This window comes from Microbacterium sp. W4I20 (genome assembly GCF_030816505.1).
Taxonomy (GTDB): domain Bacteria; phylum Actinomycetota; class Actinomycetes; order Actinomycetales; family Microbacteriaceae; genus Microbacterium.
The window spans coordinates 1-56,419 of the sequence record NZ_JAUSYB010000002.1; the positions used below are offsets into that span (position 1 = coordinate 1).

The following is a 56,419-nucleotide window of genomic DNA, read 5'->3' on the forward strand; positions in this document are numbered from 1 at the left end:
GAGGTCGGTCAGGCGTGGCCCGCCGGCCGGGAGGAGGTCCTCGTTCAGGTCAAAGCTTTTGCCGATCTGCTCCTGTACCGACTGGCGGACTGCTCGGAGCGCGAGCATGACGACGGGATTCCGGCTGCCGACCTTCAGGTCACGAAGACTGATCACCCCGTTGGGGGAGACGTGGACGCGCGCTGTCCCGCGCGCCGATGCTCCCAACAGACGCCAGCGGATGCCTGCTCCTGCGTCGATGCGGATTCCGTCTGCGCCGTCCTGGGTGACGGTCGCTTTGAGTCGGTTCAGGTGGATGCCGTTGCTGTGTAGCAGCGGACGCGCGAGGGACGCTATCAGTGGTGAGAGGTCGTCGGCACGAAGTGAAGCGGTGAATGCTCCGCGCATGCCGGCGCCGTCGTCGGCGAGGTCGATGCCGTGGATCGTTTCCGGCTGATCGGGGAGGGTGGGTTCTGCATAGACGAGCCATTCCACGGGAACGTCATGGATTTGGGCGTCGACCGAGATGGCGATGCTGTCGATTCGGATGGGGTCGGCGATCAGCCGTGCGGAGCGCAGCACGCCGGGGCGTCGCTGCACGATCTCCGGGGCGGCGGCGGGTGGGGCATTTGCGATCGCCGGGTTGTTCGGCGAGTGAAGGGTCAGTTCGACACCGCTCGCATCGATCGAGAGCAGTTCGAGGGTCGCCCCGGACACGTCGGCGGAGATGCTCACGTTCTCCAGCCCGCGCACCAGTTCGGCGTCGGTGGGCTGCAGGCCGGCGCGGATCCAGCGGATCACGGTGTCGCTGTCGCCGGGCCAGTGCAGGTCAGGTGTCATCGCACCATCCTCGCGTATCGCTCGCCAGCGTCGAACGACCTACGCACGGTCACTGTGCGGCGTCTGGGGGATCGGAGAGCCCTGGGGAACTCGGTGCGGCTGTCGAGAGGTGCCGTTCTGCGGTGAAGAGCACGATTAGGAGACCCACGACACTCGCCAGTGCGGTGAGAGGGGGGAGTAGGCCGAGCGCCGGCGCGATCGCGACGAAGACTGTCGCGATCGTGAGTCGTGCGATGTTCCAGGTGCCGAGCAGTCGTCGCGCGAAGGCTGCGGTTCCTGCGAGGTAGCAGGCGACTCCTCCGCTGAGTGCGGCGGCGCCGAAGAGCCCGAGCCCGTCGGTGGATTCGATGTGTGCCATCGCGACTTCGAGGCCGAGCGCGGCGAGAACGATCCCGCCGACGAGCAGCAGGTGGAGGTAGGTGTAGGCGTCGGTTGCCGCTCGGCCGCGCCCGGAAGCGGGCACGGCCCGGAGTGCGTGCTCTGCGTCGCCGGCCAGTCGGGTGAAGTAGGCCCACCACAGCGCGATGCAGATGAGCATCGACAGGACGACGCCGCTGAGGATTCCGACACTGATGGGTTCGGTTGCGGCACCCGCGCCGATGCCGAGGATCGATTCGCCCAGGGCGAGGATCACGATCAGTCCGTGCCGTTCGGTGAAATGGGCGGTGGAGCGCACGGGCCAGGCGATACCGATGCTGGTGCGGTAGGAGACGATCGGCTCGATCGCGACTGCAGCGATGGTGCACCAGATCTGCCACGGGCCACCGAGCAGAGCCCCGGTGACGAGGAGAGCTCCGGAGGGGACGACAGAGAGAGCGACGGTGATCAGGGTCCGTCGACGGAGTGCGGGTTCAGCGAGCCACACGAACACAATCGCATGAGTGGCACGGGCGACGAGGTACGCACCGACGAACACCAGCGGGCCGAACAAGCCGCCGGGCAGGTCGTCGTAGGCCTCCAGGACGACGAGGCCGGCGACGAACATCGCCGTCATCCCGATGATCATCGCCACGCGCACCACGCCTTGGTCCGCGTGGGCGATGTTGGTGAGCCACCCGTACGCCGTCCACGCCCACCACAACAGTGCAAGGATGACCAGCGCCTGGACGATGCCAAGCGCATCATGCTGCTGCGCCATCAGGCGGCTGAGCTGCGTGAATGCGAACACGAACGCGAGATCGAAGAAGAGCTCGAGCGTCGTGACGCGATCGCCTTCGCGACTGGTGACCGCCCGAGTCAGCGAGGCGCCTGAACCGATTCTGCGACTGTTCACGGCGTGACCCGAGCGTTGCCGCGAACGACGAAGGGCGACAGGCGCTCGCGGAACACGGCGGTGAGCCGGGCACGGTTTCCCGGATCGAGACTCTCGGCGCTGGGGCTGACGACGTGCCCGTTCTCGAGGTAGCTGCCGGAGGGAACCGTTGCCGTGCTCGCGGCGAGGACGAGCTCCGCACCGTGGGATGCGGGCCCGCCAATATGTCCCATCATCGCGGTGCTGAGCGGGGTGTCGTTGAGCCCCGGACACAGTGCGATCACATCGTGGGACGATGCGGCCTCTTCCTCGGCGAGGAGCGAGGACCATGTCACCATCGCCAGCTTCGCCCTCGCGTAGGCGGTGATGGGGGTGTAGTCGTGTCCCAGGTCCATGTCATCGAAATCGAAGTGCTCGACACGGTGCGCGGAGGAGCCGACGTTGACAATCCGAGCGCCCTCGGCGAGGCGGGGGACGAGGAGGCGGGTGAACAGGGCCGGTGCGAGCGCGTTGACCTGCAAGGTCCGCTCGAATCCGTCGGAGGTGACCATCCGCTCCGGCGCGCCAGGAACACCGGCGTCGTTGATGAGCAGATCGATCGATGGCGCCACCGTGCCGACGCGCTCCGCCGCCTGGACGACGTCGGCCAGGTGGGTGAAGTCCGCCGAGACGTAGTGGACCGCGGCGCTGCCCGCGCGCCGGATCCGCTCGAGGACACGAGCGGCATCCTGCTCCGATTCGACACCGAGCACGATCAGAGTGGTCGCCATGCTGGCGAGGCGGAGGGCGGTCGCCTCGCCGATGCCGCTGGTGGCACCGGTGAGGACGACTGTTCCGAATCGGACGCTCACAGTGCGTACCCTCCGGAGGCCTGGATGTCCTGGCCGGTGATCCACGCCGAGTCATCGGAAACGAGGAACGCGATGACCTTCCCGACATCGGCCGGCTCACCGATGCGCCCGAACGCGGTCTTCGCGGCGAGCCCATCGATGACCTCGGGGAAACGTTCGAAGGCGTTGTCGCCGAGACGGGTCCGGGTGGGGCCGGGGGAGATGGAGTTCACACGGATCGACCGACCGGCCAGTTCCTTGGCGAGGAAGCGGGTGGCGATGACCAGGCCGCCTTTCATCGCCGCGTACCCGGAATACCCGGGCTCCGTGTCACCGGGCCACACCGAGCTGCTGGACGTGTTCACGACAGCGCCGCCGTCCGCGATTAGGGGCAGGAGGGCTTGGGTGAGAAAGTACGGGCCGCGCAGCAACACCCGGTAGTAGGCGTCGAAGGCGTCCTCTGTCATCTCCTCGAAGCTCATGCCGCCCCCGAAACCGGCGTTGTTCACCAGCGCATGGATGCGATCGGTGCTCCACTCGCTCTTCAGCACGCGGGTGAGTGCGTTCGTGAAGTCGGGGAGGGTGTTGGTGCGGGCGATGTCGAGCGGAAGAGCGACAGCGGTGCCGCCGTTTCCCCGGATCTCCTCGACGGTCTGCTCTGCTCCCTCGGGGCGTGCGTTGTAGGTGATGACGACGCCCATGCCGCGGGCGGCGATCTCGACGGCGGCACCGCGTCCAATGCCGGAGCTTGCTCCGGTGACGACGACGATCTTCTGGTCAGGTGTCTGTTCGCTCATACTTCAACACAACCGTCAGACGCATCCGACGAGTTAGGGGAATCCCGCCGACTCCTTGCACGATCCTGCCGACGTCGCCAGAAATGGTCGCTCGGACCGAGCTTTGCTGTTTCACTCTTCACATGTCCTTCGATGAGTTCCGCAGCCTGGTGGCGCGGCATGCCCCGGGTGGTATCAGCACAACGCCGATCCCCGGTGTGCTCGTGTCGCGAATGGATGACGGCGGGCCGCAGGATGAGTCGACCACAGGCACCGTACTGGCGGTCGTCGCACAAGGCACAAAGCGGCTCTCCGTCGGCGGGACAGTTCACGACTATGGCGCCGGTCAATACCTGGTCGCGTCCGTGGATCTTCCTGTCTCCGGCCATTTCACCGACGCCACCCCCGAGAACCCTGCCCTGGGTTTCGGTCTGGAACTCCGACCCGAGGTCATCGCAGAGTTGATGCTGACCGTCGCCGCCTCGGAGTTCCCACGCCCGGCTCGTGGCGAGTCCTCCCCGCCGGCGATTGCGGTCGGGGACGTGTCCGCGCGCCTCCTCGACGCCACCATCCGTATGCTGCGGCTGCTCGACCACCCCCGCGACATTCCGGTGCTCGCGCCGATGATCGAACGGGAGATCCTGTGGCTGATCATGTCGGGCGATCAGGGCGCGACCGTGCGTCAGCTCGGTCTTGCCGACAGCACCCTCAGTCGGGTACGACACGTCGTTCGCTGGATGCGGGAGCACTTCGCCGAGTCGCTCCGCGTCGACGACCTCGCGGAGCTCGCGCGCATGAGCCCCTCGGCGTTCCACCGAGCGTTCCACGCCGTGACGTCGATGAGCCCGATCCAGTACCAGAAGAGCATCCGCCTGCAGGAAGCACGGCTACGGCTCATCGCGAACCCTGGCGACATCGGTGCGACGGCCTACGCCGTCGGCTACGAAAGCCCCTCACAGTTCAGCCGGGAATACCGACGCGAATTCGGGGCCTCACCCAGCGAAGACGCGGCAGCACTCCGCGCCGCAGGCACCTAGGAGGTCTACCCGGAGTGGCAGCCGCACCGGTGAGAGTAAGGGGATGCCGTCTCGGGGGAGAGGTAGGGAGCGTGATTGTCCCGGTTTTGGTACCTTCCACCCGCGAGCCTCCCCAGAACTCGCGGGGTGGAAGGCCAGAGCTCGGTGCGGATCGTCCCCAGTACCGCAACGCCGCCGCTCTGCGACGAAGAGTACGCCTCGAAACCGGAAGCGTCTAGATCGCGACCGGATGCAACAACGCCACGGAGACCAACCGGAACGCTCCTGGCGGCCTGCCTCTGGAGCGCCGGGGGAGGGCCTATCGGAATGCGACGCGGAGGGGTAAGTTGACGCTGGATCGCAGGAAATGGCGATCCGCGGGCCGGTGAAGTCCCCAGCAACACCGGCTGGTGGTCCCGAGGGTTCCCCAGACCTATCGGGACCACCCCTACCATTCCGAGGGCCTGTGGAAGCCGGTATATTCGCCGTTACACATCGGCGATCCATAACGTTGACCGAGGGCGGAGCGTTCCCAACCCAACCCGCCGTCGCGAGCCAGGGCGCAGCAGGCAACCGCGTCCCAACCACGGTCTTCGTCACCCTGACGGTCACATCCCCGCCGGCGGGGCGAACCTAGGCTGCTCCTCCAAACCCATGCCCACCGACGGTGCAATCGGGACCGGCGGCGGATGCATGATCGACCGCGCCGGGACGACTCACACTCTCGGCGACTGCCTCTGGCATCAGGTATCCCGGCCTCTCACTGAGGCGGCACGCGGGTTGCTTCACATCGGGGAACCGCAGCCACCAAAATGCGGTCGATCGCTCGAGCCTCCGAGGCAAGCGGAACTAAGCTACCTGGACAGAGTCCACCCTTCGATGGCCCTTAACATCGCGGAAGCCCTGCAGCTGGCGGCCCGATATATCCCTCAGGGAAGCAGGCCGTCAGCGTCCCTCTCTCGCCCTCATCCATAGTGTTCGAACCACGAGGGCGAGTGACCAGTTCGATCAGGCGGGTAGCGGCGGGCGGGCGGCATCCGTCGGCCCATCATCAACGGGCTCCGGGACGAGATAGAGGCCGCTTGGGGCGCTAGCGGTGAAGGCGAGGGCGTCGATCCAGGCGCGGTTGATCGCGGGTTGTCGGCTCCCGGCGTATTTGAAGACGAGCGAGCTGCCGGCGTGCAACCAGACCGTGGTGCGTCCACCGCCGACGCTCATGTCTTCCCGCCATGTGAAAGGGAATGGCTCCCCACGGCGGAGCTTCGCGGAGATAACGAGCTGCAGGTGGGTGAGGGCACGATCTTCGATCTCTATCTTCACGCCGCCTTCATACATGAACTTGCCCACCGTCGGACCTCCTGTCCTGCCAGGGTCCCGCTGGGAACACGGGCGAAGCACTGGTCTTGGTTCGACTACATTCGCACACTCCACGCTGTTGCGCGCCACTCCTTGACAAGCCATGCTGCGTGAGCGCTGCGCGCGGTGAGGCCAGAGTTCACGCGGACCGCCACCCTGATCGTCCGCCCCCAGAGTTACCGTCAGCGTTCGGTTTGGTGCGTGGTGGAGACCATAGACTTTTCGTCATGGGAAGTGGTTTCGATCACCAGCATGAGAATGACTCCGTGCACGGTGGCAACGCTAGCGCCGGTCACCAGGCGAATCCAGGCGATGCTGGCGGGCTACCGTCAGTGCCGTTGGTGGAGGCGTCACGGACCGAGGCCGTGGAGCCCAAACCGTCGTGGCGGGGCTGGATCCACGCGGGCGCGTTCCCGTTGGCAGGGGTGCTCGGTATCATCCTGATCGTCTCGGCGGATGGCGCGGCCGCGAAGCTCAGCTCGACCGTGTTCGTCGTCACGTCCGTGTTGTTGTTCGGCAATTCGGCTCTGTATCACCGGGTGAACTGGTCGCCCCGCACCCGGCAAATCATGCGTCGCGTGGACCACGCCAATATCTTCTTGCTGATCTCGGGCTCCTGCACGCCGGTCGCGGTTCTCTGTCTGTCACCAGCGAAGGCCGTCATCCTGTTGAGCATCGCGTGGGGTGCCACGGCCTTCGGCATCGCGTTCCGTGTGTTCTGGATGGGAGCGCCGAGGTGGCTGTATGTGCCGCTGTACGTGCTCGTCGGCGTTTCCCCGCTGATCTTCCTCGGTGACCTTTTTGCGGCAAGCCCGACCACCACGACCCTGATCCTCGCCGGCGGCATCCTCTACATCATCGGCGCGGTCATCTACGCCCTCAAGCAGCCCAACCCGGTGCCAGGGGTGTTCGGATTCCATGAGGTCTTCCACGTCTTCACCGTGCTCGCCTTCCTCTGCCACTGGGCCGGCATCGCGATCGTGGCACTGGACCCTGCAGCCCGCTGACACACCAACGGGCGACGTTCCCTCTTCGCACCGATTCCGACCTCTGAGCCCACGAGCACGCGCGGACTAGCGCGCAGACGCGCGGCGTTATTCGGACTCGACGCTGCTGGTGTGATGGGGGACACCTACAGGTTTCGATTCGCTTGATCCTCGCTGGCGCAGATATATCGCGAAGGCGACCATCGCCCCGACGGCGAGAAACTCGGACTGCCAGTTCTGCAGGGTCCGATTCCAGAACTCCGCGGAGGTGACGTAGTCCAACCAGGTCTCGGGAGGGAGACCGTGCAGGGCGTTCTCCTCGTTGGCGACGACGTGGCCGGCGAGCGACTGTGCGAACCAGGAGAGCAGGAAGATCGTGCCCATGACCAGCAGGAGCGAGTTCGAGTAGATCCAGAGCCGGATGCCGTGAGCCCGCGCCCATCGGGGAGAGTCGGGTCGTGCGTGGGTGCCGATCATTTGGTCCTCGTCGGTTCCGAGCCCCTCATCGCCCGGCTTCTTGGACTCCGGTGAGCCGCGTTGGATGAACCAGATGGTGGCGAGGATGAAGAGGAAGAACTGCAGGAACTCGGACTGCCAGTTCTCGGCGACGTCGACGAGAAAGTCCGACGACGTCACGAACTCGAGATAGCCGACCGGAGGCTGCCCGTGCTGGGCCAGCTCCTGGTTGTTCTGCGCGAAGCCCGCGAAAGACTGCCCGATGATGGCCAGCAGGAAGATGGCGAGGAAGACGAGGGTGAGGCCGGAGTCCCGGACGAAGCGGCGCATCGGTCATCGCCCCATCAGCGGGAGGACGATCATCACCGCGAGCCCCAGGGCGATGATCGCCGTCCACGTCCAGAAAGCCATACGCATCGCACCGGTGTCAGGTGCCTTGTCTGTCATAACGTCTCCCATCATCGAGATGATCTTCCCAGGAACGAGCAGCCACCCTAACGGTCTTGACAGACAGTAATCGGTCGAAGCCTGCTCAGACGGAGGGCGTCGCCGGTTCGGGAGTTTCGAGAACCTCATCGACGAGCATGATCCCGCCGGAGGAATTAGCGGAGTGCATCAGTTCCTCGATCCACTGCATGTTCAGCTGAGGCGGTTCGGGCTCATCGAACGTGAACCGGAGCGGTATCGAGGGGTGCAACCAGATCGTCGATCGACCACCCGGCTCGCCCTCCGGGTGCCTCCATGAGAGCGTGAAGCTCTCCTGGCGGCGCAGCTTCGTAGCGATCACGATCTTCAGATGCGCGAGCTCGCGATCCCCAATATGGACGGGGTCGCCTGAGCCGTAATGGAGGGTGGCCATCCCCACACCTTAACCGGCAACCGGCTCACTCGCATCAGTTCGCGAGTGCCTTCCTCATCGCGTCGTACGCGGGTGTCGGCTCGTCGTCGTCGAAGAGGAGGTCGTGGCCCTGGTGCAGGCCGCGGTCGTCGTCGATCCACCAGTCGAACCGATCGTCGACCCCCCACGTCGTGTAGGAGACGCACGCTTCCGAGCGGAGGCAGGCTGCGAGGACCGTGGCGTACTGCTCCGCCTGGGCATCCTGGCCCTCGCTGTCCGTGACGTCGTTCTCGGAGATCCGAACGACCAGCCGGGCATCGGCGAAGCTGTCGAATGTGGTGGCGAGATCATCGGCCGAGATGGCATCGGTCTCAAGATCGTAGACGTGAGCCTGAAGGCCCACGCCGTCGATGTGTCCGCCCTGTTCGTTCGTGTCGAGAGCAAGCTGAAGCAGGGCGTCCTGACGGGGACCGGGCACGTCAGCGCCGTTCTCGTTGATGAACTGCCTGACGTTGGGGTCCGCATCGTGAACCGCCTGCGAGACGACCTGCGGGTAGGCCGGTCCGAAGACGCGATGCCAGATGTTCTCCTGCAGACCGGTTCCCTGATCGACGTCGAACGGTTCGTTGACGACGTCGAGCGACGCGAGCCGACCCCGGAAATGCGTGACGACGGTGGTCACGTAATCGAGCAGAACCTCGGCGCTGGCCTGGCGGTCCTGCTCGGAGCCGGTGGGAAGCTCCTGCATCCAGCGGGGCATCGCCTCGGTGAAGGCGATGGTGTGGCCGTGCACGGCGATTCCCTTGCTCTCCGCAAGGTCGAGAAGGGCATCGGCCTCCTCGAAGGTGTATTCCCCTTGCCGCGGAGAGAGCGCCTGCGGTTTCATCGCGTTCTCCGGCGTGAGGGCGCCGAACTCGCCCACGAGGTTGTTCGCGTAATCGGCATCCGAGGCCAACGGACCGAGTGCCACCGCCGCACCCATCAGGAAGTCCGGGCGAGCGCGGGCAGCAAGAGCCTGCAGACCATCCGGAGACGGTTCCGCGTCAGCCGCGGCCGGACCCGCGGTGGTCAGGGCAGCACCACCCGGCGCCGCGGCAGTGAGCGAACGGACCGTGAAAGAGCCCTCCTCGCTCGACAACCCCCACCAGAGCTCCCCCGAACCGAAGACGTCGCCGAGGGGCAGCGCGGACAACGTTTCGCCGCCGCTCGCGATCTCGAGCCGGTCGCCGAAACGGTGTACCGAGAGCTCGGCCTCGGGGTCGATGACCGTGACGTGCGCGTCGTGCACCGGCTGGGGGTCGGTCACGTCGGGCGGGGGAGAACCGTCGAAGACGGCGATGCGGAGGTCATCGCCGCGGAGGGTGAGCTGGAGACCCGCGGGCTCGATCCGGAACTCGTCCGCGATCACCGGCGGGCTGTCGTAGACGGCCAGGGTCGCGTCGGCGGTCACGTCCGTGAACGACACCCGGAGCGAGAACTCCCCCGGGGCCACCAGATGCGTGCCCGCGAGGTTGATCGGTGGGTTGGGCTGGCTTCCCCGTCCGTCCTGCTCCACGATGCTTCTCCCCGTCGCAGTCACCCGCACACCATCGCCGTCCGCGACGATCCCCGACACGTGCCGCCAGTCTTGCTGCAGCAGATCGATGACGGTGCCCCGCTCGGATGGTGAATCCGTTGAACTGCAGCCGACCAGGGCAAGAAGGATGCTCGCGGCCGCCAAACTCACGACGCGCCGTCGCCCAGCGCTCAGGGTCGACATCAGTGGACGTCCTCCCAGGAGGGCCACCTGGTCGGAGCCGATGGTGCTGTCGGCTGCGGGATGGCTGTCGCGATGTGGGTGGTATGGGGCGATGAGCTTGTCGAGCTCGGGTCGGTGTTGGGGGGAGCGGGGCACGGTCAACGATCCGTTGACCGATCTCAGTCGTCCTCGCCGCGAGCGAGCTCGTCGGCGAACGCTCTCGCGATGGTGCTCTCGTCGGGAAGTGCTTTCTGTGCTTCCTCGGTGAGTTCATACCGGCTCACTGCGACGGGTTGGGTCGTGGACGCAAGCGCATAGCGGACGACCGTGTCGTTCTTTCCGGCGACCAGCAGAATTCCTACCGTGGGCAGGTGCTTGTCTGAGATGCGGAATCGGTCATCGACGGCAGCGACATAGAACCCCAGTTGGCCGGCGTCGCGTGGATCGAACTTGGTGGTCTTCAACTCGATGACGACGTATCGGAGCTGTTCGACGTGGAAGAACAGAAGATCGATGTAGAAGTCGTCGCCGTCGATGTCCAGGTGTACTTGGCGGCCGACGAACGCGAATCCCGGGCCGAGTTCGCGCATCGTGTCGAGGATGCGGTCAACCATGCGCTGCTCGAGTTCGCGCTCCGTGGCGTCGCCGTCAATGGCAAGAAACTGCAGCGCGTAGGGATCCTTGGTGATCTCTTGCGCAAGGTCGGAGTCTGCCCGTTCGAGCGCTCCCGTGAAGTTGCTCGGTGCAGCTGCTTCTCGCTCATGTAGCCGAGTCGCGATCTGGTGTGCGAGCACGGGGCGACTCCACCCATGAAAGGCGGACTTCCCGGCATACCACTCGCGGAGTGACTGATCGTCAAGCTTCGTGGTGAGATCGATGACCTGCCCCCACGGCAATTGGTCAACGGGACGTTGACCAATTGGATCAGGTTCCGCCCACGTATCCGCGAACCGTCGCATGTACTTGAGGTTGGTGACGGAGAACCCCGTCATCGTCGGGAACTCAGCGCGGAGATCGGCCGCAAGCTGAGTGAGGATCCCATCACCCCAGGACGCATGCTTCTGCCGGTCCAGAATGGTGCGACCGATCCGCCACCACAACCGAAGTAGCTCGTTGTTGGCCTTCCGCTGCACCCGCAGGCGGGCACCGTGAACCTGCCGTTTCAGATCCTCAAGAGTTGCCGCGTAGTCGTTGGGAGTGACCTCACTCATACCTTCACCGTAGACCGTGAACACTAGGCGGCTACCGAAGAGACCTCCGTGCCCGCACAACGGGGGAGAAGCGACCATCGGTTCTGCTTCTGCGACTCCAGCAAGTTGGCCCCCGGCTACCTCTTCCTCTCCGCTCCGACGGGATCAGCGAGGGTCCATTCGTCGACGCTCCGCAAGTCGTCGCCGGCGTGTACGTCATCGAAGCGTCTGAATGGACGAGGCACTTGCCATCGCCGCCGAACCCCGAAGTCCGCGGCCGCGGCGGAGTCGAGGTACGACTCATCCACAGCGGCGGCGCCAGCGATGCCTAAATACATCACGGCGAATCGTGGCGCTTTTCAACGATACCCTTCGACAGAACCGCTCACCGCGTGACTCAAAAGATCAGAGTCAGCGTCGTCGCAAACACTATAGATCAAGGTCAGCTGCACTAACCGTGATCAGTGACAACTCGGACGGACTCTGGTCGCAATCTGCAGTGATGAGCAATGGGCCAGTCGGGGAAGGAAAAATAGTTTGCCATCTTCCTTTCCCGCCACGCCATTCAGTCTTCTCCGCGAACGACTTATCCAGAGTTATTATTACCAGCTCGCCACTCGGTTTTGAAAAAGTGAGGTCAGGAGAATTCTGAGGATGGAAGTTGATACGATATTCACCCACTGGAGTCTCTGTAGTGATTGAGACTTCGTAGTGGTTGTCGCGATTGAGGATCAACTGAGCTCCCACGCTAACCTCCTCAATGGCGGCGACGCGATATATGGCTGGAAGTTCCCCTATGACGGCTTCGAGAGAATATGTTTCCGACATTCACTTTCTCCTCTGCTAAATGCTTTGTAGGTGGGGGACAGGGAAATGGGTGCGCCTCGTAGGTCGCACCCACCTCCCTGTGTTCGATCGGATTCGTCACCAGCCGCAGGGGGCAAATCCGTAGACGTCTTGTGCGTCAGCAGTGTACGTGACCCCGCCGATGATCACGGTCGCCCTCGCGTACGTCCTCATGTTGGTCTGATTCTTGTTCTTGCAACTCCAGCTCACGGTACGCGCGCGGCTAGAAGCCCGAACAGTGCTGGAGTTGGTCTCGTCTACCAACGTTCGCGTGTCGAGACCGTTGAACGGGTTCGTTGCAACGATTCGCTGACGAAGCACGTGGCGCGTCCAGCTCTTGTTGCCGCATGAGGTGAGGGACTCGTTGACGATCTGAGACCCGGTCGGACTCATGTAGGCGATAACGACCATGCCGCACCCCGAAGGCAAAGCCATCGTGGTTACCTCCGAGGCTGGCTCCGTGACATACGGTGCGTACTGAACCGCGCCTACCTGTCCGCCTTCAGCGATGAGCTGGGTCACGCGTTCGGAGACCTGTTCCTGAAGCGTGGGAAGCGGGATGCTGGCGAGTTCCGACTGAGCGTCTTCGGTGATGGATCCGACCGTCGGCGACTCTTCGGAGTCCGCGTTTGCCGGGGCAGCCATTCCGAGACTCAGAGTCAGGACCGCGACTCCGATTGTAGACATCAATGTCTTGACACTTGGCAATATCTCATACCTTCCGCTAGGCGTAACATGACTTATTGATTAAGGAGAAGCCAATTGATGCGCAAAACACCGCTTCGCGCCAAGGTAAGCACAGGCAGGCGGAGGATGCAAGGATTTTTTGCGCATCGCCCGCTATCTACTCAGGCGACTTGCAGTTGATATCACTTCATGCGCCGCTTGTCTGTCCTCTTTATGGGGGACAGGGCTCTTGCGTGGAGGAGCCCGTGTTTGTGAACCGCATGCATGGGTTGCGGGCTGCAGTTCGTACCACTTCGTTTGCGCCTTGTCTGTCGCCTTTATGGGGGACAGGGTTCTTGCGCCGAGCGCGAGTTGCTGGACGCCCACAGGGGACCAAGCGGACTTCTACGCCGAGAGCTCCTACTGGGCATTGCCATGAGCCGTTACCCGGACACGCGCCGGTGTGAGGCTAGCGGCGAGTCAGCCTCCGCGATGTCTGCACTCTTACATAGAGTGACTACCGTGAGGGTTGATTCTCGCACGGAGGACCTTCTAGCTTCTCAACCCGCAAAGGAATCCGTTACTGAGATCGTCATGATGAGTTTCGTGTAGCTGTTCGTCGGGTTCGGCATATGCGTCACCATCAGTAATGGGGACGTCGGACGAGGGATGAGCCTCCCAGCGGCCGCTGGCGTGGTCGTACTGCAGCACATCGGCTGGGCGTTTGGCGCATACGTGCCGACCCTTCTCGGTTTCTACGCCACCGTGATGGGGGCAGCTAGCCGCCAAGCGAACAGCCGCCGCCAGAACCAGATGCAACCTCGGTTTCGTCTCCGCAGTGATGGTGAACTCTCTCGTCCCCGCTCATAGTCGCTGCAGATGAGGCGCCGACGCTGTGGAAGAGGATCCGTGACCTTTTCGGAGGTCCTGATCCCGCCGCAGCCAACTTAGAGATTCACCGACAGTTGCCCGAGTTGGCGCGGCCCCTGTGCAGAGCAGAGCGGAGTGGCAAGGCGCGGGTTGGGAGGCTCCGCGGGATGAGCACGGGAATCGCACCGTGCGCCTCCGCGCGCACGGTCCAGAGTCCGTCGGGGTAGGACACATCAAACCAAGACTGACATAATATCTATTATCGGTTGAATCGCGATCGGTCAGGTTCGAACATCTGAACTACGGCTGCCGCAGGTGTGAGAACAAGCGTTGCCCCGAGAGACCAGCAGAGTTGCCGCAGATGCAGGAAACGCGCATTGAACACGAACTCAGACGGTACCCGTGGAGCGACTCGCTTGTACGGTGTTCAGCATGAAGACTCCACGGAGCAGCACGGCAGTAGGCGCGCAAGCTATCATCGCCGTGGTAACAGCGGTCATCGCATACTTTGTTCTTTCGCTTGCCTCGCAGTTCAGCAGAGTAGCGACTGTTCCACCTGATGCGATTTTCGGGGTGGTCGTGTGCGTCATCGTCGCGCTGGGGACAATCTCCTTCGCGCCCAAGTTCCCCTTTTTTGTGGCCGTTATGGGAGCGGCCCTCCTTGTTCTGGCGGCGGTCGCGCTTGTCATCGGATGGAATTCGTTCTTCAATAACCTTCCGTCGCCGGTCGACTTCGTTTCGATCTACTTGTTTGGCGGCGCTTCGCCCGTGATATGGATAGCTGGAGGCGCCAGTCTGCTCGTTGCGCGACCGTACCTGAAGGTCGCCCGTACCTGAATCGCGACGCACAGCGTGGACCCGTCGGCGTCGATTGGATCACACCTCGCTGCCGCAGCCCGGTTCGGCTGTTGGCACCGCCGACGACGTATTTCGGCAGAGTCACGACAGGGGCGTGACCACTGCGGTGGTCACGCTCTGCTGTTGCTGATCAGCGGGTGAGTTCGGTGCCGGCCTTCATGTGGCGGGTTCGGTTGACGCGGGCCTTGGGTGCGCCCTTTTTGCGACCTTCGTTGAGAGACTGATTCGCAGAGAGCGGGTAGCCACTGGCCGCCTCGGCACGGGCCTTGCCCGCGTTGCTCGTTGCGCCCTTCACGGCCTCGACGTCGGCGGTGTAGTCCTGGTGCTGTTCGGCCTCGAAGCGGTCGGCCTGGCGTTCCTCGTTGGCGCCGTCGGAGCGCAGTGCGTCGGCGCGCTCCTCGTGCTCCTCGGCTACTTCCTCGTGCTCCTGAGACGTGTCAACCCCGGCCCCTGCGGAGACCTCGTCCTCCGCCGCTTTCGTGCGCTCTTCCTCCGCGAGAGCGTCTTCGCGGTGCGCTGCGCGCCAGTCGTCGATTGCGTTCGTCAGCGCGTTGTGCTGATCGATCGGGCTCGTGGGGTGCTTGGCGGAGATCGCGTCGGTGTCGATGCCGTAGAGGTCGCGGATGCGCTCGCGCATGATGTCGCGGGCGTCCGCTGCGCGCGGGTCGCCGTCGAGCTGCTGCAGGAGAGAGAGCTGCGTCGAAACACGGTTGCCGTCGGCTCCCGCCCACCAGCCGTCGCGGCGGACCTGGTCGCGGGCGACGCCGATCGCGACGTCGATCTGACGGTCGCCGGCGATCTGCGCTCGCTCGAGCTGGCGCACCTGGTCTCGTTCGGCTCGTTCGGCGTCGACGCGCGCACGCTCCGTAAGTCGCGTCGCGGCCTCGTCGATCTCGCGTGCCTGTCGTGCTTTGTCGGCGCTCTTCGCCGCGATCCGCTCGCCAACCTGGCCGAGCGACATGAGCCCGGCGCGGATAGCTTGGTCGCCGGCTTGGAAGATCTCTTCCTGTTCGTTCATGGTGTCCCCCTATCTACCGAGATCCGGGCCGCGGGTGCGACCTGGGTTCGCTGGTCGTTGATGTGTCGTGGGTCGTGCTCCGAGCGCAGAGCCTGGCGCCGCGGCGGCGGGCTGGCCGGATGCACGCTGCACGCGCTCCTGGACGGCACGCAGCGCCTCCTCCGCGCGGGCGCGGACGGCGGCCGCGCTGTCGGCCGCGCCGCGCTCCTGCTGAACGGTAGCGATGCGTTTCGCGACACGGTTCATCTGTCGCATGACGGCGATCCACCCGGCCTTGCTGTCGGAGCCGGCGCCGCGCGCCATGAGCCGAGCCTGGTAACCGACGTCGAGCGCCCGCCGCAGCGGCACGGCCGATCCGCGCTGCCCTTGGGCAACGCGCGCAAACTCATCGGACGCCGCCGCGAGCGGTCCAGGTGTCCCGCGCTCGAACGCCATCGAAGCATGCGCGTAGACCCCGGAGAGATCCGCGGCCGCCGCTTCCGCGTTGAATGCCGGCAGCCTCTCCCCCGGCTTCACAGCCTCGGTGTCGTGGCCGGCGACGCGCGCCGCGGCGACCTCGGAGACGGGGGCGGCCTTGACCTTGTCCGGGGCGTCATAGCCGCGTACCCTGGCGGCCCGGCCGGCGCCCTTCCAGGCATCCACGGCCGCGAGTTCACTGGCGTTCGTCTGCTCCCATCCGGAGCGCAGCTGCGGCAGGCCCAGCGAACGATCGAGCTTGGACGGCGCATACCAAACCGGCTTCTCATCTGCCTTGGTCGGGATCATCGCCGCGGTGTAACCGACGACGCGCGACGTCCCGCCCCTCTCATACCGAGGCCGGACGATGACACGGGCATTGCGCGCCGCGGCGATGAAGTCGCGCTCCGATGGGGAGTTCGCGGCGACCGTGCGCAGCCGTCGACGAAGCTCGTCGCGCTGCGTGTAGGTCTCTCCCTCGCGCACCGCACGGGCCATCTCGGCCGGCTTGTTCGCACTAAGGGTTCGGGCATTCTGCTGCCGGCTCTCCAAGACATCGAGTCCGTACTTCACCTCAAGTTCGCCGGCGATCTTCTGGGCACGAACATAATCACGGTGCACGTCTGCTTTGGTGCCGTCCTCGCGCACCAAGTTGACCGCGATGTGAACGTGATCGTTGCCCGCGGTCGACAGGCCGTGACGGATCGCGACCCACCGGCAGGACGCTCCGCCTTCCTCGTCGACGAAGCCCATCTCGTCGACGAAGTCGTTCGCGATCGCGGCCCACTGCTCGTCGCTCAGCTCGCCCTCTTCGGCCTTCACGCTGAGCGAGCAATGCCACACATGGGCGTCGCGCCTCTCCCCCGTCGCGACCCGCTCGCCGGTCTCCTCGTTGATGTCGTGGACGGGCAACGTGACCTCAGTACCGAACAGCTTGGACGGGAGATCCAGAGCGTTCGCGACGTCCAACCCGCCATCGGCCGACAGCACACCCTCCCCCGCGAGCTCAACGATCACATCGTGTCCCGCAACAACACGAGGTGCCGTGTGCTCGTTCGCCCGGCCCGGACCACGGAGGTACATGATCAGGCCCGGCATGCTGCCGCCCCGAGTGATGTTCGGCATCATCGCGAACTCACCAACTCGGGCAGCAGCGCATCGATCTTCGCGGACACTTCCCGCACCGCACGCAACGCGTGGTGCAACTCATCGCCCGGCCGCTCCCCCGCGTTGGTCGCCCGCGCGATCTGGTTGACGTTGTTCGCCAACGAAGCGAGCAGCCGGCGGGTGTGGAAGAACTCGGCAGTAAGCCGCCGGCGGTCCGTCGACGTCTCACCCCGGTTCGCGAGAGCCGCCTCGACCACGAGCCGAGGAATGGTGACGTTCGCCTCCAGAGCGCGCTGCAACAACAGCGCCTCCTCCTCCGCCGTCACGCCCACCTTGTGGACGTGCTTGCGGCCTCCCGGCGCGTTCTCACGCCGCCGCCGCTCGCGAACACGCGACGGAACAGGAGCGTCAGCCATGACTCTCCTCCCCTGCCCAGTGCAACGACCCAACCGCGTCGGGATCAGCCCGGCACCATGCCGGCAAGCAGCTTAGGGTACCTAAGTGTCTAGCTTGCTCCCGTTCCATGCGTTCATCCTAGCGACTAGAGTTGTGCTATGACAGCCGAACACGTGATCGAATCCGCCGAGCGCAAAGCGCGCGAGCTTCTGGATCAGCGCATCGAATCGGTGCGCGCCGTTGTCCGCGCCCAACACGACACTGCGACGCTGCGCGAGCAGCTTGCCGAGTCCGAAAGGGAGAGCGCACGCCTGTATCGCTCAGCCCTCAACGACGGCTGGACCGAAGCCGAACTGAAGAAGCTGGGTATCACCGAGACCGGCCCGAAGACGGCACGCCGCCGGTCGGCCCAAGCTGCAGGCGAGAACGATTCCAACGGCTCCTAGGCCGGCCTTACGATCCGCATTCTCCCTCACCCGATGCCGGATCATCGCAGCAGAAAGGACCCTGTCAAGGGCGTTTCACGTCGCTACGCGATGCGGCATTGCCCCACCCTTGACAGGGTCCTTTCTCCTGCATGTCGGCTTTATATCGGGTAAGGGAGAAGAGCGCTCAGGACAGCTCCGGTCCCCCGCGACCACGGTCCGTTTGCGATCCGGGTTGGCGCTGCGCCGACGGTGCGGAGCGGCGCGTGTACGCGGCGTCCACGAGCGGACCACCGCGGTGCAATCGCGCCAGGTCCAATTCCTTGACCGGCATTGCTCGCCGTCCCGAGTCGATCGCTGATCGGTGCTCGTCCATCGAGGTGAAGTGCCGTTCGTACCGGTCGACGGCCGGGTTCTTCGCGAGCAGAGCGGCTGCATCTTGCGAGCGGGCGCGGCCATGTGCCGTGTCGAACAGAGGCCGCGCGTAGGCGCTGGGCACCCAGCGCCCGCCGAGCAGATCCTGACCGGCCTCGGCCGCCGCGATTGCTTCCGACCATCGCTGCACGATCCGCTCCTCGGACACCTCGAATGGCACCTCCACATCGACGACGTGGACGGTGTAACCGGCACGCTCGAGCTGCGTGCCGAGTTCGACTGCGGACGCTTCGCTACCCAACACGGTATCGACGATGATGTTCGTCCCCCGAGTCATCATCCGTGTCCGTTGCTCGGTCGCAAGCTCCGACGACTCCTCGTGAACGAGGGCGGCCATCTCCATCGGATAGAACCGCTCCCCCGCGGCCTCCAGGTCGCGGACGGCCGACGGTTTGATCCATGACTCGTACGATCCATCCGCGACCGCCTGGCGTAGCAAAGCAGCCTTGAAGTCGTCGGCATCGATATTCACGTACGACCACCTCGCCGCTCCCAACACCCGATCGGCAACGCTCCCCTTGCTTACCGGGAGGCCCCGCAAGCACCAGCGCTTTGCTCTCCCTACGCGCATCCGGGTAACGAGCCGATGCCTCTGCAAGCAGCTGCGCGAACAGACGGTCGCGCAGCGGGGTCGGCTCACCATCGATCCACCAGTCAGGGTTGTTGATCGTGGCCGTGGGCGCATCCTTCGACACGGGCTCACCTGGACGGGAAAGCTGTCGAATCAGATCGATGTGGCGCTCAGCTTCCCCCGGCGTCACTCGGCCGCGGCTCGCGGGTGACGACGCTCAAAGACCTCTTCGTAGATCTCGGCGTCGATCAGTCCGGCATAGCTCGCCTGCTGAACCTCTGCCCACGACCCCTCAGGGTGAACGATCAGATCATCAAGCTCCAGATCGGGGTTCGTCCTCCCCCGCGGGACGTATGGCCACCGCGCGAGCTCATCGATCAACTGCTCGCGCTCAAGGAAGCCGGCAGCGTACCGCTGGCAGATCTCATACGGCGAGGCACCCGAGAAACCCTCCCGTGGCAGCGCCGTCTTCGTCGCCGTCTTCAACGCGCTCGTCACCGACGGCTGCGCAATCCCCAGCCACGCTGCGATCCGCACCTGCGTGTACCCACTCTCCCCCAAAATCCTCAGCGAACGCCGGTAGTCCAGGTCGTCGATTTCCTTCCGTAGCCGGGCACGAACAGCGGCCCGCGCCTCGGCAGGGATCTCCATAACAGTCATGGTCACCACCTCCTATAGAACAGTCTATAGGAGGTGTATAGAACTATCTATCAGAGGTTCCCTGCGTCGCTAATCCGGCGGACTGGGATCCTGAACGCCGCCGGCGGATCCTGCGGCTCCCATCGGGACCGATGAACACGTACAAGAACTGGGTAGTGAGGCGGGCGCCGGGGTGATCACGGTCCTCGTCGGTGCCGCTGAGCTCGCCGGCCGCACGAACATGCTCGACCCACTCTTCCCCCACGCTGGTCCGGATCCACGCTGCTGCCTCGCTCGGGTCGACCGTCAGGCGCGCGCGGAGCTAGCAGTGATGCACGGCGACCGAGAGTGTCAGGATCATCCCCGTCTCCTCGGGGTCGTCGAGCATGACGGCCTGGTCAACCATGTCCCCCACGATCGTGAGTTCCGCATGCCTGTGAAACACTGCCGCTCGGCGAGCTGCTCAAACAGCTCGGGCCAGCGCTCTTCAATGTCGAACGCCTGCATGGTCGACTCCCCTCAGTAGCCCTCAATGCTCCCAGCCACGCGCAAAAGCGGGAGGTAGCAGTCTTCCTGTCGAGTCTGGTTTCAGTCGGTAGTTTCGGTGCGCGAGACATCGGCGTGTGGCGTGCCGTGCTCATGCGTTGGGCGTTCCCGGCAGCGCATGCATTGGCACCATACCTGTGAGTGAGTGAATGCCGTCAGCCGTCGAGGTGAGTAGCGGCAGAGGGCATGACCGCTGCGGTGGGTCACGCCCTCTGCCGTTACTGATCAGCGCCTAAGTGCGGCGCCGGCCTTCATCCGACACGATCAGGTCGGTACGCGTCGGGAGCCGGATACACCGCTCAGGTCGTTCAGCATCTTCAGCAGGTCTGCATTACTGCCTTACCGTTGGAGTTGGCCCAAGCCCGACCGGTGACAGTTAGGTTGTCGGTGTGGTAGAGGGGAGAGCTCCACGTCTTTCCGCCTCCACCAATCGAGACACAACTGCCCCAGTGGTAGGTGATACCTCCGATGCCAGTCCCGTTGTACATCTTGTACTGAGCCTGCACCTTGACAGATCCGGAACAATTGTTCCGGATGAGGACCGACGTGTTCAGACCACCCGAGACTTGCGCCTGGAAAAAGTTCCCCTGAACACACGTGGCTGGCTTTGCCATCGGCTTCACCAGAGCCGTGCTGCTCTGTGATGCGATCTCGGACTGAGCATTCGGTGTTGAAGCGGCTGACGCCGGACCGGCCATCCCGATCAGTCCCGCAACGATAACGGCGGCTATCGCCACCTTCGAAATTCCTCGCATGAAGTACGCTCCAGTTTCCTCCGGGATGAGCCCCGGTGCGTCTAACTGAACCGCCGTCCGAACACTCAGCCCAGCGCAGGTGCACTCTTGTGATCCATCGCGCGCCGTGGTAAACGATCGACTCCGGTCCTAGTCCCCACAACGCCGGACGGACATGTTGCAGGGGTTAGCCATACGCGATCGGTAACCTGGGCGTGGATCGAGTCTCCTGATGGTCGATCGATTGGGGATTTGATGCCGAGCCTGGGTCGAAGCAGCGTCCTCTTAGGCGCCGGAACGATGGCATCACGTCTCACGGGGTTGCTGCGGACCATCGTGCTCGTCAGCCTCATCGGTTCGAATCAATCAGCGGTCGCAGATGCGTTTTTCGTCGCTAATCAGCTTCCGAACAGTATCTTCAGCTTGATATCAGTCGGCGTACTAACCGCCGTCGTTGTCCCGCAAATCGTCAGAGCGACCGCAGACGCGGATGGCGGCAAAGCCTTCATCTCGAAGATGTTCACGCTCGGCACCACCGTTCTGGTAGTCGCAACTGCGCTCGCGATGGTCCTCGCCCCCTGGCTTGTGGCCGTGCAACTACGACCCGATAACCCTGAGCAGATCGCTCTCGCAACCGCCTTCGCGTACTGGTGCTTGCCACAGATTCTCTTCTACGGTCTGTACGCACTGCTCGGTGAGGCCCTGAATGCCCGCCGCGTCTTCGGCCCGTTCACGTGGGCGCCAGTTGCCAACAACATCGTCTCAATCGCCGGCTTCTTGGTCATCGGCGCCCTCTTTGGCGACAACATGGTCAACGTCGCTGACTGGACCCCCGACATGATTGGGTGGCTCGGAGGAGTCGCGACTGTCGGGATCGTTTCCCAAGCCGCTATCCTGCTCGTGCTCTGGTTTAAGGCAGGGATTGCGCTCTCCATCGATTTCAAGTGGCGCGGCGCTGGTCTCAGCAATCTCGGCCGAGCCGCGGGCTGGACCCTATTGATGGCGGCGTCAAGCATGACCGCGGGCTTTTATCAGAGCTGGGTTGCGAACGAAGCCTCAGGCCAGGGTGCCGCTGTCGCGGTCATGAGCAACGCATGGCTTGTCTTTATGTTGCCTTACTCCGTCATCGTCTTCTCTATTGGCACCCCGTACTTCACGCAGATCGCTGAGCACGCCGCCGCTGGCCGTGACGACGATCTACGCCGAGATATCTCCAAGAGCATTCGAGTTCTGGGCTTCTTTCTTACAGGAGCCCTGGCCGTGACTGCAGCTGCGGCGATCCCTGCATCACGGGTGTTTACGAACAGCCCATCCGATGCCTCCGACGCAGCAGTGGTCCTGCTTTGCTACCTGGTCGGGCTTCTCCCCCTTGCAGTCCTCTTCATTATCCAGCGCACCTTCTACGCGTACGGTGATACCCGAACGCCGTTCTTCTTCACGCTGTTGCAGTGCGCGATTGTGATCACAACCGCGACAGGCGCTGCCTTGTTGAACGCATCTGGGGTTCTCCCTACGGCCTTGCTTGCCGCAGCCGTGGCGCTAGGCCAGTCGGCGGCCAGCACGATCCAGACGATCGTCGCAGTCGTACTCCTTCATCGGCGTATCGGCAGTCTCGGAGCTGGAACCTGGCTTGCGGCTCTAGCAAGGTTTGCTCTCGCGGCCATACCCGCGGGCCTCGCAGGGTGGGGACTTTTTCTTCTCCTCGGTGGTGTCGACGGGTGGATGGCCGGCGAGAAGATTCTTGGTGCGCTCGGCGCCGCTATCGTCGCTGGTGCAGTGTTGGTCGTGTACGTCGGAGCCCTCGCGCTCTTCCGAACCCCAGAGCTGAAACAAGCAGCATCGATTCTGCGCGCCCGCAGAAGGCCGCAGCCCCCACCAAGCATGTCCAGCTCGGCCTAACTCCTAGCCGGGATGGTGGGGGATCTCACCCAACACGTCGTTCAATGATGGCAGTGACCGTCAATGACGGTAAAGAATCGATTCGTGATATCCAAACGGGTCCGGGGGGACGAAGCAAGAAGACTTGGCGGGTGGCTGCGTTCGATGCGCGAATCTCGCGGCCTATCGCAGGAAGCTCTCGCTCACACAGCAGACTTGTCTGTGTCGACGTACGGGAGCATCGAACGCGCGTTTTCGTGCGGACGATGGGCAAACCCGAAACTCGACTCCCTCCTGAGGCTTATCGTCGCGCTCAATACCACCAGTAGCGAACTCGAGGTCCTCCTTACTCACCCGACGATGTTCGGCCCCTACTCAGTCGATGTTCGCAGCATCAGCGCTGCCACGGTTTCGAGGTGCGTGCCACTTCACCGGAGCAAGTGCCCGAACTGCACTGTCGATCAAGACGGCGGGAACTGAACCGGGTCTTGTGGACACCTGATCTGAGCGGCGAGAGTCGTTCATGAAGGAGTCATCATGCCTGCAGGGTGGGCATCGAGCCGACATCCCCGGACCCCACCCACGCCGAAGAATCGGCAGCATCAGAGAACAGGTAGCGACGGAACGTACGGATCTCGCTCTCATGCTTACGAGCTTGGAGCCTTACATCAACCATCCCCCACGCTAACTCCCCGGTCCGACAGTTTGCACCTTGCGGGGCTCACGACTTGCGAGAGGCTACGGTTGCTCTCGTGAATCGATCGACTGATGAGATCCGCATCCTGGAAGCGCGGGTGTACAGCCGGGAAGGCCACGCGACACCGGCTGACGTGAAACGCCTGGCCACTCTGCAGGGGCTTGGCCGGGACGTGCCAAGCGGCGCCGACGCACGCCTGCGTATCCCGGCATCCGCCATCAAGAGCGAAGAAGGTCACACTTCCGGAGCCGGCCGCCCCCGGGGTCGTGTGCTGCGCTCACGGTCGATGGTTGCGGGCGCGTTGGTGTTCACGTTGGCGATCGGTATCGCGGGAGGCATCGGAATCGCAGCCCTTATCCCGCCCGAGCCGATCGAAGATGACGTCCCATCCGAGCCGATCGAAGACGTCCCATCCGAGCCGATCGAAGGTGTCATCCCACCCGATCCGGGCATGTACCGCTCCGATTCCGTCAAATACTACGGCGATTTCGACGGGGACCGCATTTGGTCCGGCGAGCTCCTGGACGACGAAGGTAGGCAGTGTTTGATCGTTCAGACGGCCGGTTCCGAAGGCGTAAGCTGCGTGGGCTACCCGGAACCTTCGCGAGTTGCGACGGTGATGCTCCCGGAGGAAGTCGACGGGAAGCCGCGAACGATATCGATTGATTTTTCAGACGCAAGCGCCCCGCTCACGATTTCCCCCGAGAGCGGCTAACCATCCCCCGCGGACACCGCATTGTTCTGGTGGCAATGCCGTCGATGCTCACCGTCGCGGAGTTAGAGTCACTGAATGCGGGCTCAACAGATTGACCCCAGAAGCCAGACATCCCAAATCGACGATCCGAGCTATCGGGTGCATTTCTGGGCAGACGATGGCAGCACAAACGAAGAGTGGGAGCTGTCTGAAGCTGACCTCGATGAGGTACTCGCCTGGATACCCACGCACGCACGCGGTCGCTCTCACAGCCTTTGGGCGGTGACAAGATCCGCGGGCAGCGTCTGCTTGACCCGACTCCGGGGCATCGACCTAGATGTCCATCCCGCCTCGTGGCCACGCTGGGCGGACCCAGCCCGCTAACCCTCACAGAAGGACCCCCTCACGGACACTCGGGCTGGACGCCGCCGTATAGGCTCCGGACATGACTGCACATGGTGAAGATTGGTCTTCGACAGATCCCGAAGTAGTTCCTCTGCTGATCACCCCCGGGTTCGATGGAGGCTTCAACCTTCGATTCCCGGAGGAGTATGCAGACGAGATCAAGGCGCTCCTTGATGACCAGGGGCTTTCGCACTCGACGGCTGCAGACTTTTCAGATGGGGTTGATCTCGCGATCGAGGCAGTGAAGGTTCTTGGCGTCCCGGGCGCACTTGCGGGACTCGCCGCTGTGATTCGAATCGTGGTGCATCGTCACGACGGAAAGAAGTTCGTGCTGAAACGTGGCGACGAGGAGATTCAGGCCACTGGGTACTCTGACAAGCAGGTGAAGGATCTGATCGATGAAGCCGCACGAAAGCAAGCCGAACTGGACGGCGACCAGCTCTAGGGCTGGCAGCTCAGCGTGAGTGAGTTCTGGCCTACTCTTCTTGCCACGATCGTCGGTGCCGCGTTCGCCGGCGCGGTCACGTGGCTAATCTTCGCTCGACAGAGTCACCAGGTTTACGTCACTCGTCTCGACGAGGCACTGGTAGGTATCGTGCTCGCCATACCGGCACGTGTGCAGCAGCTCGATGACTACCAGACCTACCTTGACGATCTCGAAGCTGGCGCGGGGACCGACGCCCAATATCAGGAAGCTCTTCCGCCTGGGCCATATGACCTTGGGGTGCGGCTCGAGGCGGCTCGGATGGTCGCCCGCGGAGAGGATGCCAAGACACTGGGCGAAGTCGCGTCGGCGTTCTACGCGACGTCGAGCCTGCCCCCCAAGGCACAACGCGCCCGCCTGTCGCATCTTCCCGAGTTGATGCGGAAGTGGAGACACGGTGAGCTGGGGAAGCAGCCATGGTCCACGTTCACCCGATTCGCGTTCGACGCGGACAAGCGGGCGGGGCTCACTCCCCCACCGCCGTGGGATCCTGTCAACCGGATCGTCACAAAACTCCCCGATCTGAAAGACCCGGGTACCACGGAATAGGCTCCCTCTGATGCTATCGATTGGTCGGCACCGACGGCCACCGGTCGGCACCGGCCGGCACCGGCAAATGCCCGCAGGCTCGATGAGCGACGGGGCGGCGGCGGTCATCCGTTAGGGGTTGAAGGAGTCTCCGCGAAGTCCTGTACCCGACGCTCCGGCGCGGAGCTGCACCCAGACCGGTGCCACCAGGCTCTCCGACAAGTCGGTTCGTTTCAGAACCTCGGGCACTTCGTTGAGCGCGGCGACCTCGCTGCCAGTGGTCTTGCTGAGCGCATTCACTGAGAGACGGGGCAAATGAGCATCGATCTGCCCTCGCGTTACGAGGACCTGCGTCCGAACATCTCGCATGTGAATGGATGCGGCACCTAGGAATTGCAGACGCGATCGTGACGCAGCAGAGCATCGACGGCGGGGTCGATGTGACGTTAGAGACAGTGGCCCCGGTTGTAGTATCGGCACAGCCCCGCCACTACAGCCCCGACGGTCGGGATATCCACTTGAGATCGGCGGCGGGAGGCGGCTCGCGCTTGGCTCGCTCTGACCGCAATCACCAGAGCCGAGACAGCTGCCAGCAATATAGCTGCTATACCAGCGCTGTACTGTCGCTACCTTTTAGCTGAACGATAGCCCTGTGGGCACCCACAGGTTTATCCTCAAGCTACTGAGCAGTGACCTTGCGCATCTTTGGTACATCCGGCATACTCGTTACCTACAACAGTGATAGGCCTACGTCATTGACAAACGGGCGCGAGGCTCTATGATGCCATGAGCTGCTTTAGCACTACATTGGCACAATGCTGGCTTAAGCAACGCGCTATACGGCAGCCACGACATCACACGACCGCAGATCCATCCGAGCGATACCAGCAGGACGTTGGTGCTCTAATCGAGCGACACGGCACCAAGCCTCGTCGCCATGTCGAATGGGCACAGCTAGATTCTTATAACAGGGAAGTGGACGAAGTACCCAGTCACTGACCCAGCGCGAACCCGTCGCCGGTGTCGCACTTCAACAGCGGTACCTCGCCGCAATAGGGCAGCGGTATAGCAGCAAGAGGGAGAGTCCATGAGAGTTCTGTCGATTGTCGGGCAGAAAGGTGGGATCGGCAAGACCACCACAACGATGAACCTGGCCGCGTGTTTCGCGCGCGGTTCATCTGTGGCTGTGATCGACGTCGACCCTCAGCAGACATCCACGCGATGGGCGGAGGCCGCGGGAGAGGACCTTCCGTTCGACTTCACGACCGAAACCGACATCTCAATGCTCGTGCGTATGAGGGAACTCGACTACGACACGGTCATCGTGGACACTCCCGGGTCCCTGGCCGACGCAGACGTATTGAATGCCATCCTCGATGTCACCGACTTCGTCATCGCGCCCTTGACCCCCTCATTCATGGAAATCGAACCGGTGCAGCTAACAGTTCAGCAGTTTGTACTGCCGCGGAAGCTGCCCTACAGAGTTCTGCTGAACCGAGTAGATCCTCGTGATGGTCGCGCACAACTGGAAGCCTTCCAGGAGACGCTTGACACGGGATCGTTCTTTAACGGTGAAGTCGGCATCCCGCGCTTCCAGAACCACGTAAGGCAGGCCTCCGTGATGAGGAAGATGCCGCTCGAGGGGAAGGTCGTCACTCAGTACAACGACACCCGCGAAAGCAGGAATGCCATCGCGGACTACACGAGCGTCTCACTCGAGCTGATGAACACGTGGGCCCAGGAAGCGAAGGTGGCGTGATGGCCGGCAAGATGACCATGGCGGAGAAACTGGCGAGCAGGGTCCAGCCTTTGGCGGAGGAGACGGCGGCCGAGGCCGCTCCGGTTGATGTAGACCCGCCTGCAGCTGCCGAGCCTAGGGTCGAGCAGGGGGACGCAACGATCTCCACAGGTGGAGGCAGCGAGCTAGCCAAGAAGGATGTACCGACGCAGAAGCGCAAACCAGCTGCGACCGCTGCGGTACCCGAGCGTGCAACGCCGACCTCTGTGTCCGCGCCCGCCCAGCTGATACTGGAGCTGCCTGAGAGCGTGAACCGGCGCCTCGCGAGCTACAGAGCGAAGACCAGGAAGAGCCACGCATTCGTGCTGCTCAAGGCGGTGGAGAGCACATACGACCGTTTGCCTCAGCTCGTGAAGACTGCACTGGGTGAGGAAGACGAGCCGACGATCCAGCTGTTCGAGCGCTCAGCACGGACGGCGTCTCCGGTGCGCGCGGAAGATGACGAGCCCACGTTCACGCACTCAATACGTACCACCATCAACAACCGGAAGGCGTTGTCGGCTCTGGCCGAAGAGCTCGGCGCGCCGTCGAGGAACTTTCTCTTGGTCCAGGCGTACAACGCCTTCTTACCGGGGGAGTGACGCGCGGTCGTGACATGGACTTATACATAAGCGAAGTATGAGCCCGTACCGCAGGGGGAGTGATGAGTCAGTCCAGACCGCAGACGACAGGGGCTCGTCGGTCGGTTAGTTCCGGGCCGCAGTGTTCAGTTCCGTTATTACTCCCAGCGGCATGAAGCACCATGACTCGCTACCGCGTGAGCATCCTCGCGCGACCAGACGTCACAACCGTACTCATCACGGGTAGCGGGGACGAGCGACTTCTCGCGACCATCGCCGCCCGAGATGCGCGAGCTGCTGCCGGCGCCGCCGGTCACGCCGACGAGATTCTCTACAACCTCATCGACCGTGTGACTCTTTCGCTCGGCGCAAGTCCCGTCCGCGCATCCGTAACGATCCCGCCAGGCGGGACAACCAAGGTATCGATCGCAGGGATTCTGCTGTCTCCTTCCAAAGTCAACGAGGCTATTGGCCGGAACGTGGACAGTGCTCCTCAATGGGGTCTAATCTGCGACAAGCCGAGCCATCGCGCTGTCGCTCAGAGGTAGCAGGATATCCCCAACGAGGGTGCTGCTCCGGCCGCCGTCATGTTCATCGTCGCGCTTCCTGGCTCCGTGGACTACATGGCGTCAGCAGTGACAGTCGCCGTACACTTCGACTTCCGCCCCTCGACTCGATCGTCAGTGCCGGCATCACAGATGCCTTTCTCTCACCAGCGCAGAGTCTCGATGTCACCTGGGACGTCGCTGCGCTGATCTCGCAGCTCAACCGGCAGGCACCCGTTCAAGGCACAGTCAATGAGGAGGGAACGGTCGACCCGGCTGCGGGCGACGAGATTAGTGAAGCACACGTTCGAGGTGCGGTACCGCACCGCACCGCACCGCAAACAAACCCTCGCATATACATGCCCACCAGTGCTTCGCCGAAGTCGTCACGAACACGTCTCGTCCACTCGGCCGGGGTTCTCCGGGTGCGTGCTCGAACATGGACAACACTCAGCCAGACAAATGGGGGGCAGTTCAGACATCAGCGAGCGGGCTCAGGCAGCGGTCGTATTCGCGTCGAGTAGCCCGCTAAGAACGCCTGCATCGACGAGCTTGGCTGCGTCGCTCCATCGCGCTAGTCTTTTCGTCGCTCGAGGTTCCGGGGCGCGCGGCCACGCCGGCATCCCGCCACGTGGATCCTGGAACAAGGCAAACGATGGCAACTTTCCGCGGCGAGGCTTGCCCCGGGCGCTCATCCACTCCAATTCTTTCAGCCACCATCCCCAGATGATGCGCTCACGGGCATACCTGCGAGCTCGATCAGCCAGATAGCCATCAACGCCGAGAGCACGAGCAGCGAAGTCGCGAACAGTAACGAAGCAACGCCGCCAGCCTTCATCGGTCAAGCGCACGAGACCCGCATCTTGGAGCCGGTGGAGCCGGGTGCGCACCACATCGATGTCCGCACCTGTTGCGAGCACAAGGTCGCTGAGGGTGCTGCCACCCTCAGCTTCGGGGAGTACAAGGTAGATCAGTCCTGACAGCCTCCCGAGGCTGTGGGGCGAGCAGAAGATGTCATGAGCGAGGCAGCCCAGTTTGGTCCCGAGCTGGGTGATGAGTGCCTGCTGGGCTCCGGGGGGAGGCTCGGTGCTACGGCGCGTATACGCTTGTGTCCGGTCTGATCCATATACCTCTGTGGAAAACCGCTCCGCAAGCTGGTATCGCTGGCCGTTCGCTCCCTCCGCGACACCAACTCTCCGGATCCACCGGCCGTCCTCGGCGAGAACGCGGAGAGCGGCATGAACCGTGGTGCGGCCGTAGCCGGTGTCGAGCGCAAGGCGCCGCACGTCTGCTTCGACGGCATGCTTGGCCGACTGCAGCATGTAGAGACTGATCGCATCTAGGACTGCCCGCTGTGCGTGTGAGCCGCCGACGCGCCGGTTCCGGGTCATCCAGAGGCCGGGGAGGGCGTCGGCGGCCGCCTGGACCTGTTGGACGCTGTCGGTGACGCGGGCGAGCCGCGAGCGATACTCGGAGTCGTCCCCGGTGAGCCGTATCTGGTTCGCGGCGACCCAGTGAACTGCGAGCATCCACTGCCTCGTGAGCACCTGATCCTGCTTCGACTCCGGCCGCGCCACTCGGGACTTGGCCGACCCGGCGGGTCCGCACGTACTCGAGACCACCGGCGACCTCCAGGTGCTCTCGAACATCAGACAGCGCCCACCGCGCTCGTGCGCAGCCGGTGAGCGCGACGAAAAGCGTGTGCGACGCGTCAGCACCCGGGCTGCCGTGGAGGGCGCCGTGAGCATGCATACTCAGCGGCCGCTTCTGACCGCGAATCTTCGGGTGTCCGTCCGCGCCGGTGATCATGCCCTTAGCCGGCGCGATCTCGCGGACCGGAACTTCGGCTCCGAGGTCGTACAGCAGCGCGATGAGCTCGTCCAGGAACTCCTCGGAGGCGGAGTGCTCAGTGATGTAGCGGAGATCGCCCACCGGGGTGGACTGCCCGCCGGCGCGGTGCGGGGCGCCGGGTGGACGAAGGCAGCCGGAGGACGGGTTGGCGAGCGGGGTGATGTCGAGGGACGGCAGCAGTGACCTGGCCAGGTCTGCGACCAGGCGGATGACGCTCGCGTCCGTGGGAGAGTCGAGGTGCACCCAGATGTGTCGGCCGCCCGACGGGCCGGAGATGCACACGAGGTGCGGGACGTTTAGTTCGGCGAGCCAGTGCGCCATCGTGCTGGCGTCCTTCTTGGCATTGCCGGAGGACGCATCGAAGTCGAAGGCAAGCCAGCGGTAGCGGAGGCTGTCGTCTGCGAGAAGCATGGCCCACGTAGTTGTGGGCGCCGGTTCGTTAAGGGGCCAGAGGCGGTCGTACTCGTTCAGGACTGTCCCGGATGCGTCACGGCCTGCGACCCGGATCTGTGTCCTTGGGGAGAGGCGGGCGGCGAGGGCCCATGCCTCGTCGTGGGTAAACGGCGACACGCCGGAGGCGTCGACAAGCGTCATTGCCTGCGGACGGGTCTGCAGTCGGGCTACCATGGCTCTCATCACCTCCGATTGATGGGCACAACAAACGCCCCTCACAGAAGGGGTGGGTTTCAGTTCCGCTCCACCTGACCGCCGGTCGCCAAACTTCTGGTCGGATGGAGCTCACACGCTTCCGGGCCCCGCTCTTCTCCAAGTGCGGGGCCTAATGCATTACGGCGGCATGGTGTGCGCTCCGTCCGTATTGTCGGTCGACGTGCTGCGGTGGGTGACCTCAGCGTCGAGGTGGCTGATATACCGGGCGCGCTGCGCCCGGGAGTTCATGGTTGCCGTGTATGCAGCTCCCTGGTCCTGGCGGTTGCCAGCAGAAGACCGGGTGCACTCGGGCCTGAAAGGGCGCGACACGCCGAAAGGGACTTCGAGAGTCAATGCTCGTGTCCAAGGCACACTTCGCGTTACCATCTGAGTGTCTCTCCTTCCGGGGTTCGACAAAGGCCCGGCGCCAACCGGTCCTAACAGTTCTCAACTTCATCTGGTCTTCGCCGCCAAGCTCATCCAGATGAAGTGCCGCATCCTCAAGGCCCTGCACTCGCCAAAGTGCCAGGGCCTTTGTGGTCTATCCAGGGGACATGTCGAGCTCCTCCGGGTTCGTCTTGGGTGCTGGCCACCATTCCGGGAGGCCGAGCTCGGTGAGTTCGGTCTCGAGGTTGTCGATGACTCGCTCGAGGAATACAGCGGCGGAGACGCCAGCATCAGCGGCGAGAGCCTCGAACCGCTCTTTCTTGGCCTCTTCGATGAGCCAGCTCACACGGACGGGCTTGACGCGCGTTCCGCGGGGGAGTCGTTGGGCTGCCATGGTCGTCACGCTAGTGGTGCATGTTCCGTTAACCCGGCAGGCGCGCGGGTGGACAAGCGGTACATGCGTCGTTATGTTCGTGGCCTTGGAAAGGCGAGAAGGAGCGGTAGCTCGTGCAACGGGTCGCGACACGCGAGGAACTCGCGAGATGTGCGCCGGAGTGTCGGGCATACGGGTTACCATAAAGGCACCTTCCTCAGGCAATGGGGGTGGTTATCCGGACCAAAGGTTTGACGGCTCAGGTCCGGCGATTTCTCTCGGAGGCCTCGTCCAATGGACGGGGCCTCCTATCATTAGCTGGCGATCTGTTGGCGCGGCTCCCTCTTCGGTCGAGCCGAACTGCGGATGTCGGTGACCGGCGCGGGCGTCGCCACGGCGACGGTTGAGGGAAGCAGCACGCCGTCCAGGTTGAGGCCGTCGAGGGTGTCGAGAGTGGACTCCGGGTGCGGGGCGTGCTCAGGCATGCCCAGGGCGTAGGCAGCGATGGCGACGATGTAGTCGCCGTGGCTCATTCCGAGTGCTTTTGCGTTGGCCTTGATGACCTCCGCGAGAGGCCCGTTCGGCTTCGCGGCGATCTGGGCCCTGTCCTGTCCCTTGAGCGCTCTTCCCATGTGCTCAGCATGGGGCTCCAATCCATAACCGTTATGGATTGACTCGGCGTGTCCCGGATGCTGTGTCGAGCTCGGGGGAACGGCGGACTAGGGCGACGACGTCGGCGCGGTGCCAGCGCGCGTCGCGGTCGCGGGGAGCTGCGCCCTTGTCGCGCACTATCCGCGCATGGGGGAGAGGCGAGCAGCTTACGGATACGCGGTGAGAGATCTGGACGGTCGTCGCCGGAGCCGTAAGGGGCCGCCGGCATCGGCCTCGCGGCCGCGCTGTCTGTGGAGCCGGCGGCAGTTCGACGTTTTCCTCTCCGAGTCACGCGTCCAGCCCTGCGGCAAGCTTGCGGGATGGGTGCCGAGTCCTTATCCGACTGAGCTCTACTCCCCGAGAAGTTCAGTGTGGAGTGCGGTGAGGAGCTGTCGCACACGCACTTCGTTGACGGTGTATCGGAAGTTGCGTCCGGTGCCTCGCTTTTCTGGCGGGACGTCGATGGTGAGGACGTCAAGCTCTAGCAGTGCGCGGAGCACGCGACCGAGCGACCCTCGAGGAGTGTCGCTCCCCTCGAGGATGTCGGAGACGTACGCGCCGGGATGCCCGCGGATGTACTCCACGACGCGGAGGTGCGTGCGGTTTCGTACAAGGTTGACCGCGTCGTCGTAAAGGTCACGGGTATCAGGCATGCGGTTCAGCATCCTTAGGGAGCGGGCGTGGCGTTCGGGTCGCCGGGGCCGTTTCGTCGAGGGAGGGCGTATAGGTAGGTGGTTTCGACTTTGTCTGCGACGATCCAGGCCATGGCCGGGGTGATCCCGCTGGGTGCTATCGGGTCTAGCGGGAGTTCCTGGGTGGTGAACGGGCTCACCTGTGGCTGGTCGTCGAGGACGTTGATCCAGCCAGCTTGGCGGTTGTCCGTTCCGTAGACAAGGGTGTCCGTGATTGCGGTGGGTGTGAAGGTGCCCAGCGGGCGGACGCTGGGACTCGTCCCGTGCCGGATCCAGACGCTGCCATAGGTGAGGGTGGTGCCGTCGACGGCGTGCAGCGGCGTGGTGTCGTCTCGGACGCTGGCGGATCGGGTGTCGGCGATCGCGGAGAGGTCTCCGGTGGCGACGTCGACCAGGCCGACGACATTTTTTTGCGCATCGGGGGCCCACACAATGATGAGGGTGTCGCTGTCGGCCGCGGAGAGGCTGGTGATGGGGCCGGCGCCTTCGGGACGGGTGTACGGGACCCCGGACACGTCGCCGTCGGGGGTGATGGTGAAGATCGTGGTGTCATCGACCGCGATCACGCCGGCGTCGGTGGTCATCACCGGGCGGGCGGTCACGGGAATGTCCTGGCGGGTGATGCCGTCGGCGGTGACGAATCCCACGGTCTGGTCCGGGAGAACGATGAGGGGTTCGGTGCCGAGGAAGCTGACCTCGGCGCCGCGGGGGAGTTCGTAGTCGACGGAGTCGACGGTGCTGTCGTCGACGTAGAGCGGCCAGACGGTGAGAGCACCGGAGCGAGCTGTCGCGAGGACGTCGTACCCGCCGATGGTGGTGGCTACGAGCTGGTTCCCCCCTTGTGGGGCACCGTTGCCTTTCCACACTGTTTTTCCGGTGTCGGGATCGAGGAGGCGGAGATCTCCGCCTTCGGTGGTGACCGCGATTCGCTCGTCAGGAAGGAACGTCGGGGTGGTGTTGGAGCGGATAGGGACGGCCCAGGCTGCAGTCTGGTCGTAGCCGGGAGGGGCGAGGACGGCGAGCTGCTCGCCGGCGCCCGGTGGCGGTGCGATGGTGGCGGTTGGCGTGGGCGTGGGGCGAGTCAGTGCGATCGCCACGGGCGTGGCGGCGCCGATGACCACGAGTCCGGCGACGGTGACGACGGAGGCGATGACGGCGCGCCGGCTGACGCGGCGGTTGCCGATCGCCATTTTGCCGTCGTGCACCTGGTCGACGATGAGGTGGGTGGTTCCGTCGGCCTCGACCACCATGCGGTCTGTGCCCTCGGGGGTGACGGCCATGACGCGCACAGCGTCGTGCCCGTCATCTCGGAGGACCGCTGCGACGTGGTCGATCGCTTCCTCGGTAGCGCCCTCGCCCTCTGCGATGGGAACGCCGTCGAGAGTGACGGCCCCAGCCGCGTCTACCTCGAGGCGGTAGACCGGGTACGGGGGAACGGTGGTCAGGTCGATGTCACTCATGCGCTGCTCTCCTCAATGCCCCAGAATTCCCAGTGCCAGGCTTCGTCCGGGCCGCGCCCTCCGGGCTCTGCCCAATCCGGGTGCTGCCAGCCGTAATACCCCGCATTGGCCTTCATCCACAGGTAGGTCGGATGTGAGAAGCCGATCACGTTGTGGTTGCGGTCGCCGATGTCGATGGCCAGGGCCCAGCCGTGGTTCGATGTGCCGGGCTCGGCGGCCCCGTCGCCGTGTTCTTCCTTAGCCTTGACCTGGTTGGCGAAGTCACGGTAGCCGTCATTGATGGGGAGGTCATAACCGAACTCGGCACGGAAAGCGTTGTTCATCGCAATCAGACCGGTGACGGCATCCGCGCGGAGCTTGTGCCTCGCGTCCCAAGGGACGGGTGCGAGAAGGCGCTCGTCAATGCGGCCGTTTTCGAAGCCGCCCCACTGGCCGGGTGGGTTCTTGCCCGGAGGGAAGTCGCCGGTGTTACCGATCGGGTTGGCGCACTGACCGGAGCTCCCACCGGTGCCGGGGTCAATGCTCACACCAGCGAGGGCCGCGACGACGTCGACGGCATCGTCGTAGAACTTCTCGTAGTGGTACGGGTCGTCGTTGCGCTGGACCTTGTGAGCGGCGATGGAGGGCTCCATCGCTTCCCACCCGTTGACCTCCATCAGCCGTTTCAGGAAGGTCCTCGACGCGGTCGGTGGGTGTGTGACTTCTTCCCAGGTGCCCCATCCTTGGGATACCTGCTGCTGGAAGAGTCCGCCGCCGTCGGCAATAGAGCCGTGGGGGTTTGTGGCGTCGTCGTCGTGGTTGAGGTTGATCAGCGACGACTCGCCCATGGCGGTCATGACCCCGATGACCTGAGCCTTGACGGGGAGTTTCAGCTCGGTAGCGGCGTTCATGATGATGGCCGCGTTGACCAGCTGCTCGCCCTCCCAGGTGCCGACCTTCTCGACGGGCAGGTTGTCGATGTTGATCTCGTAGTTGATCGTCGGATACTTCCCGCCGGGGAGCGAAGAGCACGATGAGGCGACGAGGACGAAGATCGCGATCAGAGGGATGAAGAGAAAGCCGCAGACGGCGGCGGCGAGTTTCTTCATCCCAGTTCCGCCGGCGGGGTAAGGCGGTCAACGAACCACGATGGCGTGCCGTTGGCGTTGTTGTCGCCCTGGCGGATGAGGTCGATCGTGTACTGGCCCACGTCGGTAGGCACGAGGACACTCATCTGATTGAAATTCGAGGCACTAGCGACCTCGCCCGGGCCGGTGACTTGGGAGGGCCGGACGTTGGCCGGATCTGTCCCCTCGTAGGCCACCAGTGCGTCATTGGTAAGCATGGGGGAGAGCGCAGCCCACCACTCGTCGTACGAACGATCATGGTCCGCGAACGTCGCCATAGCTTCTTCCGCGACCCGCACACCCTCCTCGAGCGCCTGCGGCGAAGCAGTGCTCGACGGTGACGGTTGAAACGACGAGGTTTCCGCAGATGACGGGGATGGAGTAGGGAAAGGCGCCGTGTCCGTGCATGCCGCTAGCGTGAAGATGAGGCTGAGAGCGGCTGCGCCGATCCAGATCAATCGCGATTCCGGCGTCATGTCTCACAACTTTCTGCGTCTCTCAAGCGACGCTCTCAGCATCTCCACACCCTCGTGTTTGAATCTCATTCGAGACTATAGGATCACTACTGATACCTGTACACGAGGGGGGCTTCGATGACAGACACGCCGACGACCCGCGTCAACCCGTTCCATCGCGTTCGCACCGGAGAGCTGACAGACACCGACGTCGACCAGCTGCGCGGTGAAGAGTTCGAGGGGCCGGCATCGCCGGAGCACGCGCCACCGGTGGTGCGTACCGGTGACCCAGACCATCCGGTCGAGCGCGTCACACCGGGCGCCCTGGTCTATGTCCTGGGCCTCCACGGCGGCGCGGGCGTTTCGACGGTTGCCGGGTTGATCCGGGAGCAAGCATCTGACCTGCCGGGAGAGGCCGCTCGAGAGCTGCGAATCGCGTGGCCGAGATCGTCTCTCCCCGGAATGCCGATCAACGTGGTCGCCGTAGCCCGGACGCACCACCGCGGCCTCCAGGCAGCGGAGCGATTCGCCCGCGCCTGGGCGGCGGGCACTCTACCCGGTGGCCGCCTGCTCGGTATCGTCCTCGTCGACGACGGCCCTCAGCTCGCGAAAGCGCAGCTGAAATCGATCGAGCGCATCGGCCGAATGACGCCGCACGGCTGGCGGATCCCTTGGGCTGAGGGATGGCGCCTGGCGGAGTCCTCCCTCAAGGGATCATCACCCCGCGTCCGGTGGGCGATCAGCCGCATCCGCAAGCTTGCCCAGACTCCATTCACGGAAGGAAAGAAATGAACACTCTGATTGAGGTCGCAACCGCGACCACGGGCGTCCTGCCCAACCCAGAGCCCGAACAGCCTCCAGGCACAGAGGGCGTGTCCACCCTGATCAACTGGCTCGCGTGGGGCGCACTCATCCTCGGCCTCGCCGGGTTCCTCTGCAGCGCCGGATACCTCGCATTCGCCGCGTTCACGGGCCGCGAGATCCAGGGCTTCAAGGGCCTCGTCATCGCGCTCATCGTGTGTGTCCTCGTCGGCGCTGCCGGCGGGATCATCGCCACATTCACCGGCTGATCGGAGATAAATCATGAGCGACGAGAACAGCGACAACAGCCGCGGCCTGGTCAAGTTCAACGCGTGGTGGCTGGCGGCAGCGATCTTGGTACTCGCTGTCGTCGCCGCTCTCGTGCTGGTGCTCGTCTTCGGAGAGAGGAACGCACCAGAGGACGGGAACTCTCCCTCGAGCGCGCCCTCGGCGCCCTCCTCGCAGCCGACCGGTGATGAGTCGCAGCCGCCGTCGGACGGGGCCACCTGCGACCTCTCGACAGGCTCGGGCATCCCAACGGAAGGGCCGGATGCCGAGTGGGTCAATCGGGGCTTCCTGCTCGTGCCGGAATCGTCGACGTTTGGCCCGGTGAAGTCTGAGGAGACTCTCTGGGGGTGCTTCGCTCACTCCCCAACCGGAGCACTCTTTGGTGCTGCCAATTTCATGGGTGGGTTGCAGGGGAGCACCGACGCTGCCTCGTTCGAGGCGTTCGTCGAGGCATCTGCAGTCGACAACGAGGGTCGGGCCAACTTCATCGAGGAGCAAGTCGAGAGCTTCGGTGTACCGAAGGAGCCGGGTCGTACAGGTCAGATCTCGGGCTTCCGTTTCGAAAGTGTGGAACCGGATGAGGTCGTTATTCGTATTGGCCTAACTCAGAGCGCAGGCGCCGACGATGTGACCGCGTTCGTGTCCTTCGCGATGGTCTGGGACTCTTCGACATCGACATGGCTGGTCGATGTCGAACGTGTCCCGTTCAGCCCATCGGTCGGTGATCTCGTCGGCTTCACGGCTTGGAATGCCGCGTAATGATTGTTTCCATCGCGACAACCCCAGACGACGAAGGCTGCGACGGCTTCGATCCACTGTGCTGGGCGGGGGAGGGGATCGGGAATGCGGCCAATAGCGCCTTCACCGACTTCGTGAGGGACATCTGGAAGCTGCTGATCGACTTCCTCGGATGGATCAACTCGTTCTGGGTCGGCATCCCCTCCGCGGATGTGACCGCCCCGTCAATCGGGCAGATCAACAGTTGGATGGGTTGGTACACGGCCGCGATCGCGGTGATCGGACTGCTTCTGGGCCTGGGACGCATGGCGATCCAGAACGACTTCAAGGCTGGCCTCCCCTCGATCAAAATGCTCGTGAACCTGATCCTGGTCACGGGCGTTTACGCGGTCGCGTTCGCCGGTCTCATGACCGCGGGCGACAAGTTCGCACCGTGGATCATCCAGAAAGCAACGGGGGAGGATCTGAGCCTGTCGGGGATGCTCTCACTCTCAGAGATGATGCTCATCTACCCTGGCGGCGGGTTGTTCCTGGCAGTCATCGGGCTGCTGGGCGCGCTCGTGAATGTGCTGTTCATGGTCGTGCAGGGCGCTCTCGCGTCGGTGATGTTCGCGCTGCTGCCGCCTGTCGCAGCGGGTAGTGGAACGGAGATGGGTTCGAACGCGTTCCGCCAGTTGCAGGGCTGGCTTCTGGCGGTGATCTTGTTCAAGCCCGTGGCGGCGATCATCTACGCCTTCGGCATGATGCAGATGAAGAACCCGCCCGTGATCGACGGCCTCGACGACATCGGGAAGTCGATCTACAACGCGAGTGTCGCGATGGTCATCCTCGGCATGGCAGCGCTGGCGCTTCCTGCGCTGATCAAGTTCCTCGTGCCCGTGGCGGCCGCTGCAACGTCCAACGCATTCTCGGGCGGCGCAGCCGTCGCCGGGGTCGCAGCGGCGGGCTCTGCAGTCGTCATGGTCGGGGCAGTGGCCGCGACCGGTGGGGCGGCTGCTCCAGCCGCTGGTGCCGCTGTCGGGGCGGGTGGAGCTGGAGCTGCTGCCGGCGGTGCCTCGACTGCGGCAGCCGGTGGCGTAGCGGCCGGGGGTGGTGCGGCCGCGGGAGGCGGTGCCGGTGCGGCGACCGCAACGGAGGCCGGCACGTCGGCCGCCGCGTCACAGTCGGCGGGCCCGGGTGGCGCTTCGACGGCGGGCGGGGACAGTGGAGGGGCTCAGACCTCGAGCGGCGGCGGTAGTTCCGCCGGATGGAACGCTGCCGGATCCGCGATGAACACTGCCGGCAGCTCGGCATCGAAGAGCAGTGACGGAATCGACGAACAGGGGTCCGACGATGAGTAGCAATGACACCACGATGGTGGAGCACGGCAATATCGTCATGCCCGCCAAGCTCGGCATCGGCGGGCTCGGTGCGGGTATCACGTTCGGGTCGATTCCGTTCGCTCTCGTGCTCATCGGGTGCATCGTGCGGGGGTGGTGGCTTGCTGCCGGGATCATCACGGTTCTCGGCATCGCTGCCGCCGTGGTGACCGTTGTGACGGTCAAGGAGGGCCGCAATTGGTACCGCCGCGCGGCGAACCGCATGGCGTTCCGGAGGGCGGAGCGACGGGGCGACACCCTCCTGGTCGCGGGACCGGCGGGACGCACGCCCGACGGCACCTTCCGTCTGCCGGGCCTGCTGAGTGCGTCAAAGCTCAGCGAGCACACCGACAGCTACGGAAACCCGTTCGGAATGATCTGGGTTCCCTCGGCCAAGCACTACACCGTGGTGATCGAGTGCTTCCCCGATGGGGATTCTCTCGTTGACCAGGACCGGGTCAATCGGCAAGTGGCGCACTGGGGCGGGTGGCTTGCACAGCTGGGCGTGGAGGATGCGGTTGTGGGCGCCTCGGTGACTGTCGATAGCGCTCCTGACTCCGGTCTTCGCCTGCGGCGCATGGTCGCGGAAAACGTCTCTCCCCACGGCAGCGACTTCTCCACTGCCGTGGTCGGCGGGCTCGCAGACAAGATCTCTGGTGGTGCGCCTCAGCTGAGCACGCGGCTGGCTCTGACCTTCAGTGGCGCGGGCATCGATTCGAGCGGTCCCGATCGGGGCGTGCAGGAGATGGCGGATGAGATCGGAAACCGACTCCCCGTCCTTCTGGCCTCTTTGGGGATGACCGGTGCCGGAAACGCTGTGCAGGCGTGCAACGCGCAAGACATCGTTGATTTCACCCGTGTTGCCTATGACCCGACGGTGGCCGCCCGTGTGGAGCAGGCCCGCCAGGAGGGCGGGACGGGCCTCACCTGGGAGGAGGCGGGCCCGGCGTTCGCTGAGGCGAAGTACGACCGGTACTACCACGACCGTGGCGTGTCGAAGTCGTGGACCATGTACGAGGGGCCGCGGTCGAAGTTCTACGCGACGGCGCTGCGCCGGGCGTTCGAGCCGACGAAGGGCGTCCTCCGCAAGCGGGTGACGATCCTGTACCGTCCGATCCCGGCCGGGGATGCCCCGGATGTGATTGAGGCGGAGATCAACAACGCGCAGTTCAACTCGTCGACAAAGCAGCGGGCGACGGCGCGGCAGAAGAACCGGATCCGGTTCGCGAACAAAGCGGCCGAAGAGGAAGCTGCCGGTGCTGGGCTCACCCGGTTCGGCATGATCATCACCACGACGTGCCGAACGAATGACGAGTTCCCCCGGCTGGAGAAGGTCATCCCGTCGCTGACGAACCAGGCGCGGCTCAAGATCCGTGAGGCGCTCGGCAACGAGGACGTCGCGTTCCTCGCGGGCTTGCCCCTGGGTGTGGTGCTTCCGGAGCACATGACATTGCCCGATCAGATTAGGGACTGGCTGTGATGACGATGGCGCGAGCACAGAGGCGACAGGACGCCGTCCCGGGGGAGCTGCGGCTGACCGCGCGGGAAGCGCAGCGGCTGGAGAAGAAGATGCGGCCCCCGGCCGTCACCCCGTTGCAACGGTGGCTGCAGTTCCTCGACCGGACGCGGACGCAGCGGCGCCGCGCGCTGGGTAGGGCTGGTCGGCGCGGGTGGCGCACGAGTGGCACCGGCCGGATGCCGTGGATTGAGCCGCTGCCGGAGGCTCAGGGGACCACGGTCCAGGTGTGCGGCCTGTGGCCGTTCATCGCTGGGTCCAGCGATCTTCCCGTGGGCGTCCCGCTTGGGAAGAACTTGCTGAAAGGCACCGTCGTGTGTGCGGACCCGATCAGCTGGTTTCTCGCCAATCTGATCAATCAGCCCTCGTGCTTCGTTCTCGGCCGCCCGGCTCTTGGAAAGTCGACTCTAGTGCGGCGGATCGTGACCGTCCTCGAGGCGTGGGGGCACATCCCGATGGTGCTCAGCGACACGAAGCCGGACTATGTTGACCTGATCGACGCGCAAGGTGGTCAGGTGTTCCATCTGGGACCTGGCCAGGCGACCATCAATATCCTCGATTTCAGCGAGCTGCTGCGCGAGCTTGCGAAGATCCCCGACGACGCCGTGCGCGGCGATGCGCCTCGGAGGGAAGCGATCGACGCCATGAAGCGGCGGCGGTCCACTCTCGTCACCGGCCTGTTGGAGCTTGGCCGGGATGCTCGGATCAGCGAGAAAGAGCGCTCCTTGGTCGTAGAGGGCCTGCGCATCCTCGATGAAGAGTTCGACATCGAGAAAGAGGGCCGGCAGCCGCGCATCAGCGACCTGGCGCGGCTGGTTCGCGATCGGCACCCGCGTCTCGCGGCAATCGCCCAGGACCGCGGCGATGCGGAACGGTATGCGGAGCGCACGGAGCTGCTGGTCGACGGTCTCATTGCGTTGACGGCCTCCGGTGTATACGGGTCGATCTTCGACGGAGACAGCACCGTGCAGATCGAGGCCGGTCGACCGGTCGTGTTCGATCTGTCATCGATCGATGACGGCGACCTGACGCTCCAGGCCGCGGTGCAGGCCGTGACCTGGTCGTTCGGTTCCGCGGTCGTCGACGCAGAGAAGTACCTCGCGGATGCGAAGCTGCGCCCTCGCCGGCACTACTTCCTTGTCATGGATGAGCTGTGGCGCATGCTGCGCGCCAGCTCCGCCATGGTGTTCTTCGTCGACGCGCTCACCCGTCTGAACCGTGCGCGCGGTATCGCTCAGGCGATGATCACCCACACGATGGATGACCTCAAGCTGTCGTCAGATGAGCTGACGACAATCGCGTGGGGCTTCGTTTCCCGGTCCGCGATGGTGTTCATCGGCGGGCTCGCGCAGTCTGAGATGGGCAACCTCGAACAGGTGTTCGCGATGTCGGCGCGGGAGAAGGCGATGATCATGGACTGGAGCGCGGACGGCTCACTGAACCCGCACACGGGCCAGCAGGCGATCCCGCCCGGTCGCGGGAAGTTCCTACTCAAGATCGGCAAGAAGCCAGGTACCCCGTTCGAGTTGGAACTCACGCCCGCAGAGATGGACGTGAACAACACGAACCGAGCCTGGACGGATGCCGCCGAGCGGTTCCGTCAGAACGCGGTTCGCGTCACCGAGACGCTGGAGGAGGCCGCCTGATGCGCCCGAATCGGCGCGCACAGCCACTCGGGGCCGACACCGGGTGGATTGCGCTTGGCGCCTTGGTCGCCGTCGTGATGTTCGTCAGCATGCTCGGCTGGCTGGCGGCACTCACCAACCCCGGCGTCGACGAGCTCAACCGACGCGATCCGTTCACCGTCCTCCGCGCCGTGCTCACGGGTCAGCTGCCGCCAGCGCCCTTACAGGTGATGATCTTCGTCGGTGGTCTCCTCGTTCTGGGGGTCGCCATTGCTGCGATCGCGACCCTGGCGCTGCGGCGCCGGTCCGCCGGTTCCCGCGTCGACCACAAGGCGTCATCGATGGGGCAGATCCGCGAGCTGGAGGAGATGACGCAGAAGAAGGTCGCGGAGGACACCGCCCGCCTCGGCGCCGGCGGCGCCGCGGACGGCGTGCCTCTCGGTCGGCACGTTCCCTCCGGCAGGATGCTGTTCAGCACCTGGGAGTGGGTGCAGATCTGGCTCATGGGCCCCCGCGCGGGCAAGACGAGCTGCGTGTGCGTGCCCCAGATCCTCGAGACCAGCGGTCCGGTACTCGGCACCACCAACAAGCGAGACCTGGTCGACCTGACCCGCGGGCCCCGCTCCGAGATCGGCCGTATCTGGATCCACGACGTGCAGGACATCATCGGCGCAGAGCCGACCTGGTGGTGGAACCCGCTGTCGTTCGTGACGAACTTCGAGCGTGCCGAGAAACTCGTCGACGTGTTCGTGTCCTCCGCGATGGCTGCGGATGCCAAGGAGGATGCGTACTTCGGTCCCGCCGGCCGCGAGACGCTCGCGCGGCTGTTCCTCACCGCCGCGGTGACCGGTCGCCCGATCACCGACGTCTACCTGTGGGCGATGGATCCCAGCGGCAAAGATCCGGAGATCGGAGATCCTTCGGTGCTCCTGGTCGAGGACGACTACACCCAGGCGATGGGACTTGCGAAAACCCAGACGCTCACGGAGAAGCAGCGTGACGGCATTTACGGCACCATGCGGACCATCTGTGGCGTGCTCGCGAACAAGAAGGTGCTCCCGTGGATTACCGACACCGAGGGGCGGCCGCACTTCGACCCGTACAAGTTCGTCACCTCTAGCGACACCGTCTACGCGATTTCTCGCGAGGGCGGCGGCAGCGCCCGGGCGATCACCGCAGCGCTGACGATGGCGGTCCTCACGGCCGCAGAAGAGGTCGGTTCCCGGATGCCTGGTGGCCGTCTCGCCACCCCGCTGATGGCCGTTCTCGATGAAGCCGCGAACGTGTGCCGGTGGCGAGACTTGCCCGACGTGTACTCGCACTACGGCAGCCGCGGCATCATCATCTCGACGTTCTTCCAATCCTGGCAGCAGGGCGTGGAAGCATTCGGCGTGAACGGCATGGACAAGCTCTGGGGTGCCTCGAACATCCGCGCTTCGGGCAGCGGCCTCGCAGACGATAAATTCCTGCCGCACCTGTCGCAGCTGATCGGTGACCACGACGTCGTCCACCGCACCAGCACCCAGCAGCGCGGCGGCCGGTCGACGACGACCAGCATCAGCCGTGAGCGGATCTTCGACGTGTCGGAGCTCGCAGCGATGCCGCGCGGCCGCGCGGTGATGATCCCCTCCACACAGCCGGCGACGCTGTTCGCGCTCGAACACTGGTCGGCAAAGCCCTACGGCGAGAAAGTCGCCGCGAGCCGCGCATATTACGAAGCGCAAGCCGTCCAGAGCGGGCATCTCAAGGAGCCATCGAATGTCTGACTACGACGACGAAACCCAGGATGAGCCCGAGGCCGAGACGTACTACCCGAACGTGTACATGTGGGTCGAACACTGGCTACTGCCCCACTGGAAACGGGATGTCACGCAAGCCCGGTGGGATCCCCGCTGGTGGGAGTACACCGAGGTCCTGAGCCGATTCGAGGCCCTGTGGCGGGCCTGGGAGTTCCTGCGCCTGGAAGGCCCCACGGGCATGGCGGTGTTCTTCCGCGACTACCTCGACACCGCGATGCCGCTCATCACCGCCACCGATGGCCCTTTCTGGCGGATCGAGAAGGTGTCCCGGGAGCGGACGCTGCCGGAGCAGTGGCCGAGCGAGCTGCCACCACCGGAAGAAATGACCGACCTGGTCTGACCACGTTCCCGGGAGTAATCGGAAGAGATGGAGGACGGAATGAGCGGCACCAGTCCCCACCAGCGAAAGGAACAGAATGACCCGACCGCCGAAGACACCCATCTCACTGCCCCCGCTAATACGATGCCCCCGGAACTGCTCAGTTACCTAGCCGGCGTGGTCACGGCCACAGTCGGCGTGGGGGTCGTTGGCCTGTTGCGGCGCACCCGTCGAGCTGCACGAGCCCGCACACGCGAGCAGCAGCGTCAACAAGCCGCCAGAGCCCGGTACGACCGCCACGAGGCACAGAAGGCCCGCGTGTGGTTCATCCCGACAGAGACACCCGAGGACGATTCATGAGCCACCTCGGCAGCCGCCGTGGATGCTCCCGTTTTCGGTGAGCCGATACACGGAAGAGGAATCTGCAGGCGATGTCGCGTGTACGCCACGTCGACCAGTGGACCGCCACGATGCAATCGGGCCTGATCTAGCTCTTTGGTCGGCATTGCCCGGCGTCCGGAACCGACTATGGAACTGATCGTGAATCACGTCCCTGAGGGCGTTCCGGCTCGTCGCTCCTACCGCGGCGGATAGTTGCTCGGTTTCGCGTGGAGTCCGCTGCCGGCTTGGGGATGAGACCGTACGTCAGTAGTCCCACTCTTTCCACTCAGATGCGTCGATGGGCGGCGGTTCGGCTTGCATGCGATCTATCTGTTCTTCCGTGCGGTCGATGATCTGGATGCGAACGGGGACGTGGGGTGTCACGAGCAGGCTGACCGTTCCGTGGCCAATGGTTCTAAAGTCCACGAAGTCGGAGCCGTCACGTGCTGCCGAGACGATGGCCCTCTTCGTCTCTGACAGGTTCTGGTCGGGATCCAGCAGGAACGTCTGGCCGTCAAAGCTCACTTTGGTGATGTTCATGAGGTGCGCCTTCCGCCGCTTGGTGAACGCGGCAATCTGACGATTCGGGTGTGAAGAGAGTACGCCGCAGGGGGCGAGATAGGTCGGGGTAATCCGGACTCACAGGACTCTCCCCGGGGGCACCGAACCGGCCGGCCGTGGTCAGAGGCTTGTCGTGTGCCTCGAGAGGCTGTGGAGTGGTACCTGGAGTGTCGTATCGTCGTCAACCCTGTGTTTAAGCCGGCGCCCGGGGGCCGAGCATGGAGTTGCGAAGCACATCTCGTATGCAGACAAGACCGTGTTCTTGAGTGATGACGCCGCCGATCTTCTCGTGGAGTATGCGGCGCTGCTAGGGCAGGAGCGTTCCGCTGATGCTGTGCGGCTGCGTGCGATCGGTCAGGACGGTAACGAGGTCGAGGTAGATTTCGTGTTGAATCCGGCCACGAACCTCGCCTCCGAATCGACGAACTCCTCCGTGCAACCGCCGTCGAACAAGGAAGCGATCGCGTATCTGCGAGCCAAGATCGACGCCATCCGCAACCCGCCCGAGATGGAATCGGAAGATGCCCCCAGCCACAGTGACGAGGACTCTCTCTAGGACGCTTGTCCGAGATCCCGCCCACACTTTCAGCTCTACCGCAACGGGGGTCAGGGCGGAGCCCAACGTCTGCGAGAGTGCAAGCACCACGTCAGCGATCAGCTTGTTCGCGGCTGTGACCAAGTGTCGTGGCGATCGGAGGATGTCCGCATGGGCCAGTTCGTGTACGAGGGTAAGACCAAAGCCGAGATCGAAGACCGAGCGCTCACCCACCTCCAGCTGGTGATCACTGCGAAACTAAGACGCGGAGAGCCGTTCCCCTTCTCCTGGAAAGAAGATGCCAGCCTCGGCAACGGTAAGACCGCGGTGTGGATGCATCCTCGAACCGCCATGGCGTTCAACTACCGGGGCAGTCGTCAGCCCTCGATCAACCGGCATTGGATCGAGGCCCTCGCCTTCACAGCGAACGCACCCAGCGGTCTCTACCTGGTTCGGGAACCAGACACGTCCGCACCCAATGACGACAAGGGCCCGCTCGCTCCTGTCTGAAGCGTGCGCTCCACCAAGGGACCACAATCACTGTCGCTTGAGCGCGCATCACCGCGCGAGGATGTCGTAAAGAGCAGCAGCACAGTCCCAGCGCCGACGACGAAGATCACGGCGCTGAGCACGATCAGGAACTCATCCATCCCGTCCCCCTCCCTGCATGGACTTGGGCGGCTGGCGGTCCGCTGCGAAGAAGCCATCCGAGCGGCCGCCAACCTAAAAGGGTCTGCTCGAAAGCCCGCAACGTTGCGACCTTCCGACCCACAACCGAATGTAGACACCCTCCGCGCGATCCCCTGCAGGTATTGACAGGAACAGATCACGCCACTAGGCCGTGCCAGCGTCGGCGCCGGTTTGACCTAGTCGGTGGGTGAATCCAGCATTTCGTCGACGAGCTGGATCCCGCCGCTTGAGTTAGCGGTGTGCATGAGTTGCTCGATCCACTTCACGTTGAGGGGTGGGGACTCTGGCTCGTCGAAGGTGAACCGCAACGGGATTGAAGGGTGTACCCAGATCGTCGACCGCCCACCAGGCTCGTCGTCAGTGTGACGCCAAGAGAGCGTGAAGCTCTCATTGCGGCGGAGCTTTGTCGCGACGACAACCTTGATGTGGGCGAGGGCACGGTCCTCGATGTGAAGCTGGCTTGTCCCGTCGTACTGGATGTATCCCATAGTCGAAGAGTAGACGCGGCGGCCGGATAGAGCGACGAGGCGGTCGTCGCACTTGCCCTTCGAGGGGGCGCCCGTTGAGCATCGGCAAGGCCGACGCCCGCTCCGGGGGTCATCAGACCGGTGCACAGCGTCGCTGAGCACCAGCGGGTGCACGTTTCGACCTTCGGTCATACCGCCGCTAACGCCTTCCCGAACCGGCATTCGATGGTCGGCTTGCCTCCGGTCAAAGACGGGCTCGGGGCGAGCGCCTGCCCGGTCGCGATTGTGTGGCCTCGTGCTCAGTCGAGTTGGCGCAAGCTGCACCAGGAAGCCCGTGGTTGAGCGTTAGTCCAGGCCGTACGTCGACCCGTCTCCCATCTCCACGGGGCCACCTGTGGGAGCCTCAACTCCGCGAGTGAGCCCGCGTATGCGAAGATTCAGATCTTCATCTTCCAACTCGGGCCCGTGTCCCTCCACGGGTCTCACCACGATTTGGCTTGCCGGGCCGATGAGAAACTTCGCCACGACGACCTTTCCGTTCATTTCAGCTTGCTCGTCACGCCACACGTCCCTGTTCGCATCCACGTCATCGACCGCACCGAAGCGGAGATCGATCGGCTACACGCAGCCCCGCCGCCGATGGACTCCTCGGGATGGGCAGACTGGGAGTTCTAGGCCACGGCAGGTGCGCCCGCCAGAAGCGCCACGACCGGGTCCTTTCAGTCCGCTCAGCGGGCGCGGGGGAGTCGGAGATTAGCCTCGAGAGTCGGGCTTCTTTGTCCGACGCAGCGCGGACACCAGGAGAGCAACCGCGGCGAACCATGGTCCGACGACGATGATCGGATCGAGCCAGGTGTGCTTCTGATCTAAACGTCCGCGCCCGAAGCGCGACGCGATGGGATGGTGCTTCGGCTCGGAGAGTACTCCGGTCTGCGTTACCGGGTTGTCGGGGCGGCGGGTGAACAGCGAACGAATGTGGGCGCCGGCGGATTCGACCCGGTCGCCGAGGACGAGGATCAGCCATCGGGTGTTCTTCGTCTCGCTGAGCCGGTCGTACGCGAACCGGCGGATCCGACCCGAGATCCCGTGGAGTGGTTGCGCGGTGCCGTAGACGGGCGGCAACGTCGCGTGTTCGATGGACCTTTCCCGGTGCGGGTCGTCTGCCTGCCGATCGGGGAACGCCCAGTGGGCGCCGGTGGGTTCGAGGTCGTCGCGCTGCTGCCAGGTGCGGCGATATTCCGGGGCGCTATCGGAACCCCAACCGGGGATCCTCTCAGCGAGCTGCTCCGTCGTCGGTGCGAGGTCGGGTTTCGCCGCTTCGTAGGGCATGGTCATTCCTCTCCGACGATGATCACGGGTTTGATGCAGTCATCGAGCTTGGCGGAGAACACGTGGTACGCCTCGGCGATGTGCTCCAGAGGGAACCGGTGGGTGAGGAGTTCGCTCGGTCGCACGTGTCCTTCTTGGATGTGCTCCAGCAGGCGCGGCCATTGCCGTTTGACGGGTGCCTGGTTCGCCCGGATGGTCAGCCCTTTGTTCACGATGTCGCCGAGGCGGACGGAGGAGACCAGCGGCCCGTACGCGCCGACGAGGGAAACCGTGCCGCCCTTACGTGCCGAGTCGATCGCCCAGTTCACCGCGACCGGCGAGCCCCCTTGCAGCTTGAGCTTTGCACCGGTGACGTGTTGGAGGACGCTGCCGTCGGCCTCGGCCCCCACGGCATCAATGACGACGTCCGCACCGAGGTATCCGGTCGCCTTCTTCAGTGCGAGGACGATGTCGTCGACCTCTGCGAGGTGGATCGTTTCCGCGTAGGCGAAGGTCCGTGCCTTCTCCAGGCGGTAGTCGATGTGATCGACGACGATGACCCTGCCTGCGCCCAGGAACCACGCGGACCGTGCGGCCGCGAGCCCGACGGGACCCGCGCCGAAGACGACGACGGTGTCGCGTTCGGCGATGTCGCCGAGCTGGGCACCGAAGTAGCCGGTAGAAAAGGCGTCGGTGAGCATGAGGGCGTCCTCGGAACCCAGCCACTCGGGGATCACGGAGGGGCCGACGTCGGCGAACGGCACTCGGACGAGCTCCGCTTGACCGCCGTCGTACCCGCCGGTCGTGTGTGAGTAGCCGTAGATCCCGCCGACGGCGGTGGCGTTGGGGTTCACGTTGTGGCAGTTTGAGAACAACCCGCGGCTGCAGAAGTAACAGCTGCCGCAATAGATGTTGAAGGGAACCATCACCCGGTCGCCGCGCTGCAGGTTCTGTACGGAAGGGCCGACCTCTTCGACGATGCCGACGATTTCATGCCCGAATGTGTGGCCGATGCGGGTGTCCGGCATCATGCCGTGGAACAGGTGCAGGTCGGAGCCGCACACGGCCGCCCGGGTCACCCGGACTATGGCGTCGTTCGGGTGTTGGATCTTCGGTTCGGGCTTCTCCTCGACGCGGATCTTGTAGGGACCGCGGTAGGCCATTGCTTTCATCGCAGCATGCTCCTCGGGTGTGTCTGGGCAGGTAGTTCGGCGCCCGGTCCGGAGACCTGGCGACGTTGATCGTTTGATGATTTGTCAGGGCCGTCGCGCTCACCGACGGATTCTTGTCGGGCGGTTCGGTATGCGTGGCGGGAGTTGCTGGCGTCCGACGCCGAAGTGGCGGGGATGGTTATGCCGGCGGCTGCCAAGCGTCGTGAGATCTGCGTTGGAGGATGGGCAGCAACGCGCATCCTTTGGCCGTTGTAGGGCACTCCGCCCCGTAGGCGCGCTCCGATCGCAACCCAACTCGTCACGGCCCGCTCGCAAAGCCAGAGCGGTGCCCACAGTGCGCTTGTGGGGGCGAAGACATTTTGGCCACCCGCGCGTCGTCTGCCGCGCTCGGCCAACGCGACGGCGCTCAGCGTGAGCAGTGCGATCGCCGCAGGGCAGCGCCGCACGGTTATGAGGAGGGGGAGGATGGCGGCCTCGGTGAGGAGTCGACGAGGTTGGGCGAAGCTGTCGTACGCTTGTCGGCTTCTTTGGGAGATGAAATGCTGTGCGGTTGGGGGGCGCCGCTTGACGTAGATATCGGGGCGATCGCTGATGACGCCCCCCACGGCTCGGATGGTTCGTTCCATTTCGAGGTTTTCGAACAGGACGTTAGGGCTGTAGCCTCCGGCGAGGCGCAGGGTGGAGCGTCGCACCGCGTAGGTTCCGGGGTAGTCACTCGCGACCGCACGGTTCAGCAGGGTGCGGGCCGTGTCCCAGCGTGCGTGCCAGGGGAGGGGTGCGAAGTGGTTCTGCGGTTTGACCAGGGAGGCGATGGCGAGGTCGGATACGACGGCGGTCAGCGTGTCGCGGTCGTATCGGACGTCGTCGTCGGCGATGACGAGGTGCTCGTGTCTCGCGACGGCGAGGCCGGTGAGTACTCCGCGCACTTTCCCGTTCATGCCGGCTCGCCCGTCAACGGGTATGTGCCGGGCGAGGCCGGACCATGTTGCAGCGTGGGCCGCGAATCGGTCGGGATCTGACCCGTCGATGATCGTGATATCCGCCCACTCGCGAAGCGCGGTCAGGTACGCGGTGAGATCCGCGAGCTCATCGTCCGTTTTCCACCGCAGCGGCAGGATGTATTCGATCCCGGGGCGGGGCTGCGTCGAGTTGCGCTCAGCGGAGGTGTTGACCCTGGCCATGGCGTGCCGTATTAGGCGCGCGGCGATCGCGCGTCGGAGCGGTCGACGCGGGCTGGGCGGGTGACGAAGACGCCGAGGAGGATCATGCCGGCGGCGAGTCCGAGGTGCAGCCAGTTGTCGGCGTCGTTCACGGGCAGGAAGTTCAGCTGGTCGTTGTTCACGGCTACGAGGCCGTAGATCCAGACGACCAGGTAGATCAGCCCTCCGATGACGAGGTAGAGCCGGGAGATGCGTGGGCGGATGGCGGCGGCGATTCCGGCAATGCCGAAGAGCAGATGCACGAGGTTGTGCAGAACGGATACTTGGAAGACGCCGAGGAGCTGGGCCTCGGAGTCGGCGCCGGCGCCGTGCAGGTGCTCGGCCGAGTGGGTGAGGCCGGGGATGAATCCGGCTATTGCCACGACGAGGAAGAGCAGGCCGACGACGAGTGCCGTCTTCTGGATGGTGGTCCCGGCGTATCCGGATGTGGGCTCTGCGGGCGTGCTCATGGGGAGACTCCTCGGCTGGGTGCGAACGCCGCGCAGTACGCGGCGGGAAGGGAACTCTGAAGATATTGACGCGGGACATCAGTGATGAGGGCATTGACGAAAACGCCCTTACGCCGTAAGTTCGGCGCATTACTCATCGTCGGTCGCGGGTCCGCTCGGGCAACGTCCCGGTGAGCCTTCCTACAGCTGCGAGAGAACTCGCCGTCAGTGCAACGAAGAGGAATCGGCGGAGGCCCGGTCGGATGGCCAGGCTCGTGGAAGCACTCCAGGTGCGACCGCGTCTCGGGAGACCGTCCGGGTCCGCGACGCTGCTCGGCGCAGCGAGATTGCCGGGACGGGACGGCGCCGGTTCGGGGGTGTGCATCATCCGCATGCCCCACCGGCCGAACACCCTGTCGAGCAGGCGGGGCGCGGTCCGCTGCAAAGCGGAGATGAATCGGCCACTGCCGCCGGCGAAGAGTTCGTCGACGGGATGCTCGGCAGCGTAGAGGATGCACGAGGCGACGACGGAGGCCGCGTAGTAGGGCGGTGGCGCCGATGGACGATGACCGAGACGTGATCGGGTGGCGTTGTAGCCGGGGGTGTCGATCACCGCGGGTCGGATGATGGTCACGGAGATGGGGTCGCGCGTGGCGCGCAGCTCACGTCGCAACCCCATCATCGCTCCTTCGACTGCCCGCTTCGAGGCGGCGTACGCGCTGTGGAACGGCAGGGTCGTCACCGCTTCGATGGAGGAGATCGAGATGAGCGCGCCGCCGCCGGCACGGCGGAGAGCCGGGAGTGCCGCCTGAGCGCCGTGCACCTGACCGAGGAAATCGATCTCCATCATGCGGCGGAACTCGGCGGGCGTCGTCTCCTCGAATCCGGCGTAGATAAGCACGCCCGCGTTGTTCACCCACGTGTCGATCCGACCGAACCAGCTCTCGACGGTGTCGGCCGCTGCCTGAACGGCGGCAGCGTCCTGCACGTCGCAGACGATTTGTCGAGCCTGTCCGCCTTGCGCGACGATGTCGGCGACCGTCTGCAGCAGGCGACCCTCGTGGCGGCCGAGGACCACGACGGTGGCACCGGCTCGCCCCATCCGGAGGGCGGTCTCCCGTCCGATTCCGCTGGATCCGCCGGTGATGACCGCGACCTGCGTCGCCAGTGCGCGGTGTCTCCGCCGCCGTAACGGCTGTAAACGAAACCTCCTCGGATGTGTTTCGCCGGGCATGCTCTCCTCCTTCGGCCGTTTCCCGTCACTCCATGTTCAGAGCATCCTGCGCCCGTCCGGCGAGCTTCTCGACCGTGTTCGGAAGTTCCGTCGTGCCATAGAAGCGCGAGTCGGGGTGCGTGGGTGGGGGCATCGGCACCCCTGCCTCCGGCTCGGGCAGGTAGGTGAACTCTCCTTTGCCGTCGGGTGTCGGCCCGGACGCCCAGGAACCTTCTGCGGCCTGCGCGCCGTCGGAGAAGTTGATGTATTGGTAGGACACGTCGCGTTCCTCTTTGTCGATCGGGAAGTTGCTCGGGACGGGGAGGGCTTCGACGCCCTCGGCCTGCAGCTCGGCTGCGGCGGCCAGCCATTGGTTCTGGTGCATGGTGTCGCGGGCGAGCAGGAAGGAGAGCAGGTCGCGCACTCCGTGGTCGTCGGTCATGTGGTGCAGCCGGGCCACCTGCACGCGGCCCTGCATCTCGGCGTTCGCGTTGGCCTGGAAATCGGCGAGCAGGTTGCCGCTGCCGGTGATGTAGCTGCCCGACCAGGGGTTGCCCATGCTGTCGACGGGGCGGGCGCCTGCACCCGCGACGATGCCGTGCTGGATGTCGGTTCCGCCGATGACTGCGGCTACCGTCGGGTCGCTCTGCACCGCGTCTTCGGTGATGCCTAGCGGGGACTTCTCGAGAAGCTGCGCGATCATGACGGCGAGCATCTCGACGTGCCCCATCTCCTCGGCGCCGATGCCGAACACGAGGTCGCGGTATTTTCCGGGGATGTGCATGTTCCAGGCTTGGAACTGGTACTGCAACGCCACCGTGATCTCGCCGTACTGCCCGCCGAGAACCTCTTGCAGCTTTCGCGCGTAGATCGCGTCCGGCTTGTCGGGCGTCGCCTTGTGCTGAAGCTCTTGCCTGTGGAAAAACATCGCGTCTCCCGTTCCGCGCCGCTCGGGGAGGGGATCGGTTGATCGTGGCGGCGCTGTGGGACCTATGGAAAAGCCCGGACGGTTTTTCTCCCACGGCCTTGCCGGAACGAAGAGACGGGGGTACAACGCACGCGCGACGGCACCCAGAAAAGCGTCCGGGAGCCCTCACGCCGGCGGTTATACCCCCACGCACGCGATACGGCAAGCTGTTGCAGCTGATGAGTTCCCGTTCGTATCTTCATCTGAAACAGACCAGTGGCCAGTCTCGGCCCGGGTCGCCGGCCACCTTTGAGCAATCTGCCGTTTCCGCTGTCGGAACACGGCCCGTCGAGGAGTACCCATGACCGAGGTTCGTGACCCCGCCGTCGGCACGGTTCCGGAGCGGACCGCGAAGGCCCGTCAGGCCGCCATGATGAGCACCTCGCGTGTGGAGCAGAAGGGCAACATCGTCGTCCGGTGGATCACCTCAACCGACCACAAGACGATCGGGTACATGTACCTGATCGCGTCGGTGATCTTCTTCCTCCTCGGTGGGGTGATGGCCCTGGTGATCCGCGCCGAGCTGTTCGCTCCGGGGATGCAGATCCTTCCCACGAAGGAGCAGTACAACCAGCTGTTCACCATGCACGGCACGATCATGCTGCTGATGTTCGCGACGCCGCTGTTCGCCGGGTTCGCGAATGCGATCATGCCCCTGCAGATCGGGGCGCCGGACGTCGCCTTTCCGCGACTGAACGCGTTCTCGTTCTGGTTGTTCTTCTTCGGCTCCATCATCGCCGTCTCGGGGTTCCTCACCCCGCAGGGCTCGGCCTCCTTCGGTTGGACGGCCTATCAGCCGCTCGCCAGCGCGACATTCACGCCCGGGGCGGGCGGCAACCTGTGGATGATGGGCCTGGGCATCAGCGGCTTCGGGACCATCCTCGGTGCGGTGAACTTCATCACGACGATCATCACAATGCGCGCGCCGGGCATGACGATGTGGCGGATGCCGGTCTTCACGTGGAACACCCTGGTCACGAGCCTCCTCGTGCTGATGGCTTTTCCCGTCCTCGCGGCGGCCCTCTTCGCGGCAGCGGCGGACCGCATCCTCGGCGCGCACATCTTCGATCCGCAGAACGGCGGTGTGCTGCTGTGGCAGCACCTGTTCTGGTTCTTCGGTCATCCCGAGGTGTACGTGATCGCTCTGCCGTTCTTCGGCATCGTCTCGGAGATCTTCCCGGTGTTCAGCCGCAAACCCTTGTTCGGCTACAAGACCATCATCTATGCCACGATCGCGATCGCCGCATACTCGGTCGCGGTCTGGGCACACCACATGTACGTCACCGGGGGAGTGCTGCTGCCGTTCTTCGCCCTGTTGACGATGTTCATCGCCGTGCCGACGGGGGTGAAGATCTTCAACTGGATCGGCACCATGTGGCGAGGATCGGTGACGTTCGAGACACCGATGGTCTTCGCGCTCGGCTTCCTCGTCACCTTCGTCTTCGGGGGGCTCACCGGCGTCATCCTCGCCTCACCTCCGCTCGACTTCCCGCTCCATGACACCTACTTCGTCGTCGCTCACTTCCACTACGTCGTCTTCGGCACCGTCGTGTTCGCGATGTTCGCCGGCTTCTACTTCTGGTGGCCGAAGTGGACCGGTCGCATGCTGAACGAGCGCCTCGGTTACGTGCACTTCTGGATGCTGTTCATCGGGTTCCACATGACATTCCTCATCCACCACTGGCTCGGCGTCGACGGGATGCCTCGCCGCTACGCCGACTACGCGGAGCAGGATCAATTCACCTGGGCGAACCAGGTCTCCACGGTCGGGGCGATGATCCTCGGCGCCTCGATGCTGCCGTTCTTCCTGAACGTCTGGATCACCGCCCGCAAGGCTCCGAAGGTCACCGTCGACGATCCCTGGGGTTACGGCGCCTCCCTGGAGTGGGCCACTTCGTGCCCGCCGCCGCGCCACAACTTCGTCGCCATGCCGCGCATCCGCAGCGAGCGTCCGGCATTCGACCTGAACCACCCCGAAGTGGGAACGGCAACCGAAGCCGCGCCGCACGCGGGTCCCAGAGCAGCGAACGAGGAGTTCGGTGAACGAGGAGTGAGCTGATCATCATGACCGCCAGCATCCTTCGCCCCACTCAGCCAGCGAACCACCGTTTTGAGGCTCCCGCACACAGGCCGACCACCCGTCTGATAGGCGTGGAAGAAGAGCTTCTCCTCCTCAATGCCGCGACTCTGGCACCCATCCCCGCATCGACCGACGTACTGCACGCCCATGCGGGCGTTGCACAGCCTGCGAACGTCGTTCTCGAGGCCGAATCCAAGCTCGAGCAGATCGAGGTGGTCAGCCCGCCCCTCCGGACATACCGAGAGCTTCTCGATGCCGTCGTGAGCGGCCGCCGGACGGCGGATCAGGCCGCGCGTATGGCGGGTGCGCGAGCGGCGGCGCTCGCGACCGTCCCGTTGCTCTGCGATTCCCACGTGGCCCCCAGCCCTCGATACGACCTGATGTCGGAGCGCTTCGCGTTGACGATGGCAGAACAACTGACCTGCGGTTTCCATGTGCACGTCACGATCGGTTCCCCGGAAGAAGGAGTGGCGATTTTGGACCGGATACGAATCTGGTTGCCGCTGCTCCTGGCACTCAGCGCGAACTCCCCCTTCTGGCGAGGCGCCGACTCGGGATACGCGAGTTACCGTTACCAGGCGTGGGGGCGATGGCCGAGCGCGGGACCATATGACTTGTTCCGATCCGCCGAGGCTTATTTCGCCACGGTCGATCAGATGGTGGGGACAGGCGTCGCGCTTGACGCAGGCATGGTCTACTTTGACGCCCGCCTTTCTACTCATGCCCCGACAGTCGAGGTCCGCGTCGCCGATGTCTGCCTCCTTCCCGAGGACGCGGTCACGATCGCCGTGATCGTGCGTGCGCTCGTGGCCGGCGCAGCTGCTGAATGGCGAGAAGGATCGCCCGCACCGGAGGTGCCCGCAGCTCTTCTGCGCCTGGCGTCTTGGCGGGCGAGCCGGTTCGGCACCAGCGAAAAT

54 protein-coding genes and 1 pseudogene (1 of these 55 cut by a window edge) are annotated in these 56,419 nt (G+C 64.4%); 24 read left to right on the forward strand and 31 right to left on the reverse strand.

What is annotated here, in order from left to right; genetic code table 11:
* The 4 genes from QFZ21_RS20370 to QFZ21_RS20385 form a co-directional block, all read right to left on the reverse strand.
* Nucleotides 1-819, reverse strand: an 819-nt coding sequence (locus QFZ21_RS20370) for a hypothetical protein (protein WP_307381419.1), incomplete at its 3' end; no start/stop codon positions are given.
* A 49-nt stretch (nt 820-868) separates the two neighbouring features.
* Nucleotides 869-2,092, reverse strand: a complete 1,224-nt coding sequence (locus tag QFZ21_RS20375) for a low temperature requirement protein A (protein ID WP_307381422.1) — start codon at nt 2,090-2,092, stop codon at nt 869-871.
* Nucleotides 2,089-2,922 carry an SDR family NAD(P)-dependent oxidoreductase gene (locus QFZ21_RS20380; protein WP_307381424.1) on the reverse strand — a complete coding sequence of 278 codons (834 nt, stop codon included), beginning with the start codon at nt 2,920-2,922 and terminating at the stop codon, nt 2,089-2,091. Before QFZ21_RS20380 ends, QFZ21_RS20375 begins: the two co-directional genes overlap by 4 nt.
* Nucleotides 2,919-3,698, reverse strand: a complete 780-nt coding sequence (locus QFZ21_RS20385) for an SDR family NAD(P)-dependent oxidoreductase (protein WP_307381426.1) — start codon at nt 3,696-3,698, stop codon at nt 2,919-2,921. Before QFZ21_RS20385 ends, QFZ21_RS20380 begins: the two co-directional genes overlap by 4 nt.
* 122 nt (nt 3,699-3,820) lie before the next feature.
* Here QFZ21_RS20385 and QFZ21_RS20390 point away from each other — a divergent pair, with 122 nt between their 5' ends.
* Nucleotides 3,821-4,714, forward strand: coding sequence for an AraC family transcriptional regulator (locus QFZ21_RS20390; protein ID WP_307381427.1), 894 nt, complete (start codon nt 3,821-3,823; stop codon nt 4,712-4,714).
* A gap of 987 nt (nt 4,715-5,701) precedes the next feature.
* Here QFZ21_RS20390 and QFZ21_RS20395 read toward each other — a convergent pair.
* Complete coding sequence (locus QFZ21_RS20395) at nt 5,702-6,040, reverse strand: ATP-dependent DNA ligase (protein ID WP_307381429.1); 339 nt, start codon at nt 6,038-6,040, stop codon at nt 5,702-5,704.
* A 119-nt stretch (nt 6,041-6,159) separates the two neighbouring features.
* On the opposite strand from QFZ21_RS20395, the gene QFZ21_RS20400 reads away from it, so the two are divergent.
* Nucleotides 6,160-7,056, forward strand: coding sequence for a hemolysin III family protein (locus QFZ21_RS20400; RefSeq protein ID WP_307381431.1), 897 nt, complete (start codon nt 6,160-6,162; stop codon nt 7,054-7,056).
* Between the two features lie 87 nt (nt 7,057-7,143).
* Here QFZ21_RS20400 and QFZ21_RS20405 read toward each other — a convergent pair whose 3' ends face one another.
* The 5 genes from QFZ21_RS20405 to QFZ21_RS20425 all read right to left on the reverse strand — a co-directional run bounded on the left by QFZ21_RS20405 (nt 7,144) and on the right by QFZ21_RS20425 (nt 12,748).
* The gene (locus QFZ21_RS20405) at nt 7,144-7,821 is read right to left on the reverse strand and encodes a DUF6766 family protein (protein ID WP_307381434.1); all 678 of its coding nucleotides are present in this window, start codon (nt 7,819-7,821) and stop codon (nt 7,144-7,146) included.
* Nucleotides 7,822-8,023: 202 nt separating this feature from the next.
* Nucleotides 8,024-8,350: a hypothetical protein gene (locus QFZ21_RS20410; protein ID WP_307381436.1), complete on the reverse strand. Its 327-nt coding sequence runs from the start codon at nt 8,348-8,350 to the stop codon at nt 8,024-8,026.
* A gap of 34 nt (nt 8,351-8,384) precedes the next feature.
* Nucleotides 8,385-10,088, reverse strand: coding sequence for an endo-1,4-beta-xylanase (locus QFZ21_RS20415; RefSeq protein WP_307381439.1), 1,704 nt, complete (start codon nt 10,086-10,088; stop codon nt 8,385-8,387).
* A 158-nt stretch (nt 10,089-10,246) separates the two neighbouring features.
* Nucleotides 10,247-11,278 carry a YhcG family protein gene (locus QFZ21_RS20420; protein ID WP_307381443.1) on the reverse strand — a complete coding sequence of 344 codons (1,032 nt, stop codon included), beginning with the start codon at nt 11,276-11,278 and terminating at the stop codon, nt 10,247-10,249.
* A 903-nt stretch (nt 11,279-12,181) separates the two neighbouring features.
* Nucleotides 12,182-12,748: a hypothetical protein gene (locus tag QFZ21_RS20425; protein WP_307381444.1), complete on the reverse strand. Its 567-nt coding sequence runs from the start codon at nt 12,746-12,748 to the stop codon at nt 12,182-12,184.
* A gap of 1,323 nt (nt 12,749-14,071) precedes the next feature.
* Between QFZ21_RS20425 and QFZ21_RS20430 the strand changes: the two genes are divergently transcribed.
* Complete coding sequence (locus tag QFZ21_RS20430) at nt 14,072-14,476, forward strand: hypothetical protein (RefSeq protein WP_307381445.1); 405 nt, start codon at nt 14,072-14,074, stop codon at nt 14,474-14,476.
* Between the two features lie 151 nt (nt 14,477-14,627).
* Here the strand turns inward: QFZ21_RS20430 and QFZ21_RS20435 are convergent, their stop codons facing one another.
* The 3 genes from QFZ21_RS20435 to mobC are packed head-to-tail and all read right to left on the reverse strand — an operon-like array spanning nt 14,628 to nt 17,494.
* The gene (locus QFZ21_RS20435; RefSeq protein WP_307381447.1) at nt 14,628-15,515 is read right to left on the reverse strand and encodes a hypothetical protein; all 888 of its coding nucleotides are present in this window, start codon (nt 15,513-15,515) and stop codon (nt 14,628-14,630) included.
* Nucleotides 15,516-15,524: 9 nt separating this feature from the next.
* The gene (locus tag QFZ21_RS20440) at nt 15,525-17,096 is read right to left on the reverse strand and encodes a relaxase/mobilization nuclease domain-containing protein (protein ID WP_307381448.1); all 1,572 of its coding nucleotides are present in this window, start codon (nt 17,094-17,096) and stop codon (nt 15,525-15,527) included.
* Nucleotides 17,096-17,494: a plasmid mobilization relaxosome protein MobC gene (gene mobC / locus QFZ21_RS20445; RefSeq protein ID WP_307381450.1), complete on the reverse strand. Its 399-nt coding sequence runs from the start codon at nt 17,492-17,494 to the stop codon at nt 17,096-17,098. Before mobC ends, QFZ21_RS20440 begins: the two co-directional genes overlap by 1 nt.
* A gap of 138 nt (nt 17,495-17,632) precedes the next feature.
* Between mobC and QFZ21_RS20450 the strand changes: the two genes are divergently transcribed.
* Complete coding sequence (locus tag QFZ21_RS20450; RefSeq protein WP_307381452.1) at nt 17,633-17,920, forward strand: hypothetical protein; 288 nt, start codon at nt 17,633-17,635, stop codon at nt 17,918-17,920.
* A gap of 166 nt (nt 17,921-18,086) precedes the next feature.
* Here the strand turns inward: QFZ21_RS20450 and QFZ21_RS20455 are convergent, their stop codons facing one another.
* Nucleotides 18,087-18,806 (reverse strand): zeta toxin family protein, encoded by a 720-nt coding sequence (locus QFZ21_RS20455; RefSeq protein ID WP_307381453.1) that lies wholly within the window; start codon nt 18,804-18,806, stop codon nt 18,087-18,089.
* Nucleotides 18,807-19,091: 285 nt separating this feature from the next.
* Nucleotides 19,092-19,565, reverse strand: coding sequence for a hypothetical protein (locus QFZ21_RS20460; protein WP_307381455.1), 474 nt, complete (start codon nt 19,563-19,565; stop codon nt 19,092-19,094).
* Between the two features lie 1,559 nt (nt 19,566-21,124).
* Between QFZ21_RS20460 and murJ the strand changes: the two genes are divergently transcribed.
* From murJ to QFZ21_RS20490, 7 genes are all read left to right on the forward strand, one after another.
* Entirely contained in the window at nt 21,125-22,723 is a 1,599-nt protein-coding gene (murJ, locus tag QFZ21_RS20465) for a murein biosynthesis integral membrane protein MurJ (protein ID WP_307381457.1), read from the forward strand.
* 63 nt (nt 22,724-22,786) lie between these two features.
* On the forward strand, nt 22,787-23,182 hold the full coding sequence (locus tag QFZ21_RS21140) for a helix-turn-helix domain-containing protein (protein ID WP_373426056.1): 396 nt from the start codon (nt 22,787-22,789) through the stop codon (nt 23,180-23,182).
* 272 nt (nt 23,183-23,454) lie between these two features.
* On the forward strand, nt 23,455-24,114 hold the full coding sequence (locus QFZ21_RS20470; protein ID WP_307381460.1) for a hypothetical protein: 660 nt from the start codon (nt 23,455-23,457) through the stop codon (nt 24,112-24,114).
* Between the two features lie 424 nt (nt 24,115-24,538).
* Entirely contained in the window at nt 24,539-24,943 is a 405-nt protein-coding gene (locus QFZ21_RS20475) for a hypothetical protein (RefSeq protein WP_307381463.1), read from the forward strand.
* 15 nt (nt 24,944-24,958) lie between these two features.
* Nucleotides 24,959-25,531 (forward strand): hypothetical protein, encoded by a 573-nt coding sequence (locus QFZ21_RS20480; RefSeq protein WP_307381466.1) that lies wholly within the window; start codon nt 24,959-24,961, stop codon nt 25,529-25,531.
* Between the two features lie 1,066 nt (nt 25,532-26,597).
* Entirely contained in the window at nt 26,598-27,269 is a 672-nt protein-coding gene (locus QFZ21_RS20485) for a ParA family protein (RefSeq protein ID WP_307381467.1), read from the forward strand.
* Nucleotides 27,269-27,889 carry a hypothetical protein gene (locus QFZ21_RS20490; RefSeq protein WP_307381470.1) on the forward strand — a complete coding sequence of 207 codons (621 nt, stop codon included), beginning with the start codon at nt 27,269-27,271 and terminating at the stop codon, nt 27,887-27,889. Before QFZ21_RS20485 ends, QFZ21_RS20490 begins: the two co-directional genes overlap by 1 nt.
* A 1,018-nt stretch (nt 27,890-28,907) precedes the next feature.
* On the opposite strand, the gene QFZ21_RS20495 is transcribed toward QFZ21_RS20490, so the two are convergent.
* A complete protein-coding gene (locus QFZ21_RS20495) occupies nt 28,908-29,960 on the reverse strand; it encodes a hypothetical protein (protein ID WP_307381473.1) in 1,053 nt (350 codons plus the stop codon).
* A 193-nt stretch (nt 29,961-30,153) separates the two neighbouring features.
* Here QFZ21_RS20495 and QFZ21_RS20500 point away from each other — a divergent pair, with 193 nt between their 5' ends.
* Entirely contained in the window at nt 30,154-30,447 is a 294-nt protein-coding gene (locus QFZ21_RS20500; protein WP_307381475.1) for a hypothetical protein, read from the forward strand.
* Nucleotides 30,448-30,471: 24 nt separating this feature from the next.
* On the opposite strand, the pseudogene QFZ21_RS21145 reads toward QFZ21_RS20500, so the two are convergent.
* The 7 genes and pseudogenes from QFZ21_RS21145 to QFZ21_RS20530 all read right to left on the reverse strand — a co-directional run.
* Nucleotides 30,472-30,900: pseudogene (locus QFZ21_RS21145) on the reverse strand (hypothetical protein); the annotation flags it as partial.
* Nucleotides 30,901-31,453: 553 nt separating this feature from the next.
* Entirely contained in the window at nt 31,454-31,693 is a 240-nt protein-coding gene (locus tag QFZ21_RS20505) for a hypothetical protein (RefSeq protein WP_307381478.1), read from the reverse strand.
* Nucleotides 31,694-31,986: 293 nt separating this feature from the next.
* Nucleotides 31,987-32,304, reverse strand: coding sequence for a hypothetical protein (locus QFZ21_RS20510; protein WP_307381481.1), 318 nt, complete (start codon nt 32,302-32,304; stop codon nt 31,987-31,989).
* 369 nt (nt 32,305-32,673) lie between these two features.
* Nucleotides 32,674-32,976: a hypothetical protein gene (locus tag QFZ21_RS20515; protein ID WP_307381482.1), complete on the reverse strand. Its 303-nt coding sequence runs from the start codon at nt 32,974-32,976 to the stop codon at nt 32,674-32,676.
* Nucleotides 32,977-32,990: 14 nt separating this feature from the next.
* The gene (locus tag QFZ21_RS20520) at nt 32,991-34,475 is read right to left on the reverse strand and encodes a hypothetical protein (protein WP_307381484.1); all 1,485 of its coding nucleotides are present in this window, start codon (nt 34,473-34,475) and stop codon (nt 32,991-32,993) included.
* A complete protein-coding gene (locus QFZ21_RS20525) occupies nt 34,472-35,563 on the reverse strand; it encodes a D-alanyl-D-alanine carboxypeptidase family protein (protein WP_307381486.1) in 1,092 nt (363 codons plus the stop codon). The genes QFZ21_RS20520 and QFZ21_RS20525 overlap by 4 nt, the downstream gene beginning before the upstream one ends.
* On the reverse strand, nt 35,560-35,859 hold the full coding sequence (locus QFZ21_RS20530) for a hypothetical protein (RefSeq protein WP_307381488.1): 300 nt from the start codon (nt 35,857-35,859) through the stop codon (nt 35,560-35,562). Before QFZ21_RS20530 ends, QFZ21_RS20525 begins: the two co-directional genes overlap by 4 nt.
* A gap of 315 nt (nt 35,860-36,174) precedes the next feature.
* Here QFZ21_RS20530 and QFZ21_RS20535 point away from each other — a divergent pair, with 315 nt between their 5' ends.
* The 8 genes from QFZ21_RS20535 (at nt 36,175) to QFZ21_RS20570 (ending at nt 44,501) form a co-directional block, all read left to right on the forward strand.
* Complete coding sequence (locus QFZ21_RS20535; RefSeq protein ID WP_307381490.1) at nt 36,175-36,828, forward strand: DUF6668 family protein; 654 nt, start codon at nt 36,175-36,177, stop codon at nt 36,826-36,828.
* A complete protein-coding gene (locus QFZ21_RS20540; protein ID WP_307381494.1) occupies nt 36,825-37,106 on the forward strand; it encodes a hypothetical protein in 282 nt (93 codons plus the stop codon). Before QFZ21_RS20535 ends, QFZ21_RS20540 begins: the two co-directional genes overlap by 4 nt.
* A gap of 13 nt (nt 37,107-37,119) precedes the next feature.
* Nucleotides 37,120-37,884 carry a hypothetical protein gene (locus QFZ21_RS20545; protein WP_307381495.1) on the forward strand — a complete coding sequence of 255 codons (765 nt, stop codon included), beginning with the start codon at nt 37,120-37,122 and terminating at the stop codon, nt 37,882-37,884.
* Between the two features lie 113 nt (nt 37,885-37,997).
* Nucleotides 37,998-39,203, forward strand: a complete 1,206-nt coding sequence (locus tag QFZ21_RS20550) for a hypothetical protein (protein ID WP_307381498.1) — start codon at nt 37,998-38,000, stop codon at nt 39,201-39,203.
* Between the two features lie 13 nt (nt 39,204-39,216).
* Complete coding sequence (locus QFZ21_RS20555) at nt 39,217-40,701, forward strand: SCO6880 family protein (protein WP_307381500.1); 1,485 nt, start codon at nt 39,217-39,219, stop codon at nt 40,699-40,701.
* Nucleotides 40,702-41,159: 458 nt separating this feature from the next.
* The gene (locus QFZ21_RS20560; RefSeq protein ID WP_307381503.1) at nt 41,160-42,383 is read left to right on the forward strand and encodes an ATP/GTP-binding protein; all 1,224 of its coding nucleotides are present in this window, start codon (nt 41,160-41,162) and stop codon (nt 42,381-42,383) included.
* Nucleotides 42,383-44,128, forward strand: a complete 1,746-nt coding sequence (locus QFZ21_RS20565; protein WP_307381506.1) for a type IV secretory system conjugative DNA transfer family protein — start codon at nt 42,383-42,385, stop codon at nt 44,126-44,128. The genes QFZ21_RS20560 and QFZ21_RS20565 overlap by 1 nt, the downstream gene beginning before the upstream one ends.
* Nucleotides 44,121-44,501, forward strand: coding sequence for a DUF4913 domain-containing protein (locus QFZ21_RS20570; protein ID WP_307381508.1), 381 nt, complete (start codon nt 44,121-44,123; stop codon nt 44,499-44,501). Before QFZ21_RS20565 ends, QFZ21_RS20570 begins: the two co-directional genes overlap by 8 nt.
* A 624-nt stretch (nt 44,502-45,125) precedes the next feature.
* Here the strand turns inward: QFZ21_RS20570 and QFZ21_RS20575 are convergent.
* Nucleotides 45,126-45,401, reverse strand: a complete 276-nt coding sequence (locus tag QFZ21_RS20575; RefSeq protein WP_307381510.1) for a hypothetical protein — start codon at nt 45,399-45,401, stop codon at nt 45,126-45,128.
* A gap of 283 nt (nt 45,402-45,684) precedes the next feature.
* Between QFZ21_RS20575 and QFZ21_RS20580 the strand changes: the two genes are divergently transcribed.
* Entirely contained in the window at nt 45,685-45,978 is a 294-nt protein-coding gene (locus QFZ21_RS20580; protein WP_307381512.1) for a hypothetical protein, read from the forward strand.
* Nucleotides 45,979-46,128: 150 nt separating this feature from the next.
* Nucleotides 46,129-46,467 carry an ATP-dependent DNA ligase gene (locus tag QFZ21_RS20585; protein WP_307381515.1) on the forward strand — a complete coding sequence of 113 codons (339 nt, stop codon included), beginning with the start codon at nt 46,129-46,131 and terminating at the stop codon, nt 46,465-46,467.
* A gap of 356 nt (nt 46,468-46,823) precedes the next feature.
* Here QFZ21_RS20585 and QFZ21_RS20590 read toward each other — a convergent pair whose 3' ends face one another.
* The 7 genes from QFZ21_RS20590 to QFZ21_RS20620 all read right to left on the reverse strand — a co-directional run bounded on the left by QFZ21_RS20590 (nt 46,824) and on the right by QFZ21_RS20620 (nt 53,383).
* Nucleotides 46,824-47,135, reverse strand: coding sequence for a hypothetical protein (locus tag QFZ21_RS20590; RefSeq protein WP_307381516.1), 312 nt, complete (start codon nt 47,133-47,135; stop codon nt 46,824-46,826).
* Between the two features lie 732 nt (nt 47,136-47,867).
* Nucleotides 47,868-48,443, reverse strand: coding sequence for a hypothetical protein (locus tag QFZ21_RS20595; RefSeq protein WP_307381519.1), 576 nt, complete (start codon nt 48,441-48,443; stop codon nt 47,868-47,870).
* Nucleotides 48,444-48,445: 2 nt separating this feature from the next.
* On the reverse strand, nt 48,446-49,594 hold the full coding sequence (locus QFZ21_RS20600) for a zinc-dependent alcohol dehydrogenase (protein ID WP_307381521.1): 1,149 nt from the start codon (nt 49,592-49,594) through the stop codon (nt 48,446-48,448).
* A complete protein-coding gene (locus QFZ21_RS20605; RefSeq protein ID WP_307381524.1) occupies nt 49,591-50,775 on the reverse strand; it encodes a glycosyltransferase family 2 protein in 1,185 nt (394 codons plus the stop codon). Before QFZ21_RS20605 ends, QFZ21_RS20600 begins: the two co-directional genes overlap by 4 nt.
* A gap of 11 nt (nt 50,776-50,786) precedes the next feature.
* Complete coding sequence (locus QFZ21_RS20610; protein ID WP_307381527.1) at nt 50,787-51,263, reverse strand: DUF4383 domain-containing protein; 477 nt, start codon at nt 51,261-51,263, stop codon at nt 50,787-50,789.
* A 133-nt stretch (nt 51,264-51,396) separates the two neighbouring features.
* On the reverse strand, nt 51,397-52,476 hold the full coding sequence (locus tag QFZ21_RS20615) for an SDR family oxidoreductase (protein WP_307381529.1): 1,080 nt from the start codon (nt 52,474-52,476) through the stop codon (nt 51,397-51,399).
* Nucleotides 52,477-52,501: 25 nt separating this feature from the next.
* On the reverse strand, nt 52,502-53,383 hold the full coding sequence (locus QFZ21_RS20620) for a manganese catalase family protein (RefSeq protein WP_307381532.1): 882 nt from the start codon (nt 53,381-53,383) through the stop codon (nt 52,502-52,504).
* A gap of 409 nt (nt 53,384-53,792) precedes the next feature.
* On the opposite strand from QFZ21_RS20620, the gene ctaD reads away from it, so the two are divergent.
* Complete coding sequence (gene ctaD / locus QFZ21_RS20625; protein WP_373426058.1) at nt 53,793-55,481, forward strand: cytochrome c oxidase subunit I; 1,689 nt, start codon at nt 53,793-53,795, stop codon at nt 55,479-55,481.
* 5 nt (nt 55,482-55,486) lie between these two features.
* On the forward strand, nt 55,487-56,419 hold the 5' portion of the coding sequence (locus tag QFZ21_RS20630) for a glutamate--cysteine ligase (protein ID WP_307381537.1). It continues 246 nt past the right edge of the window; only the first 933 of its 1,179 coding nucleotides appear in the window; the start codon lies at nt 55,487-55,489; its stop codon lies off the right edge, out of view.

What these genes read in the sequence shown, in the direction of transcription:
- QFZ21_RS20415 (WP_307381439.1), bottom strand. Translation starts at nt 10,088, where the DNA reads ATGTCGACCCTGAGCGCTGGGCGACGGCGCGTCGTGAGTTTGGCGGCC.
- QFZ21_RS20450 (WP_307381452.1), top strand. Translation starts at nt 17,633, where the DNA reads ATGACAGCCGAACACGTGATCGAATCCGCCGAGCGCAAAGCGCGCGAG.
- QFZ21_RS20435 (WP_307381447.1), bottom strand. Translation starts at nt 15,515, where the DNA reads ATGAACGAACAGGAAGAGATCTTCCAAGCCGGCGACCAAGCTATCCGC.
- ctaD (WP_373426058.1), top strand. Translation starts at nt 53,793, where the DNA reads ATGATGAGCACCTCGCGTGTGGAGCAGAAGGGCAACATCGTCGTCCGG.
- QFZ21_RS20505 (WP_307381478.1), bottom strand. Translation starts at nt 31,693, where the DNA reads ATGGCAGCCCAACGACTCCCCCGCGGAACGCGCGTCAAGCCCGTCCGT.
- QFZ21_RS20475 (WP_307381463.1), top strand. Translation starts at nt 24,539, where the DNA reads ATGACTGCACATGGTGAAGATTGGTCTTCGACAGATCCCGAAGTAGTT.
- QFZ21_RS20530 (WP_307381488.1), bottom strand. Translation starts at nt 35,859, where the DNA reads ATGGCGACGTTCGCGGACCATGATCGTTCGTACGACGAGTGGTGGGCT.
- QFZ21_RS21140 (WP_373426056.1), top strand. Translation starts at nt 22,787, where the DNA reads ATGACGGTAAAGAATCGATTCGTGATATCCAAACGGGTCCGGGGGGAC.
- QFZ21_RS20545 (WP_307381495.1), top strand. Translation starts at nt 37,120, where the DNA reads ATGAGCGACGAGAACAGCGACAACAGCCGCGGCCTGGTCAAGTTCAAC.
- QFZ21_RS20425 (WP_307381444.1), bottom strand. Translation starts at nt 12,748, where the DNA reads ATGGCTGCCCCGGCAAACGCGGACTCCGAAGAGTCGCCGACGGTCGGA.
- murJ (WP_307381457.1), top strand. Translation starts at nt 21,125, where the DNA reads ATGGCATCACGTCTCACGGGGTTGCTGCGGACCATCGTGCTCGTCAGC.
- QFZ21_RS20600 (WP_307381521.1), bottom strand. Translation starts at nt 49,594, where the DNA reads ATGAAAGCAATGGCCTACCGCGGTCCCTACAAGATCCGCGTCGAGGAG.
- QFZ21_RS20620 (WP_307381532.1), bottom strand. Translation starts at nt 53,383, where the DNA reads ATGTTTTTCCACAGGCAAGAGCTTCAGCACAAGGCGACGCCCGACAAG.
- QFZ21_RS20595 (WP_307381519.1), bottom strand. Translation starts at nt 48,443, where the DNA reads ATGCCCTACGAAGCGGCGAAACCCGACCTCGCACCGACGACGGAGCAG.
- QFZ21_RS20575 (WP_307381510.1), bottom strand. Translation starts at nt 45,401, where the DNA reads ATGAACATCACCAAAGTGAGCTTTGACGGCCAGACGTTCCTGCTGGAT.
- QFZ21_RS20570 (WP_307381508.1), top strand. Translation starts at nt 44,121, where the DNA reads ATGTCTGACTACGACGACGAAACCCAGGATGAGCCCGAGGCCGAGACG.
- QFZ21_RS20590 (WP_307381516.1), bottom strand. Translation starts at nt 47,135, where the DNA reads ATGGGATACATCCAGTACGACGGGACAAGCCAGCTTCACATCGAGGAC.
- mobC (WP_307381450.1), bottom strand. Translation starts at nt 17,494, where the DNA reads ATGGCTGACGCTCCTGTTCCGTCGCGTGTTCGCGAGCGGCGGCGGCGT.
- QFZ21_RS20440 (WP_307381448.1), bottom strand. Translation starts at nt 17,096, where the DNA reads ATGCCGAACATCACTCGGGGCGGCAGCATGCCGGGCCTGATCATGTAC.
- QFZ21_RS20390 (WP_307381427.1), top strand. Translation starts at nt 3,821, where the DNA reads ATGTCCTTCGATGAGTTCCGCAGCCTGGTGGCGCGGCATGCCCCGGGT.
- QFZ21_RS20515 (WP_307381482.1), bottom strand. Translation starts at nt 32,976, where the DNA reads ATGCCTGATACCCGTGACCTTTACGACGACGCGGTCAACCTTGTACGA.
- QFZ21_RS20555 (WP_307381500.1), top strand. Translation starts at nt 39,217, where the DNA reads ATGGTGGAGCACGGCAATATCGTCATGCCCGCCAAGCTCGGCATCGGC.
- QFZ21_RS20610 (WP_307381527.1), bottom strand. Translation starts at nt 51,263, where the DNA reads ATGAGCACGCCCGCAGAGCCCACATCCGGATACGCCGGGACCACCATC.
- QFZ21_RS20485 (WP_307381467.1), top strand. Translation starts at nt 26,598, where the DNA reads ATGAGAGTTCTGTCGATTGTCGGGCAGAAAGGTGGGATCGGCAAGACC.
- QFZ21_RS20520 (WP_307381484.1), bottom strand. Translation starts at nt 34,475, where the DNA reads ATGAGTGACATCGACCTGACCACCGTTCCCCCGTACCCGGTCTACCGC.
- QFZ21_RS20510 (WP_307381481.1), bottom strand. Translation starts at nt 32,304, where the DNA reads ATGGGAAGAGCGCTCAAGGGACAGGACAGGGCCCAGATCGCCGCGAAG.
- QFZ21_RS20405 (WP_307381434.1), bottom strand. Translation starts at nt 7,821, where the DNA reads ATGCGCCGCTTCGTCCGGGACTCCGGCCTCACCCTCGTCTTCCTCGCC.
- QFZ21_RS20615 (WP_307381529.1), bottom strand. Translation starts at nt 52,476, where the DNA reads ATGCCCGGCGAAACACATCCGAGGAGGTTTCGTTTACAGCCGTTACGG.
- QFZ21_RS20460 (WP_307381455.1), bottom strand. Translation starts at nt 19,565, where the DNA reads ATGACTGTTATGGAGATCCCTGCCGAGGCGCGGGCCGCTGTTCGTGCC.
- QFZ21_RS20490 (WP_307381470.1), top strand. Translation starts at nt 27,269, where the DNA reads ATGGCCGGCAAGATGACCATGGCGGAGAAACTGGCGAGCAGGGTCCAG.
- QFZ21_RS20430 (WP_307381445.1), top strand. Translation starts at nt 14,072, where the DNA reads ATGAAGACTCCACGGAGCAGCACGGCAGTAGGCGCGCAAGCTATCATC.
- QFZ21_RS20420 (WP_307381443.1), bottom strand. Translation starts at nt 11,278, where the DNA reads ATGAGTGAGGTCACTCCCAACGACTACGCGGCAACTCTTGAGGATCTG.
- QFZ21_RS20540 (WP_307381494.1), top strand. Translation starts at nt 36,825, where the DNA reads ATGAACACTCTGATTGAGGTCGCAACCGCGACCACGGGCGTCCTGCCC.
- QFZ21_RS20585 (WP_307381515.1), top strand. Translation starts at nt 46,129, where the DNA reads ATGGGCCAGTTCGTGTACGAGGGTAAGACCAAAGCCGAGATCGAAGAC.
- QFZ21_RS20535 (WP_307381490.1), top strand. Translation starts at nt 36,175, where the DNA reads ATGACAGACACGCCGACGACCCGCGTCAACCCGTTCCATCGCGTTCGC.
- QFZ21_RS20410 (WP_307381436.1), bottom strand. Translation starts at nt 8,350, where the DNA reads ATGGCCACCCTCCATTACGGCTCAGGCGACCCCGTCCATATTGGGGAT.
- QFZ21_RS20525 (WP_307381486.1), bottom strand. Translation starts at nt 35,563, where the DNA reads ATGAAGAAACTCGCCGCCGCCGTCTGCGGCTTTCTCTTCATCCCTCTG.
- QFZ21_RS20385 (WP_307381426.1), bottom strand. Translation starts at nt 3,698, where the DNA reads ATGAGCGAACAGACACCTGACCAGAAGATCGTCGTCGTCACCGGAGCA.
- QFZ21_RS20565 (WP_307381506.1), top strand. Translation starts at nt 42,383, where the DNA reads ATGCGCCCGAATCGGCGCGCACAGCCACTCGGGGCCGACACCGGGTGG.
- QFZ21_RS20605 (WP_307381524.1), bottom strand. Translation starts at nt 50,775, where the DNA reads ATGGCCAGGGTCAACACCTCCGCTGAGCGCAACTCGACGCAGCCCCGC.